We start from the raw sequence: 54,223 nt of genomic DNA on the forward strand, positions 1-54,223 counted from the left end.
GCATCGATCTGATCCCCTACTGGCTCGCGGCCAGCCTGTCGGTCCAGGTGTTCGAATTTCTCGCCGTCCGCCCGTTCGCCCAGGACCGCGTACCGCAACGCCATCCTCAGGCGCGCGTCATCCTGATGCTGGCGGCGATGATCGCCATGGCGGTGGTCCACGCGGGCGGGGTGCTGATCCTGTGGGCGAGCGGTCAGCCGACGCTGATGGCCTTGAGCCTGATGGTTCTGGTGGGCGGGGCCCTGAACAATGTCGCCTCCGGGGTGGACAGCCGTCCGCTGTTCTATCTCGGGGTCACGCCCTATGCGTTGAGCATGGCGGCGACGCCGTTCCTGATCTGGCGCGCGCCGCACCAGCAGGTGGCCTTGCTGACGGTGGCCGTCGTGTTCTTCCTGCTGGCCCTCCATACGATCTGGTCGCGGATGTACCGTAACCGCCGAGCGCTGGTCCACGCGCGGGAAGAGGCCGATCGCCGGCGCGTGGAGACCGAGGAAGCGCTGTCCGAGCGGACGGCCATGGCCGCGATCGTCAGCCACGAACTGCGAACGCCGCTGTCGGCGATCCTGGCGGGCGCGCACCTGATCCGCGGCGGGACCGCGCCGGACCAGACCCGCGCCACCGCCGACCTGATCGTCGACGCCGGCCAGCTGATGACCGGCCTCCTGACGGACATGCTGGACCAGGCCAAGATCGAGGCGCGCGCCATGGGCCTGGAGGAGCGCGATTTCGACCTGCTGGGCGCGGTCCGCGACGCCGCCCGCTTCTGGAGCGCCCACGCGCGCGCCAAGGGCCTGACCCTGATCGCGCCGCCGCAGGACCAGGCGTCCGTCTGGGTGCGGGGCGATCCCTTCCGGCTGCGGCAGATCCTCAACAACCTGCTCTCCAACGCGGTGAAGTTCACCGAGGCGGGCGCGATCGCGCTTCGCGTGGCCGTCGAACCGACGGGAGACGACCGCGCCCGCGCGATCATCGAGGTCCAGGACAACGGTCCCGGCATCGCCGCAGACGCGATGCAGCGCCTGTTCACGCCCTATGCCCAGGCGTCCCAGGAGACGGCGCGGACCTATGGCGGCACCGGCCTCGGCCTGGCGGTCAGCCGTCAGTTGGCGCGTCTGATGAACGGAGAGCTGGACGCGCGGGCCGCGCCCGAACGCGGCGCGATCTTCCAGCTGACGCTCGATCTGCCGCTGGGTCGCGAGCAGGACATCGTCCGCGCGCCGCCGGCGCAGGCCAGCGCCGCCCCGAACCTGAAAGCGCTCAAGGTTCTGGCCGTGGACGATCACGAGGTGAATCGGCGGACCCTGGCCTTGGCCCTGGAGCCGCTGGGCGTGTCCTTGACCACGGCTCCCGACGGTCTGGAAGCGCTGAAGGCCCTGGCCCGCGATCCGTTCGACGTCGTCTTGATGGACGTCAACATGCCGGGCCTAGACGGGCGCGAGGCGACCCGGCGTCTGCGCGCCGGCCAGGGTCTCAACCACGACACCCCCGTGATCGGCTTCAGCGCCGGCGTGGCGGACCATGAGGTCGAGGCCTGTCACGCGGCGGGCATGACCGACTGGATCGCCAAGCCCCTGGACATCCGCGCCCTCTACGCCGCCCTGGACCGGGCCCAAACTCGCGCCGCCGAGGCCTGATCAGCCGTTGAAGCCGCGGATGGCGTCGATGATCGTCGCCTGGTCCGTTTCGGACAGATAGGGGTGCATCGGCAGGGCCAGCACGGTCCTGGCCTTGGCCTCGGTGACGGGCAGGCCCTCCGGCCCGCGCGGGAAATGGGCGTAGGGGGCCTGAACGTGCATCGGGACCGGATAATAGACCGCGGTCGGGATCCCCAGCGTCTTCAGATGGGCGGCCAGGCCGTCGCGGTTCTGGTGCTCGATCACGTACTGGGCCCAGACCGAGACGCCGCCGGCGATCACGGTCGGGGTCGAGATCACCGCGCCCTTAAGACCCTCGGCGTAGCGATTGGCCACGACCTGACGCAGGTCGATCTCCTCGGCGAAGATCGCCAGCTTCTCCAGCAGGATCGCCGCCTGGATCGTGTCGAGGCGCGAGTTCATGCCGATGCGGGTGTTCAGGTATTTGGGATCGTGGTCGAAGGTCTTGCCGTCGAGGTCCGGCCCGACCGCCTTGCCGTGCACGCGGTAGCTGTCCATCAGGTCCCAGAGGGTCTGGTCATTGGTCAGCACCGCCCCGCCGTCGCCATAGGCCCCCAGCGGCTTGGCCGGGAAGAAGCTGGTGGTGGCCACGTCGGCCCAATGCAGAGGATGGCGGCCGTTCAGGGTGCAGCCGAAGCCCTGGGCGCTGTCGGCGATCAGCTTCAGGCCCTCGCGGTCGCAGATGGCGCGGATGGCCGGATAGTCGGCGGGCTGGCCGAACAGGTCGACGGCGATGACGACCTTGGGCGTCAGCTTGCCCTCGGCCTTCACGGCGGCGATGGCGGCTTCCAGCTTGGCCGGGTCGAGATTGTAGGTGTCGGGCAGCACGTCGACGAACACCGGCGTGGCCTCTACCCACGGCACGACCTCCGGCGTCGCGGCGAAGGTGAACGAGGGACAGAACACCGCGTCGCCTGGCCCGACGCCCCAGGCCATCAGCGGCAGGGCGATGGCGTCGGTGCCGTTGGCGCAGGACAGCGCCAGCTTGGCCTGGCCGAAGTCCGCCAGTCTCGCCTCGAACTCGCGGACCTGCGGCCCCATCACATAGGCGCCGCTGTCCAGCACCTTGGCGATCGCCGCGTCGATCTTGTCGCGGATTCGGCGCTGCTGCGCGGCGAGGTCGATGAAGGGCATGCTCATGGCGGCGGCTCTTAGAGGCCGATCACGACCATTTCGAGCCAATTGATGTAACCGACTGTTTCCCGCCGCGCGCGACAAAGCGGAACCCCGGCCGACTCGCATCGTTGACCGACCGGCGCGGGGGCGCCTATCGAGAACGCCATGCAGACCAAGCCCAGCGTCATTCCGAACAACGCCTCGCTCCCGTCCCTGGCCAATGTCCGGGCCGACGAGAGCATGTTCGGCCACTTCCTCGATTGGCTGGGGCGGCTGGCGGTGAATCTGGTGGTCGCCACCCTCATCCTGCTGGTGACCTTCTGGGCCGCGGGCCTGGCCGCGCGGTTCATGCGGCGAACGCTCAGCCGGGTGCACCGGAACAATCCCGACGCGACGCTGGAGAGCTTCAGCGCCTCCCTGGCGCGCTACGCCGTCATCGCCGTCGGTCTCGTCGCCGTGCTGCAGCAGCTGGGCGTGCAGGCGACCTCGATCATCGCGGTGCTGGGCGCCGCGTCGCTGGCCATCGGCCTGGCCCTGCAAGGCGCCCTGTCGAACGTGGCGGCCGGCGTGATGATCCTGCTGTTCCGGCCCTATCGCGTCGGCGACGTGATCGAGACCTCGACCCGCCAGGGCACGGTGAAGTCGCTGGACCTGCTGTTCACCGAGATCGCCACCTTCGACAACGTCAAGGTGATGATCCCCAACAGCAAGGTGTTCGGCGACGTGATCCTGAACTATTCGGCCCACCGCAACCGGCGGGTCGACGTGCTGTTCAAGGTCCCGCTGAAGACCGACCTGGTCGCGGTGCTCAAGCGCCTGCGCGAGCGGGCCGAGAACGACCCCCGCATCCGCCAGGAGCCGGCGCCGATGATCGAGGTCACCGATCTGTCGGAGGTGTTCGCCCAGGCCGCCATCCGCGTCTGGACGGCCGCCCCCGACTTCGGTCCGGTGAAGACCGACCTGATGCTGTCGGCGCACCTGCTGGCCGAGGACCCCGCGCGGACGGACCTGCCGCCGCCTCGCGCGTCGAACGCGCCCGATCCCTCGCCGACCATGCCGGGCGAGGGCGAGCATCATCACCTGCTCAGTCTGATAAAGCCGCGTCGAGGTCGGAAATCAGGTCCCGCGTCGACTCGATCCCCACCGAAAGCCTGACCAGGCCATCGGAAATGCCGAGCGCGGCGCGCTGATCGGCGGGGATCGAGGCGTGGGTCATGATCGCCGGATGCTCGATCAGGCTCTCGACCCCGCCGAGGCTTTCGGCCAGCGTGAACAACCGCGTGCGCTCCAGCATGCGGCGCGCGGGGGCCAGGCCGCCCTTCACCTCGACCGAAATGATCCCGCCGAAGCCGCCTGTCATCTGCCGCGCGGCCAGCGCGTGCTGCGGATGGCTGGGAAGACCCGGATAGATCACGCGTTGGATGGCCGGATGCGCCTCCAGCCAGCGGGCGATCTCCAGGGCGCTGTCGCAGGCCCGCTGCATGCGCAGGGCCAGGGTCTTGACCCCGCGCAGGGCCAGGAAGCTGTCGAACGGGCCCAGCACGCCGCCAACGGCGTTCTGCAGGAACCGCATCTGGTCGACGAGGCCGGCGTTGTCGCCGACCACCGCCACCCCGGCCACCACGTCGGAGTGGCCGTTCAGATACTTGGTCGCCGAGTGCATGACGACGTCGAAGCCCAGCTCCAGCGGGCGCTGGATGTAGGGGCTGGCGAAGGTGTTGTCGGCCACGGTGACCAGGCCGCGCGCCTTGGCCAGCGCCGCGATGCCGGCCAGATCCGCCAGGCGCAGCATCGGGTTGGTCGGGGTCTCCACCCAGATCATCCGCGTCGCCGGGGTGATCGCCGCCGCGACGGCCGCCAGATCGCCCATGTCGACAAAGCTGAAGCTCAGGCCCGCCGAGCGCTTGCGCACCTTGTCGAACAGCCGGAACGAGCCCCCATAGAGGTCGTCGCTGGCGATCACGTGCGCGCCGCTGTCCAGGGTCTCCAGGATCGTCGAGGCCGCCGCCAGCCCGGAGGCGAAGGCGAAGCCCGCCGTTCCGCTCTCCAGGTCGGCGACGCAGCGCTCGAACGCGAAGCGCGTCGGGTTGTGACTACGGCTGTACTCGAAGCCCTTGTGCTCGCCCGGACTTTCCTGGGCGTAGGTCGAGGTGGCGTAGATCGGCACCATCACCGCCCCGGTCGTCGGATCGGGATACTGGCCGCCGTGGATGGTCCGCGTGGCGAAGTCCAGGCGGTTCTTGCCGGGGATGTCGGTCATGGGGGTCCTAGGCGCTCAGGCGCAGGTGGTTGATCAGGTCCACCCGGGTGATGACGCCCAGGAACTCCTCGCCGTCGACCACCAGGGCCACCTCGTCCCGGTCGAAGACCTCGGGCAGGGCGTCGACCGACTGGTGGGCCTGCAAGGTGTTCACCGCGCGGGTCATGGCCTCGCCGACGGGGGTCTTGAAGCGCCCCGCGCGGTGATCATCTTGGCCTTCGACCGCGGCCAGGATGTCGCTTTCGTCGAGAATGCCGATCAGGCGGCCGTGGTCGACCACCGGCAGCTGGCTGATGTCCGACGAGCGCATGCGGTTATAGGCGGTCAGCAGCGTGTCCTCGGGTCCGATGGCGATCACCCCGCCCTCGGCGTAGCGCTTGGCGATCAGGTCGCGCAGGTCGCCGTGCATCTCGCGCCCGTCGAAGCCGTGGGCGGCCAGCCACAGGTCGTTGAACATCTTGGTCAGGTACTTCGAGCCGGTGTCGCAGACGAAGGTGACCACCCGTTTGGGCTCGGTCTGCTCCCGGCAGTATTTCAGGGCCGCCGCCAGCAGGCAGCCGGACGAGGAGCCGGCCAGGATCCCTTCGGTCCGCAGCAGTTCGCGGGCGGTCCCGACGCTCTCGCGATCGCTGATCGAATAGGCCTTGGAGACGAGATCCATCTGGGCGTTGGCCGGGATGAAGTCCTCGCCGATGCCCTCGACGATCCACGAGCCGGCCTCGCCGAAGGTCCCGGTCTCGACATAGTCGCGCAGGATCGAGCCGACCGGATCGGCCAGCACCATCTCCGTCTTCGGCGAGCGCGCCTTCATGTACCGGCCGATGCCGGTCAGGGTGCCGCCGGAGCCGACGCCGACCACGATGGCGTCGATATCGCCGCCCATCTGGGCGAAGATCTCCGGAGCGGTCGTCGTCTCGTGGGCCAGCGGATTGGCCGGGTTCTCGAACTGATTGACGTAGAGCGCGCCCGGGATCGACTGGGCCAGGGTCTGGGCCATGTCCTGGTAGTATTCCGGATGACCCTTGCCGACGTCGCTGCGGGTCAGCCGCACATCAACGCCCATCGCCCGCAGGTGCAGGATCTTCTCCCGCGCCATCTTGTCGGGGACGATCAGGATCAGCTTGTAGCCCTTCAGCGTCGCGACCTGGGCGAGGCCCAGGCCCGTATTGCCGGCGGTCGCCTCGATGATCGTTCCGCCGGGCTTCAGCCGCCCGTCGGCCTCGGCCGCCTCGATCATCGAGCGGGCGACGCGGTCCTTGATGGACCCGCCGGGGTTCTGGTTCTCCAGCTTCAGGAAGAGGCGGCAAGGACCGGTGTCGAGATGCTTGACCTCGACCATCGGCGTGCGGCCGATCAGGTCGAGGGCGGACCCGGACACGCTCGGCAAAGTGATTTCGGGAAACGCGGAATTGGGGTCGTTCATGGCGCAGCTCCGCTGCCGGGTGAAACGATTTCCCCTAGCTAGGCCTGTTTCGCGAACGAAGGGAAGGGGGCGAACCACCCTTAGATGGGGGCGCGGGCGCGAATGCGAAGGCCCGCGCGCCCCTGGCGCCCTACAGGATCGACTGGCCCGTCGAGGCCCAGTCCTTCAGGAACTGCTCGAGGCCCTTGTCGGTCAGCGGGTGCTTGTACAGGTCGACGAACACCGCCGGCGGGATGGTGACCACGTCGGCGCCGACGATCGCGGCCTCCTTGACGTGGCTGGCGTTGCGCACCGAGGCTGCCAGGATCTCGGTCTCGTAGCCGTAGTTGTCGTAGATCGTCCGGATATCGCGGATCAGATCCATGCCGTCGAAGCCGTAGTCGTCCAGGCGGCCGATGAACGGCGAGACGAAGGTCGCCCCGGCCTTGGCGGCCAGCAGGGCCTGGGTCGGCGAGAAGCACAGGGTGACGTTGGTCTTGATCTCCTCGTCGGCGAAGGCGGCGCAGGCGATCAGGCCGTCGCGGGTCAGCGGAATCTTGACCACGACGTTCGGGGCGATGGCGGCCAGCTTCTTGCCCTCGGCGATCATCGCGTCGGCGGTGGTGGCCGCCACCTCGGCGCTGATCGGGCCCGGCACGAGGTCGCAGATCTCGGCGATCACCTCCAGCATCGGCCGGCCCGCCTTGGCGATCAGGGTCGGGTTGGTGGTCACGCCGTCGATCAGGCCGGTCGAGGCCAGGTCGGCGATCACCTTGGTGTCGGTGCTGTCGAGGAAGATCTGCATGGGACTCTTGCGCGATGTCTTATGGGAATGTTGCGGCCCGGTTTATCCCGAGCGCTCCCCCGGCGCCAGCGCTTAGCCGGCCGCCGCGCGGATCCTAGGCCAGCCCCGGCACGCGCGCGCCCAGCACCTGGGCCACGAAGGCGCGCAAGTCGCCGCCCTCGAACAGATAGCCCGCCACCCCCGCCCGGGCCCCGGCCTCGACGTCGATGTCGCGGTCGCCGATGATCACCGCCTCCCCGGGCTGGAGATTCCAGTCGGCCAGGCCGCGCAACACCATGCCGGGATTGGGCTTGCGATCGGGATGGTCGGCGACGCGATAGGCCTCCACCGTCGCGGCTTCGTGGAACGGGCAGTGATAGAAGGCGTCGATACGCCCGCCCAGTTCGGCCAGCTGGTCCTGCATGGCGGCGTGGAACCGCGCCAGCGCCGTCTCGTCGAAATAGCCCCGCCCGACGCCCGACTGGTTGGTGACGACCAGCACCCTCAGGCCGGCCGCGGTCATCGCCGCCACCGCCTCGCGGGCGCCGTCGATCCAGTCGAGCTTGGCCGGATCGTGGACATAGCCGTGGTCGATGTTCAGCACGCCGTCCCGGTCGAGGAACACGGCCTTCAGGGGCGGAAGCTCGGCGGGGGCGGTCATGGCCCGAGCACTAACCCGACCGGCGCCGAAAGGCCATGCCGCCGTCTTGGCCTGGTCACGCAAGCTCCTCTAGAAGAGCGAAGTTCCGGGAGCTCTCGATGACCGCCTTCGCCGACGCCGCTCGCCTGCGCGACCGCCTGAAGACCTGGGCGACCGACGCGGCCTACCCGCTGTGGTGGACGATCGGCGCCGATCGCGCCAAGGGCGGCTTCTTCGAGAAGATCGATCAGGAGGGCCAAGCGGTCGACGGCCCCCGGCGCGGGCGGGTGCTGCCCCGGCAGATCTTCGCCTATGCGATCGCCGGCGACCTCGGCTGGACCGGACCCTGGCGAGAGGCGGTCGAGCACGGGCTTGCGTTTCTCCTCGCGCGATACCGCCGCCCCGACGGCCTGTTCCGCACCCTGGTCGGCCCGAACGGCGAGGGCCTGGACGAGACCGCCGACCTCTATGACCAGGCGTTCGCGATCTTCGCCCTGGCGGCCGTCGCCAAGGCTTTGCCCGATCGCGCGGCCGAGGCGCGCGGGATCGCCCTGGGGGTGCTGGAAAAGCTGATCGCCGAACGCAAGCACCCGGTCGCCGGCTTCCACCTCTCCAATCCGCCCACGGCGCCGCTGCAGTCCAACCCGCACATGCATCTCTTCGAGGCCATGCTGGCCTGGGGCGAAGTCGACGACCATCCTCTCTGGCGAATGCTGGCCGACGAGATCGCGGCCCTGGCGCTGTCTAAGTTCATCCACGCCGGCAGCGGCCAGATCCGCGAGTTCTTCGAGCTCGATTGGACGCCGGCGGCCGGGATCGAAGGCCGGATCTGCGAGCCGGGCCACCAGTTCGAGTGGGGCTGGCTGCTGCTGCGCTGGGGCAAGCGGGTCGCGCGTCCGGACGCCGCGGCCGCCGCCTTGCGCATGATCGATGCCGCCGAGACCCACGGCGTCGACCTGTCGCGCGGCGTGGCGATCAACGCCTTGCTGGACGACTGCTCGACGCACGACGCCGGCGCGCGCCTGTGGCCGCAGACCGAGCGGATCAAGGCCGCGGTCCTGGCCGCCGAGGCGACGGGCGATCCGCGATACTGGGACATGGCCGCCGCCGCCGCCGAAGGCCTGCTGGCCTATCTGCGGACGCCCGTGTCCGGGCTGTGGCGCGACAAGTATCAGCCGGACGAGACCTTCGTGGACGAGCCAGCGCCGGCCAGCTCCTTCTACCACATCGCCCTGGCCATCCAGGAACTGGACCGAGCGGTCAGCGCGGCTTCGTGACCAGCAGCGTCGCCGCGCCGATCGCGCGCGCGGGCGTCTCGGCCGGGAGCGGAATGACCGCGCCGGCGGCATGGACGCCGCCGTCCATCTCGAGCCCGCCCTCCAGGATCTGCACCGTGGCGGCGGGCAGGGTGAGCGCCGCGCCGGGAGCCGCCCGGCGAAGCTCGACGGCGAAGCCGTCGGTCGACACCAGGGTTTCGGTGGCGTTGGCGGCGAGGCTCTTGCGCGAGGCGATCGAGCGGCCCTTGGCCTTCAGGCCGTCGACCAGGGTCTTGACGGCCTGGCTGTCCTTGCGATGGCAAACGAGCACGGCGTCCGGCTCGGCCACCACCACGATGTCGCTGACGCCGATCACCCCGACATAGGGGCCGGTCGAGCGGACCAGGACCCCCGAGGTCTTGTGCAGATCCACGTCGCCGGCCCAGGCGTTGCCCTCGCCGTCGCGGGTCGAGGCCTCCCAGATCGCGTCCCAGGCGCCCAGGTCCGACCAGGCGAAGGCGGCCGGCGCGACGGCGGCCTTGGTGGTGCGCTCCATGACCGCGTAGTCGAGCGAGATCTTCTTGGCCCCCGCGAAGGCGTCCGCGTCGAGACGGCCGATTCCGCCGTCCAGCGTCAGGGCGGCGGCGCAGGCCTTGGCCGCCTCGGCGACGCTCGGCTCGAACGCCTCGAACTCGCCGATCAGCGTCGCGGCCTTGAAGGCGAAGTTGCCGCTGTTCCAGAGATAGCCCTCGAGCAGATAGCGCTCGGCCGTCTCCTGGTCGGGCTTTTCGACGAAGGCGGCGACCTCGCGCACCGAGCCGTCCAGCAAAGCCGCGCCCGGGCGGATATAGCCGAAGCCGGTGGCCGGCACGGTTGGCTGCACCCCGAAGGTGACGATCAAGCCCGCCTCGGCGGCGGCGGCGGCGGTGACGGCGGCGTCCTGGAAGATCTCGGGCTGGGCGATGTGGTGGTCGGCGGCCAGCATCAGCACCACGCCGTCCGGGTCATGGCGCTGGACATAGGCGGCGGCGGCGGCGACGGCGGGCGCGGAGTCGCGGGCCTCGGGCTCGACCAGGATCGTGACCGGCGTATCGATCTCGGCCGTCTGGTCGACGACGAAGCCGACCATGGCCTCGCCGGTGACGATGACGATCTCGGCGACGCCGGCGATGCCCTTCACCCGCAGGACGGTTTCCTGAAACGACGAGCGATGGCCGACCAGTTTCAGGAACTGCTTGGGCTGGTCGCTGCGCGAGGCCGGCCAGAGCCGCGTCCCCGAGCCGCCGCACAGGATCACCGGATAGATCGAAGCCAAGACTTGTCCCCACACGCTCAGTCTTCGCCCCTCGTAGGGCCTTATTGCGAAGGCTGCTTAAAGGCAAAGCGGCGAGGAACGAAGAGTTTTCCTCAGTCCGGAACGTTGGCGCGCAGTTCCGCCAACCAGGCGTCCGCCGTCGCGTCGGACGGCATCCGCCAGTCGCCGCGTGGGGACAGGGCGCCGCCCGACGAAATCTTGGGTCCGTTCGGCAGGGCCGAGCGCTTGAACTGGTTGGCGAAGAACCGCTTCAGGAAGAGCTCCAGCCAGCGCTTGATCTCCGGCAGGTCATAGGCGCGGCGCGACTCATCGGGCAGGCCGACCGGCCAGGCCCCGGCCTCGGCGTCATGCCAGGCGCTCCAGGCCAGGAAGGCGATCTTGGACGGCGCCATGCCATAGCGGGTCAGATAGAAGAGATTGAAGTCCTGCAGGGCGTAGGGCCCAACGAAGCTTTCCGTGGCCTGCACCTCCTCGCCGGGAATGAGCTCCGGCGAGATTTCGGTGGCCAGGATATCCTCCAGCAGCGCCGTGGTGTTCGCGTCGACGTCGCCCGAATGAGCCACGAAGCGGATCAGGTGCTGGATCAGGGTCTTGGGCACGCCGCTGTTGGGATTGTAGTGGCTCATCTGGTCGCCGACGCCATAGGTGCACCAGCCCAGCGCCAGCTCCGACAGGTCGCCGGTGCCCACCACCATGCCCTTGTGGTGGTTGGCCAGGCGGAACAGGTAGTCGGTGCGCAGGCCGGCCTGGACGTTCTCGAAGGTCACGTCATAGACCGGCTCGCCGTTGGCGAACGGGTGGCGCAGGCCCGCCAGCATCTGCTGGGCGGCGGGACGAATGTCGATCTCCTCGGCCGTGACGCCCATCGCGGTCATCAGCTTCCAGGCGTTGGACTTGGTGCGGTCCGAGGTCGCGAAGCCCGGCAGGGTGTAGCCGCGAATGTCCGAGCGGGGCCGGCCCAGCTGGTCCATGGCCTTGGCGGCCACGATCAGGGCGTGGGTCGAGTCCAGGCCGCCGGAGATGCCGATCACCAGGCTCCTGGAGCCGGTCGCCTCGACGCGGCGGGCCAGGCCCTGGACCTGGATGTTGAAGGCCTCGTAGCAGTTCTCGCGCAGCTTGGCGGGATCCGACGGCGTGAACGGGAACCGCTCGACGCCGCGCGCCAGGGCCAGGTCGCCGGCGGGGGGGGCATAGGCGAAAGACGCGATCCGGAAGGGAACCTTGGGCGGGGCCAGGGCCATCGAATCGCCGAAGCTGCCGACCCGCATCCGCTCCTGGCGCAGGCGGTCGACGTCGACGTCGGCGAAGGTCCAGGCCGGACCCGTCGAAAAGCGCGGGCTTTCGGCCAGCAGGGCGCCCATCTCGTGGATGTCGACATGGCCGTCCCAGGCCAGGTCGGTCGAGCTCTCGCCCGCGCCGGCCGCCGCATAGACATAGGCGGCGATCATCCGCGCCGACTGGCTGGCGCACAGCAGGCGACGGGTCTCGGACTTGCCGATGGTGATGTTGCTGGCCGAGAGGTTCAGCAGGATCTCGGCCCCGGCCAGGGCCTGGGCGGTGCTGGGCGGGTTGGGCGTCCAGACGTCCTCGCAGATCTCGACGCCCACGGTGAAGGGCGTCGGCCCCTCGCCGCGCAGCAGGACGTCGGTTCCGAACGGGACGGTCTGGGCGGCCAGGGTCAGGGTCTTGCCGGCCACCCCGGCGCCGGGCGTGAACCAGCGCCGCTCGTAGAATTCGCGATAGTTGGGCAGGAAGCTCTTGGGGACGACGCCCAGGACCCGGCCGCCGTGGATGGCCACGGCGGTGTTGTAGAGCCGGCCGGCGTCGCGCAATGGCGCGCCGACCACGATCAGCGGCGACAGGTCCCGGCTTTCCTCGGCCAAGGTCGCGATCGCCGCCTCGACGGCGTCCAGCAGGGCGTTCTGCTGCAGCAGGTCGTCGATCGTATAGCCGGTCAGGCCCAGTTCCGGGAACACGATCACGGCCACGCCCGCCGCGTGCGCCTCGTGCGCCAGGGCCAGAACGCTTCGCGCATTGGTCGCCGGATCGGCCAGCTTCACCTTCGGAACGGCCGTGGCCACGCGGACGAAGCCATGACGATAGGGCGAGAAGAAGGACGGGCTAGCCAACCGATCGGCCTTTCAGGGTTATGCTGAAAATGAGCATAAGTATCGCCCCAGCTATAACGCCTCCGGACGATGTTGCATAGCGCCCACGAGGCCCGCTCGGCTCCCGTCTTTAGCCCTTGTCGGGTTGACCCTCGGGGGCTCCCATGTCACCTGCGCCGTCGCGCAGCCCCGCAAAACAAAGACAAGACGGAACTTCCATGCCCGTTTCGCCCATCAAGATGGCCGACGCGATCCGCGTCCTTTCGATGGACGCGGTCCACAAGGCCAAGTCCGGTCACCAGGGCATGCCGATGGGCATGGCCGACGTGGCGACGGTGCTGTGGAGCAAGTTCCTGAAGTTCGACGCGTCGCAGCCTAACTGGCACGACCGCGACCGGTTCGTGCTGTCGGCCGGCCACGGCTCGATGCTGCTCTATTCGCTGCTTCACCTGACCGGCTTCAAGGCCGTGACGATGAAGGAGATCGAGAACTTCCGGCAGTGGGGCTCGCTGACCCCGGGCCACCCTGAGGTCCACCATACGCCGGGCGTTGAGACCACCACCGGCCCGCTGGGCCAGGGTTTGGCCACCGCGGTGGGCATGGCGATGGCCGAGGCCCATCTGTCGTCGCGCTTCGGCCATGAGCTGGTCGACCACCGCACCTGGGTGATCGCCGGCGACGGCTGCCTGATGGAGGGCGTCAGCCACGAGGCCATCAGCATCGCCGGACGCCTGCGCCTGAGGAAGCTGACGGTGCTGTTCGACGACAACAACACCACCATCGACGGCGAGGCCACGATCGCCGAGACCGGCGACCAGGTCGCCCGCTTCAAGGCCGCCGGCTGGGCGGTCAAGGTCGTCGACGGCCACGACCACGGCAAGATCGCCGCCGCCCTGCGCTGGGCCACCAAGCAGGACCGCCCGACCATGATCGCGTGCAAGACGCTGATCTCGAAGGGCGCCGGTCCCAAGGAAGGCGACCCCCACAGCCACGGCTACACCCTGTTCGACGACCAGATCCGTGAAGCCCGGCTTGCGATGGGCTGGGACGCCGCGCCGTTCACCGTACCGGACGACATCGCCAAGGCCTGGAAGAGCGTCGGCCGTCGCGGCGCCAAGGTCCGCAAGGCCTGGGAGGGCAAGCTCGCCGCCTCGATCCAAGCCAGCGAGTTCAAGCGCGCCATGGCCGGCGAGCTGCCGGCGGGCGCCTTCGAGGCCCTCGACGCCCACATCGCCAAGGCCCTGGAGACCAAGCCGGTCAACGCCACCCGGGTCCATTCGGGCTCGGCCCTGGACCAGCTGGTCCCGGCGATCCCGGAGATGATCGGCGGCTCGGCCGACCTGACCGGTTCCAACAACACCCTGGTCAAGGGCATGGGCGCGTTCGACGCCCCGGGCTACGAGGGCCGCTACGTCCACTACGGCGTACGCGAGTTCGGCATGGCCGCGGCGATGAACGGCATGGCCCTGCACGGCGGGGTCATTCCCTATTCCGGCACCTTCCTGGCCTTCGCCGACTATAGCCGCGCGGCGATCCGCCTGGGCGCCCTGATGGAGGCTCGCGTCATCCACGTGATGACCCACGACTCCATCGGCCTGGGCGAGGACGGCCCGACCCACCAGCCGGTCGAGCAGGTCGCGTCCCTGCGCGCCATCCCGAACCTGCTGGTCTTCCGCCCGGCCGACGCGGTGGAAGCCGCCGAGTGCTGGAAGGTCGCCCTGCAACAGGCCCGCACGCCATCGGTCATGACCCTGTCGCGCCAGAAGACTCCGCACGTGCGCGAGCAGGGCGGCGACCTGTCGGCCAAGGGCGCCTACGAGCTTCTCCCCGCCGAGGGCGGCGAGGCCCAGGTGACGATCTTCGCCTCGGGCACCGAGGTCGGCGTCGCCGTCGCCGCGCGCGCCATCCTGCAGGCCGAGGGCAAGCCGACCCGTGTCGTCTCCACCCCGTGCTGGGAGCTCTTCGCCAAGCAGGACGCCGCCTACCAGGCCTCCGTCATCGGGACGGCGCCGGTGCGCGTGGCCGTCGAGGCCGGCGTCCGGATGGGCTGGGAGCGCTTCATCGGCGAGACCGGCCGGTTCGTCGGCATGACCGGGTTCGGGGCTTCGGCGCCCTTCGAAGTGCTGTACCAGAAGTTCGGCATCACCCCCGAGGCCGTCGCCGCGGCGGCGCGCTAGGCTCGAGATTGGGCGCGGCGACGCTGTGACGCGTCGTCGCAGCCTGGGGAAAACGCTGCGTCGGCCAAGGGCATGATCGTGCGCGAATCCGCTCCGGCGATTCGCGTCCGGTCGGCGCGTCGGCTCTCGATAACAGGCTAGGGAGGGTCCTTGGTGGAGCCGAGGGGAATCGAACCCCTGACCTCCTCATTGCGAACGAGGCGCTCTACCATCTGAGCTACGGCCCCAAGGAGCGGCGGAGATACGGCCCCGGAGCGCCCGCGTCAAGCGCCGTATGCGCAAGGCTTGGACTTCCTTTCCCTGGCGCGCTACATCCCGTCCGACAACATTTCGCGAGGAACGCATGGGTTCGGCTATCGTCTGGCTCGTCGACACCGTCATCGGGCTGCTGATTTTCCTGATCTTCGTGCGCGCGATCGTCAGCTGGCTGGTTCAGTTCGACATCATCAACACGCGAAATCGCGTCGTCTGGCAGATCCTGACCATGCTGGAGCGGTTGACCGATCCGATCCTGCGGCCGATTTCGCGGGTGATTCCCAGCCTCGGCGGCATCGACATCAGCCCCATCGTCGCTTGGCTGGCGCTGACCGTGATCCGCATCATCTTCGACCGCAACATCGCCGGGCTGCTGATCGGCGCCCTGGGCTAGCGGTCCGCCTTGGCCGAGATCCTGGCGGTCCGCCTCACGCCGCGCGGCGGTCGGGACGCGATCGAAGGTTGGGCGCTGGACGTGGACGGGCGGCCCTATCTGAAGGTGCGAGTCGCCAGCCCGCCCGTGGACGGCGCGGCCAACGCCGCGCTGATCGCCTTCCTGGCCAAGCGCCTCGGAATCGCCCGCTCCGATATTCGGATGATCGCCGGGGACACCGCCCGGCTCAAGCGCCTGGAGCTCGATGGGGTCGACGGCGATGACCTGACCCGCGTGTTCGGGCCCCGGCCCTGAAGCGCCGCTTGGGGTAAATAATACCCGCCTTTCGCCGAACGGCGATGCGTACTCTCCTTTCCAAGCGATGCTGAAACCCGCCCTGGCGAGTCATTGACGGAGCCGCCCCAATTTATTTCCCTCTAACCCTCCGCGCCTAGCCTGGGCATGGACGAGGCAGGCCTGACCGGAGGGGTTGCGGGCGCTGATGACGTGGACCGACGTGCAGGAGGGCGGGGCTCGCGACGCGGTTTTGCGGCGCGCGAACGTCTATGTGCGCCTGGGCGCCACGACGGCCATCGCCATCCTGCTGCACGTCTATCTGCGGGCGTGGTGGTGCTGGCTCTGGGCCATCGCCTACACGACGACCTTCGCCCTGGACTCCTGGATCGGCCGTCCGCTCGTCGTTCGGCCCGCCGTGGCGCTTCCCCCCTGGCGTCGCGTCTGCGCCCTCGTCGGCCCGTTCGTGACCTCGACGACGTTCGGCGCCGCGGCCATGCCGCTGTTCGCCTCGCCCGTCCGCTTCGCCCCGACGTTGGGCGGCATGTTGCTGGCCGGGGCCCTGCTTCACGTCGTGGTCGCCAACGCCGGCCGTCGCTCGGCGACGCTGATGGCGGCCACGCCCCACGCGCTTTACCTGCTCGTCGCGCCGTTCGTGGCGCGGTCGGCGAATCCGCACGCCGGCCTGGCCGATCTGCTGTGGTTCGGCGCGCTGCTGATGATCGTCTCGGCGGTGGTGGCCGCGCGCACCCTGGACGCCGCCCTGACGGCCGAAGCCCGCGCCAAGGCCGAGGCCGAACGCCGCCGGCACGAGGCCGAGGAGGCCGTGGCCGCCAAGTCCGCTTTCGTGGCGATGATCAGCCACGAACTGCGCACCCCGATCAGCGCCATCCTGGCCGGCGCCGCGCGCCTGCACAGCGAGGTTCCCGAGGCCAGCGCCAAGGTCCACGCTCAGCTGATCGCCGACGCCGGCGGGCTGATGCGCACGCTGCTGAACGACCTTCTGGACTTCTCGCGTCTGGAAGCCGGACGCATGACGGTGGAGAAATCGACCTTCAACCTGCGCCAGGCGCTGTCGGACACGCTGCGCCTGTGGAGGGCCGAGGCGGCGCGCAAGGGCCTGCGGCTGCGCGTGCTCGGCGCGTCCACCCTGCCCCGCTGGGTCAGCGGCGACGTCGTGCGCCTGAAGCAGATCCTGAACAACCTGCTGTCCAACGCCATCAAGTTCACCGAGCGGGGCGAGGTCACCGTAAGCCTGAGCGCGGAGACCGTCGATGGAGCCCCGCGCCTCTCGATCGCCGTGCGCGACACGGGACCAGGCCTGCCCGAGGCCGCGCTGCCCCGCCTGTTCACGCCCTTCGATCAATTGAGCGCCTCGATCGCGCGCCAGCACGGCGGCTCGGGCCTTGGCCTGACCATCAGCCGGCAGCTGGCCCGTCTGATGGGCGGCGACCTCGTCGCGAGCAGCCGGCCCGGCGAGGGGGCCTGCTTCACCCTGACGCTCGCCCTCGATCCGACCGAGGCCCCGGAGGCCGAGGTCGACGGCCGCTCGATCCAGGGTCTCCGCGTGCTGGTCGTCGACGATCACGTGGTCAATCGGCGCGCCATCGAACTGGTGCTGCAGCCGTTCGGCGTCGAGGCCACCCTGGCGGAGTCCGGCCAGGAAGCCCTGGAACGCCTGAACGCCGAGGTCTTCGACGCGGTGCTGATGGACGTCTACATGCCCGGCATGGACGGTCGCGAGACCACGCGGGCCTTGCGCGCCGATAAGAGTCCCAACCGCGCGACGCCGGTGATCGCGGTCACCGCCTCGGCCTCGCCCAAGGACTGGGAGACCTGCGTCGCGGCCGGCATGAACGCCCACGTCAGCAAGCCGATCGATCCGGGCGAGCTGTTCGGCGCCTTGGCTCAGGTGCTGGCGGGCGGGGTGTCCGCCGCCGTCGAGCCGCGCGCCAGCAGGGTCTGAAGACGCGCGACGAGGGCCGCCTCGTCCCTGAGCTCGCATTCCCAGACCACCTCGACGCGCCATCCGTCGGCGATCAAGGCCGCGATGGACCGGGCGTCCCGGGCGACGTTGCGACCGACCTTGGCCAGCCAGTAGTCGCGATTGGCCCGTGGAACGCGCGATCCGCGCGCGCAATCGTGGCCGTGCCAGAAACAGCCGTGGACGAAGATCGCCAGCTTGCGCCCCGGCAAGACGAGATCGGGGTTTCCGGGCAAGTCCTTGCGATGCAGGCGATAGCGCGCGCCCAGGCCGGTCAGGATCCGCCGCAAGGCCCTTTCCGGCGCCGTGTCCTTACTCTTGACCCGCGCCATGACGGCCGAGCGCTTGGCCTTGTCATAGACGTCGGTCAAGGCGCGCCGGCTACAGCCCCTCGAACAGGGCCGTCGACAGGTAACGCTCGGCGAAGCTGGGGATGATCGCCACGATCAGCTTGCCGGCGTAGTCGTCGCGCAGCGCGAGGTCGAAGGCCGCGGTCAGGGCCGCGCCCGAGCTGATGCCGACCGGCAGCCCCTCGGTGGCGGCGGCCCGGCGGGCCATGGCGAAGGCGTCGTCATTGCTGACCTGGACGATGTCGTCGATCACGCCGCGATCCAGCACGCCCGGCACGAAGCCGGCGCCGATGCCCTGGATCTTGTGCGGGCCCGGCGCGCCGCCCGACAGCACCGGCGAGGCCTCCGGCTCGACCGCGACCATCTTCAGCGACGGCTTGCGCGCCTTGAGCACCTGGCCGACCCCGGTGATCGTGCCGCCGGTGCCGACGCCCGAGACGATCGCGTCCACCGCGCCGGCGGTGTCGTTCCAGATCTCCTCGGCGGTCGAGACGCGGTGGACCAGCGGGTTGGCGCCGTTCTCGAACTGCTGGGGCATGACCGAGCCGGGCGTGGCCTCGATCAGCTCCTGAGCCCGCGCCACGGCGCCGCGCATGCCCTTCTCGGCCGGCGTCAGCTCCAGCTTGGCGCCCAGCAGCAGCAGCATCTTGCGGCGCTCGATCGACATGCTCTCGGGCATGACCAGGATCAGCTTGTAGCCCTTGGCCGCCGCGACGAAGGCCAGGGCGATGCCGGTATTGCCCGAGGTCGGCTCGATGATGGTCGCGCCGGGCTTCAGGATTCCTTGCGCCTCCAGCGCCTCGATCATCGAGGCGCCGATGCGGTCCTTGACCGAGGCGATCGGGTTGAAGAACTCCAGCTTGGCGACGACCTCGCCCTTGGGCTTCAGCTCGGCCGACAGGCGCGGCAGCCGCACCAGTGGGGTGTCGCCGATGGTGTCGACGATCGAGTCGTAGATCTTGCCGCGACCGGCCCGCTTGAAGCGCGCGGCGTCGTAGAGGGAGGAAGCGTCGTCCATCGGAAACCTCGGAAGCCCTGGGTGTGCGGAAAGCGGCGCACCCTAGACCCCGAAGCGGGGACTGTCAGCGGGTCATTCCGCGGCCAGGCTTGCAGTTTTCCTATCGAGGAGGGGTTCCAGCAGGGTCTCGGCCAGCCAGCGCACCACCGGCGCGGCGACCCCGTCGCCGATGACCTGGAGACCGGCCGTCTGGGCGCGCGGCAGTCGATAGTCGTCGGGCAGGCCCATCAGGCGCGCCCCCTCGCGGGGCGTCAGCAGGCGCGACCGCACGACCCCGTCCTCGATGACGAGCAGGGTCTGGCGCGAGGAGCCGCCGCGCGGGGTGCGCAGGCAGCCCGCCAGGCCGTCGAACCGCGCCTCGGCCCGCTGCGCGCCGTCGCGCATGCGCCGAAAGACCGCGCCGACCGACCGGCCGCCGGCCTCGATCCGGTCCTCGACGGCCCGCCGATGCGCGGGAGCCATCAGGGCCAGCAGGGCCTGGGTTCGCGCGGGCGGGCTCCAGGCGACCTCCGCGTCGGGTTCGAGGACCGACGCCAGGTCTGTGTTGCGCGGGGGCGGCGGCGGCGCGCCCCACCAGATCCAGCCGGCCCGAAGATCCTCGGGCAGCCGCGCCGCCGCCTCGCGCACCGCGCGGGTCTGAAAGGCGCTGGGTCCCTCAAGCGCGTCGGTCGGCAGTCGGGTGGCGATGACGAAGACGCGCGGCCGCGACTGCGGGAGAAAGGCGCCGGCGTCGATCTCCAGCGCGCCGAAACGGTAACCCTCGTCGGCGAGCGCCCGGCAGAGCGCGGTGAAGTCGGCCCCGCCGTGCGAGGTCAAGAGACCGACCACGTTCTCGATGACGATCACCGGCGGCGCGCGGTCCTGTGCCGACAGCGCCTTCATCAGGGTCCAGAAGCCGAAGAAGGCCGACGACTTTCCGCCCGCCAGGCCCGCCCGCGTCCCGGCCAGGCTGAAATCCTGGCAGGGGCTGGACGCCCAGGCCAGCTCCGCCGTCGGCAGCGCCTCGGCGGACACGCCAAAGACGTCGCCTTCGTGGAAATGCGCCGCCGCGTCGGGGAAGTTGGCGCGATAGGTGGCCGCCTTGACCGGATCGAAGTCGTTGGCGAACGCGCAGGTCCAGCCCTCGCCCAAGCCCAGGCGCGCCATGCCGCCGCCGGCGAAGAATTCCAGGAAGGTGGGACGGGCGTTCCGATTCATCGCCGTCGAGTCTAGCGTCACTAGGCCTCGCCGGGATAGCCAGAGACATGCGCGCCAGGATCCTCATCGCCATCGGCCCCGCGCTGCTCGCCCTCGCCGCCTGCGACGCGCCGATGGGCGCGAGCGAGACCGCGCCGCCGCCCGCCGACGCGCCGGTGATCCTCGGGCCGGACTATGGAGGCGATTTCGACGCAGGTGGGACCGAGCCGTTCTGGAGCGTGAAGGTCCGGGCGGGCGGCATGACGCTGACGCGTCCCGACCAGCAAGACCTCGTCACCGCCAATCCGGGTCCGCGCGCCGATGGCGACCAGGGCGTCTGGGACGCCTCGGCGGGCGAGCGGCGTCTTGTCCTGCGGCTGACGCCCGGCGACTGCTCGGACGGCATGTCCGACCGCCGCCATGGCTGGCGGGCCGAGGTCTGGGTCGACGGCGAAACCCTGAAAGGCTGCGCCGACCGCTCCGCCGCCCCGGCGGCCAGACCCTAGTCGCCCTTCGGCCCCAGATAGTCCGGCCCGTACACCGCCGCGCGGAAGTCGCGATGCAGGCTGGCGTCGAACGGATAGGTCTGGACGAAGAACACCGCCGTCAGCCGGTTGGCCGGATCCACCCAGAACAGCGTCGTCTCGCGCCCGTCCCAGAAGAATTCGCCCACCGCGCCGCGGTTCTCGTCGGGCGTCCGCGGCTGCTTCATGCGCACGGCGAAATCCAGGCCGAACCCGACCGAGCCCTTGGTCGGCAGGAAGGATCGCTCGGTGACGCGGGCGTCGAGATTGTTGGTCGCCATCATCCTCACCGTCGAGGGCTTCAGGATCTGGACGCCGTCCAGCGCGCCTTCGCCCAGCAGCATCCGCGCGAAGCGGGCATAGTCGTCGATCGAGGCCACGAGCCCGGCCCCGCCCTGGGTCAGCCGCCGCGCCGGGTCGAAGTTCAGCTTGCGGGTCTCGGTGTCGTCCTGGCGGACGAGCTTGCCGTCGGGACCCTTGTTGTACGTCGCCGCCAGCCGCGCGAAGGCGGCTTCGGGCTGGGTCCAGCCGGTCTCCTTCATGCCCAGCGGATCGAGGATGTGGGCGCGGACATAGGCCTCGAACGGCTGGCCCGAGAGTTTCTCGACCAGCAGGGCCTGGACGTCGACGGCGGCGCTATAGCTCCAGCGCGCGCCTGGATCATCGACGAGGGGCGCGCCGGCCAGGCGATGGCCGAATTCGGTGAGGTCGTTCTTCAGGTTCAGCGGATCGGCCGCCCGGAACGCCGCGTCGGCCGGGCCCTCGCCGCCGCCGTAGGAGAAGCCGGCCGTGTGGCGCAGGATGTCGCGGATCAGGATCGGGCGGCTGGCCGGCCGTGTCCGGCCCTGGCCGTCGATCACTTTCATCTGGGCGAACTCGGGCAGATAGAGCGAGAGCGGATCGTCGAGGCCGAACCGCCCTTGTTCCCAAAGCTGCATCAAGGCCACGCCGGTGACCGGCTTGGTCATCGAGTAGATCTGGACCAGCGTATCGCGGCGCATCGGCTTGCCCGCCTCGCGGTCGGCCATGCCGGCGGCTCCGAAATAGCGCGCCTGGCCGTCCTGCCAGACGAGGGCCGAGACGCCGACGGCGCGACCGCTGTCGACCATGGCCTTCAGGGCGGCGTCGATCCGGGTCTTGTCGATCCTGACGGGCGAGGGCGTGTCGGCCGCGGCGACGGGGCGGGCCAGGGCCGGCGCCGCGGGCGCGGCCGCCAGCGCCGCCGCCATGACGGCGAGCATGATCGTCTTGGACACCGGAATCCTCCCCAGCTTTCTTATGACAGCGTTGGTCATCGCCAGGGACTGTCGCCGACGCCGCGCGCCTTTTCCAGGGGTTCGGAGCCGAGGCCGGCCTTTTCGGGCCGCCGCCGCGGCGCCGAGGTTGGCCTCAGGCGCTCTTCAGGCCCAGGCGTTGGCCGGCGTAGCGCTGGCGCAACGGCGCCCACCAGGCTTCGTTGTCGAGATACCACTGAATGGTCTTGCGCAGGCCCGTGTCGAAGGTCTCCTGGGCCTTCCAACCCAGTTCCGTCTCAAGCTTGGTGGCGTCGATGGCGTAGCGGGCGTCGTGGCCCGGCCGGTCCGTCACGAAGGTGATCAGGTCCCGCCGCCTCAGGCCCTCGACCGGGCGAAGCGCGTCGAGGATGTCGCAGATCGCCTCGACGACCTGGAGATTCGTGCGCTCGTTGCGCCCCCCGACATTGTAGCTCTCGCCGGGGACGCCCTGGGTGGCGATCAGGTGCAGGGCGCGGGCGTGGTCCTCGACGTGCAGCCAGTCGCGGACATTGTCGCCCTTGCCGTAGACCGGCAGCGGCTTGCCCTCCAGGGCGTTCAGCGTGACCAGCGGGATCAGCTTTTCGGGGAAGTGATAGGGGCCGTAATTGTTCGAGCAGTTCGAGACCACCACCGGCAGGCCGTAGGTGTGATGCCAGGCCCGCGCCAGATGGTCGGACGACGCCTTCGACGCCGAATAGGGCGAGCGCGGATCGTAGGGCGTCGTCTCGGAGAACAGGCCCTCGGCGCCGAGGCTGCCGAACACCTCGTCGGTCGAGATGTGGTGGAAGCGGAAGCGATCCTTCGCCTCGCCCGCCAGGCCGCGCCAGTGCTCCAGCGCCGCCTGCAGCATGACGTACGTGCCGACGATATTGGTCTGGATGAACTCGCCCGGGCCGGTGATCGAGCGATCGACGTGGCTCTCGGCCGCCAGATGCATGATCACGTCGGGCTGGAAGGCCTTGATCGTCTCGCCGACCAGCGCCGCGTCGGCCACGTCGCCCCGCACGAACCTGTAGTCGGCCCGGCCTTCCAGCATGGCGAGGCTCGCCGGCGACGCCGCGTAGGTCAGCTTGTCGTAGTTGAGGATCGCCACGGCGTTCTGGCTCGCCAGATGACGGCAGACGGCCGAGCCGATGAAACCGGACCCGCCGGTCACCATCACGCGAAGAGTTTGCTGCGACATGTCGTGAAACGCTCAAGTGATGGAGAGGTACGCCCCCGTACTCCAGTCTCTAGCGTGGACGCAACACCCCGTCCTCAGTCGGTGAACACCACCGTCTTGCGGCCATTCAGCAGCACGCGATCTTCCAAACGATAGCGCAGGGCGCGGGCGAGGACGCGGCGTTCGATGTCGCGGCCCTTGCGGATCAGGTCGTCTGGCGTGTCGCGGTGGCTAATCCGCTCGACGTCCTGCTCGATGATCGGCCCCTCGTCGAGATCGCCGGTGACGTAGTGGGCCGAGGCCCCGATCAGCTTCACGCCGCGCGCGTGGGCCTGGTGGTAGGGCTTGGCGCCCTTGAAACCCGGCAGGAACGAGTGGTGGATGTTGATGCAGCGCCCTTGCAGCTTGGCCGCCAGCCCGTCCGACAGCACCTGCATGTAGCGCGCCAGCACCACGATGTCGGTCCGCGTCTCCTGGATCAGCTTCCAGAGCTCGGCCTCCTGCTCGAACTTGGTCTCCTTGGTCACCGGCAGATGGTGGAAGGCCAGATCGGTCAGGTCGATGTGGGCATAGGTCTCGGCCGGATGGTTGGAGACGACGCCGACGATGTCCATCGGCAGCTCGCCGATCCGCCAGCGATAGACGAGGTCGGCCAGGCAGTGGTCGAACTTGCTGGCCAGCAGCAGCACGCGGTAGCGCTCGGCGCGATCGCGCAGCGTCCATTTCATCGCGAGACTGTCGGCCAGGGCGCCGAACTCACCCCGCAGAGCGACGCGGCGCTCGGTATTTTTGGCCGCGCCGTCGGCGTCGAACACCACGCGCATGAAGAATTGGCCGGTCTCCTGGTCGTCGAACTGCTGGGCGTCGAGGATGTTGCAGCCGCGCTCGAACAGGAAGGCGGACACCTTGGCGACGATGCCGCGCTGGTCGGGGCAGGAGAGGGTCAGGATCATGGTGCGCCCCCTCTAGAGAACCCCGCCGCCGAAGAAAAGCGTCTCGTCGGGCGCGGCGCGCACGAAATCGCTCGTCGCGCGGCGAAAAGCGGCAAACGCCGGCACATTCATGCCCCGCCTCCCGCGTCGCCCGTCCGGGGGTGGCCGGGTCGCGCCGAAAGGGTCTAGGCTCGGCGAATGGTTTCCTCCGAAGTCCTTTCCGATCGCGCGATCGACCTCCTGGCCAAGCTGGTGGCGTTCGACACCACGTCGCGCCGCTCGAACCTGGCGCTGATCCAGTGGGTCGAGGCCTATCTTTCCGATCTGGGCGTGCCCTCGCGCCGCGTGCCGAACGCGGATGGGACCAAGTCGAACCTGCTGGCCACGATCGGGCCAACGGTCGAGGGCGGCGTCGTGCTGTCGGGCCATACCGACGTCGTGCCCGTGGACGGCCAGCCGTGGTCCAGCGATCCCTGGATCCTGACTGAACGAGACGGTCGGCTTTACGGCCGGGGGACTTGCGACATGAAGGGCTTTCTGGCCCTGGCCCTGGCCGCCGCGCCGGATCTGGCCGAGGCGACCCTGTCGCGGCCGGTGCATCTGGCCTTCTCCTATGACGAGGAGGTCGGCTGCCTGGGCGCGCCGGACATGATCGAGGTCATCGCGCGCGATCTGCCGCGACCGGCCCTGGTGGTGGTCGGCGAACCCACCGACATGGTCGCCGTGCGCGGCCACAAGGGCATCGCCAGCTTCGTCGTGACCGTGACCGGGCGCGAGGCCCATTCCAGCCTGACCCATCTGGGCGTCTCGGCCAATATGGCCGCCATCAGGCTTATGGCCATGCTGGTCGACCTGTCCGAGCGCCTGGAGCGGGAAGCCGATCCGGCCTCGCCGTTCACCCCGAAGGGCGCGAGCCTGACCATCGGCCAGGTCAATGGCGGCACGGCGGTCAATATCCTGGCCCGCGAGTGCGTGTTCGTCTTCGACCTGCGCACCCCGGCGGGTCTGGACCCCATGGCCTTGCTGGCCGAGTTCTTCGCGGCCGCCGAGGCGATGGACGCCGAGATCAAGGCCAAGGCGCCCGAGGGCGGGGTGCGGGTCGAGCGCCGCTCGCTGACCCCCGCCTTCGCGCCCGAGGAGAACGGCGCGGCCGAGGCCTTCGCGCGCCGGCTGGCCGGCGACAACGGCCCGCCCCGCGTCGTGCCCTACGCCGCCGAGGCGGGCCAGTTCCAGGGCGCGGGCTTCTCGACCGTGATCTGCGGCCCCGGCTCGATCGACCAGGCGCACCAGCCGGACGAATATGTCGAGATCAGCCAGATGCAGCGCGGGGCGGCGTTCATGCGGCGGCTGATCGAGGACCTTTCCATCGCCTGATCACGAGGCGGCGGCCCAGGAAGGCGATCGGGTCGAGCGCCATCACGCGCAGGATCGCGCCTGGCGAAGCCTCGCGGCGCGCCTGGATCGCGCGGCGATCGGCGAGCACCTGGGCGAGGTCCTCGCGTTTGAGAGCCGCCTTGATCCCTCGGATCGCCGGCGCGACGTCGCCGCGCCGCCAGTGCAGCAGCAGCAGCCCGGCCGTCACGGCCACGTGCAGCGGCAGGGTGACGGGAAACAGCCAGCCCGGCGTGTTCTTGACGAAGGTCCAGATCCGGTTGCGCGAGCCGTGGAAGATCGCGAAGTCCGACCGCACGCCGGTGCTGGCCGAGCCGACATGCGCCACCACCGCCTTGGGCAGCAACAAGGTCGGCTCCCCCCGCAGGCGCAGGCGGTAGCCGAGATCGACGTCCTCGCAGTAGCAGAAGAAGCGCTCGTCGAAGCCGCCGACCTCCAAGAAGAGCGCGCGGTCGATCAACAGGGCCGCGCCGCAGGCCGAAAACACCTCGCCCTCGGGGAGGGCCGCCGGCGCGCGCCGGCCATAACCGCCTCGGAACGGTATGCCCGCGCTGGTGACGTTGTCGCCCGCGCCGTCCAGCAGGCCGGGCCGGTCGGCCGACCGCTGCAGCGAGGCGAAGCTCTTGACCTCGGGGTGGCGCGCGACGCCGGCCATCAGCTCGGCCAGCCAGTCGGGCTCGGGATAGGCGTCGGGATTGAGCAGGACCAGCCAGCGGCCCCTGGCCCGCCGAGCCGCCAGGTTGTTGCCCGCCGCGAAGCCCAGGTTCGCCCCGGCCTCGACCAGCGTGACCCAAGGGTGAGCCTCCGCCACGGCGCGCGGCGCGCCGTCGGTCGAGGCGTTGTCGATCAGGAGCGTTTCGAAGTCGCGGAAGGTCTGCTCCCCCAGCCGATCCAGGCATGAACGCAAGGTCGGACCGCTCTGGTAGGAGACGATGACCACGGTGACCGCCGGGGGCTTGTTTTCGATCGCTTCAGGCGGCATCGGTGGCCGGTTCGTTTCTCAAGGCAGGTCGCGCGTCATGAAGATCACCCCTCTGGCGATCCCCGAAGTGCTGCTTATCACGCCGGCGCGCCATGGCGATGAGCGCGGGTGGTTTTCCGAGACCTTCCGGCGATCGGCGCTGGAAGACGCGGGTTTCAGCGCGGCCTTCGTGCAGGACAATCATGTCCGCTCGACGGCCCGGGGCATCCAGCGCGGCCTGCACTATCAGAAGCCGCCGCACGCGCAGGACAAGCTGCTGCGCTGCGTCGTGGGCGCGATCTTCGACGTGGCGGTCGATATTCGCGCGGGTTCGCCGACCTTTGGCCAATGGGTCGGCGCGGAGCTTTCAGCCGAAAATCGCCAGCAGCTTCTCGTGCCCAAGGGGTTCGCGCACGGCTATCTCACCCTGACCGACGCCTGCGAGGTGCTCTACAAGGTCACCGACTACTATGCGCCCGAGGCCGAGGGCGGCCTGCGCTGGAGCGATCCGGCGATCGGCATCGACTGGCCGATCCCAGCCTCCGAGATCACCGCCAACGCCCGCGACAACACGGCCCCGCTGCTGGCGGAGATCGAGTCGCCGTTCACGTACTGAACCCGCGACCGTTCGCCGGGGAAATCGGAGCACCGCAATGAGCTTCACCGACTTCTTCTGGACCGCGCGCGACGGCCTGCCGCTGCACGCGCGGGACTACGCCCCCGCCGTGGGGAACGGGAAGTCGCCGGTGATCTGCATCCACGGCCTGACCCGCAACGCCCGCGACTTCGAGGACCTGGCGCCGAGGATCGCCGCCACGGGCCGGCGGGTGCTGGCGGTCGACGTGCGCGGCCGGGGCCTGTCGGCGCGCGACCCGAACCCGATGAACTACCATCCGGGGACCTATGCCGCCGACATGGTCTCGCTGCTGGCGGCGGCCGGCGTCGAGCGAGCGGTCTTCGTCGGGACCAGCATGGGCGGGCTGATCACCATGGTGATGACCTCGCTGAAGCCCGAGGCGATCGCCGCCGCCGTGCTCAACGACGTGGGGCCCGAGCTCTCGCCCGTCGGCCTGGCGCGCATCGCCGGCTATACCGGCCTCGCCAGCCGCTTCGACACCTGGGACGCGGCCGTCGCCTATGCCCGCGCGATCAACGAAGCGGCCTTTCCCGGTTACGGCCCGGCGGACTGGGACGTCTTCGCCCGCCGCCTGTTCGACCAGCGGGACGGCGCCTTCATCCTCGCCTACGACCCCGACATCGCCGCCCCGATCAAGGCCGCGGCCGAGGCGGCGGCCAAGACCCAGGCCGAGGGCGGTCAGGCCCTGGCGCCGCCGGACATGTATCCGCTGTTCCGGGCCCTGGCCAAGGACCGCCCGCTGCTGCTGGTGCGCGGCGGGATCTCGGACCTGATCGACCCCGCGATCGCCGACCGCATGCGCGCCGCCGCCCCCGCCATGGCCTATGTCGAGGTCCCCGGCGTCGGCCATGCCCCCATGCTGACCGAGCCCGAGGCCTGGGGCGCGATCGAAAAGCTGCTGGAAGCCGCGCCGTAAAGGGTGTGCCCGGACGGTCACGGCGTGCTAGAGGCCCGGTCGAGTTCCGTCCCCCGGAGTGCGAAGCCCTCATGTCCCTCGATCTCGCCGCCATCCAGGCCGCCGCCGGCCGTCTCCAGGGTCAGATCGAGCGCACGCCGTGCCGCCACTCCAAGACCCTGTCGAAGATCACCGGCGCCGAGGTGTGGGTGAAGTTCGAGAACCTGCAGTTCACCGCCGCCTACAAAGAGCGCGGCGCGCTGAACAAGCTGATGCTGCTGTCGGAGGTGGAAAAAGCGCGCGGCGTCATCGCCGCCAGCGCCGGCAACCACGCCCAAGGCCTGGCCTATCACGGCGCGCGCCTGGGCGTGCCGGTCACCATCGTCATGCCCAAGACCACGCCGTTCGTGAAGGTGCAGCACACCCGCGACTTCGGCGCGACGGTCATCATCGAGGGCGAGACCTATGACGACGCCAACGCCCACGCGCGCAAGCTGCGCGACGAGCAGGGCCTGACCTTCGTCCACCCGTTCGACGACTACGACATCATGGCCGGCCAGGGCACCATCGCGCTCGAGATGCTGGAGGACGCGCCCGATCTGGAGGTTCTGCCGGTGCCGATCGGCGGCGGCGGCCTGATCAGCGGCGTGGCCACGGCGGCCAAGGCCCTGAAGCCCGACATCCGCGTGGTCGGTTGCGAGCCGGCCATGTATCCCTCGTTCACCGCCCGCATGCGCGGCGTCGCCGCCCATTGCGGCGGCCAGACCATCGCCGAGGGCGTGGCGGTCAAGCAGGTCGGCGACCTGACCTACGGCGTCGTGCGCCCGCTGATCGACGACGTGCTGCTGCTGGAAGAGCCGCACCTGGAACAGGCCGTCTCGCTGTACTGCAATGTCGAGAAGACCATCGCCGAGGGCGCGGGCGCCGCGTCGCTGGCCGCCTTGCTGGCCTATCCGGAGCGGTTCCGGGGCAAGAAGTGCGGCCTGATCCTGTGCGGCGGCAATATCGACACCCGCCTGCTGGCCTCGGTCCTGACGCGCGAGCTGGTCCGCGCCCAGCGGCTGGCGTCCCTGCGGATCATCGGCGACGACCGTCCGGGCCTGCTGTCGACGGTGGCCCACGTCATCGGCGCGATGGGCGCCAACATCATCGAGGTCAACCACAACCGCCTGGCGCTGGACGTGCCGGCCAAGGGCGCGGAGTTCGACATCACCATCGAGACCCGCGACGCCCAGCACACCCAGGAGGTCATGGACGCCCTGCGCGAGAGCGGTTACCCGCCGCGCGTCGTCTAGCTATTCCTTCGGCTTGCCCGGCCCGAGGCGGTTCACGTCCAGCAACTCGATCCGGAAGATCATCACGCTGTTGGGCGGGATCGGGCCCTTGTCCTGGTCGCCATAGCCCAGGGCCGGCGGGACATAGAGGATCCACTCGTCGCCGGCCTTCATCCGCTGCAGGGCGATGATCCAGGCCGGCACCAGGCCGTCCAGCGGAAACACCGCCGGCACGCCGCGCTCGTAGCTGGAATCGAACACCGTGCCGTCCAGCAGCTTGCCCTCGTAATGGACCTTGACCTCGTCGGCCTGGGTCGGGTGGATCCCGCCGGGCGGACCTTCGCGGACGACCTTGTACTGCAGGCCCTGCGGCAGGGTGATCACGCCCGGTTCCTTGGCGTTCTTGGCCATGAAGGCGTCGGCGATCGACAGGTTCTCCTTGGCCTTCTGGCTGGGCCCACAGGCGGCGAGGGTCAGGGCCGACAGGGAAAGGGCGATCAGGGCGCGGCGGTGCATGCGGGAACCTTAAAGAGCGTTGGCCGTCCAGCTAGCACGGCGCGCGCGGGAGTTCATCTCCCGACCGCCTCGCCGGGACCGCCAACGATTTTTCGCGGAACGGCGATGGTCTTTGCGGTCGACGCCCCCTAGAAAAGCCCCGCAACAGCAGACGAGCCGCTCATGAAACCCGTTCGCAAAGCCGTCCTTCCCGTCGCCGGCCTGGGCACCCGCGTGCTGCCCGGCACCAAGACGACGCCGAAGGAGCTGCTGAACGTCGTCGACCGGCCGATCCTGTCCTACATCGTCGAGGAAGGCCGCAAGGCCGGCATCGAGCACTTCGTCTTCGTGACGGGCCGCTCGAAGGGCGCGATCGAGGACTATTTCGATCATCAGATCGAGCTGGAGGCCCAGCTGGAGGCCAAGGGCAAGACCGACATCTTGGCCCAGCTGCGCGCCGAACTGCCCAAGCCCGGCGAGATGAGCTTCGTGCGCCAGATGGCCCCGCTGGGCCTTGGCCACGCCGTCTGGTGCGCCCGCGACATCATCGGCGACGAGCCGTTCGCGGTGATGCTGCCGGACGTCATCGTCGACGCGGAGCGCGCGTGCCTCGGCCAGTTGGTCGACGTCTACAACCAGGTCGGCGGCGGCAATGTGATCGGCGTCGAGGAAGTGCCCGAGAGCGAGACCCACAAGTACGGCGTCGTCGCTCCGGGCCAGGTCGACGGGCGTCTGGCCACCATGACCGGCATGGTCGAGAAGCCGCCGCAAGGCACGGCCCCGTCCAACTGGGCGATCGCCGGACGCTACATCCTGCAGCCCGAGATCTTCGCCCTGCTGGCCAGCCAGGAGAAGGGCGCCGGCAACGAGATCCAGCTGACCGACTCGATGGCCAAGCTGATGAGCCAGCAGCCGTTCCACGCCTACGTCTATGAAGGCGTCACCCACGACTGCGGCGACAAGATCGGCCTGCTGCGCGCCAATGTCGCCCTGGCCCTGAAGCGTCCGGACCTCGGCGTGGCGGCCCGCGCGGCGGTGGAAGCGGCGCTGAAGCTTTAGGAATAGATCCTCCCCCCGAGGGGGAGGCGGCCGAAGACCGGAGGGGGAAGTTCGGGCTATCCGGTCCTTCCCCCTCCGTCGCCTACGGCGATACCTCCCCCGCTGGGAGGAGGAATTGCCATTCGGCCATCACCTCGGGATCGTCCTCCGGCCCCTTCAGCGCCATCGCCGCGTCGCCCAGCAGCCGTCGCGCCGCCCAGACCGCCGCGCCGCGCACGACCGGCGCGGGATCGCTCAGCAGCGGCTCGACCGCCGCCATCAGGCTCGCCTCGCCGCTGTTGCCGATCGCGTAGAGCACGTTGCGCACGAAGCGGTCGCGGCCGATCCGCTTGATCGGGTTCTTGGAGAACAGCGCCCGGAACGCCGCGTCGTCGAGCGCCGCCAGCTCCGCCAGGGTCGGCTGCCTCAGTTCCGCCCGCGCCCGCAGCTTGGCCTCGCTGGAGAGCGACGCGAACTTGTTCCAGGGACACACCGCCAGGCAGTCGTCGCATCCGTAGATGCGGTTGCCCAGCGCCGGGCGAAACTCGGCCGGGATCGGGCCGGTCAGCTCGATGGTCAGGTACGAGATGCAGCGCCGCGCATCCAACTGGCGCGGGGCCGGGAAGGCGTTGGTCGGGCAGACGTCGAGGCAGGCGCGACACGAGCCGCAACGATCGACCTCCGCCGCGTCCGGCGGCAGGTCCAGCGTCGTCAGCACGCTGCCCAGGAACAGCCACGAGCCGAAGTCCCGTGAGACCAGGTTGGTGTGCTTGCCCTGCCAGCCCAGGCCCGCCCGCTGCGCCAGCGGCTTTTCCATCAGCGGCGCGGTGTCGACGAAGACCTTCACGTCCTGGCCGAACCGCCGATGCATCCAGCCGGCCAGCACCTTCAGGCGCTTCTTGATCACGTCGTGATAGTCATCGCCCTGGGCGTAGACCGAGATCGCCGCGCGATCGGGGCGCGCCAACTGCTCCAGCGGGTCGATGTCGGGGCCGTAATTGACGCCCAGCACCACCGCCGACCTCGCCTCGGTCCACATGGCGGTCGGGTGCGCGCGCCGATCCAGCGTCTCTTCCATCCAGCCCATGGCGCCGTGCCGCTCGGCGGCCACGAAGTCGCGCAGCCATTCGCCGTTGGGCCAGGCGGCCGAGGCGTCGGCGAAGCCGCAGGCCGAGAAGCCGAGCGCCAGGGCCTCGGCGCGGATCTCGGCCTTGATCGCTTCGGGAGTCAGCTCAGAAGTCGAGATCGTCATAATGCGCCGCCGGCGCGAGGCCGGGCCAGCGGTCGGCCAGGATCGGCCGGAAGCACGGCCTCGACTTCAGCTTCATGTACCAGGTCTTGGCCGCGGAGAAGTCCTTCCACGGCACGTCGCCGAAATAGTCGATGACCGACAGGTGGGCGGCGGCGGCGAAGTCGGCCAGGCTCATGCGCCGGCCGGCCAGCCAGTCGCGGGTCTGCAGCAGGCTCTCGACATAGCCCAGATGCATGCGCAGCGCCTCGCGGCCGTGACGCAGGGCGGCCAGATCCGGCGCGCCCATGCGCAGCAGCCGCTTTTCCATCTTCTCGTGCAGCAGGAAGCCGTTGACCTCGTTGTCGAACTTGCGGTCGAACCACTGCAGCAGGCGGCGCGCCTCGGCCCGCTCGCTGGGATCGCGGCCCAGAAGCGGCGGCTCTGGTTCGGTCTCCTCGATATGTTCCAGGATCGCGCGGGCCTCGCAGACGACGAGATTGCGCTGGTTGCGGGTCTCGACCAGCACGGGCGGCAGGCCCGACGGGTTCAGCGAGGTGAACTCGGCCGGGGTCTCCCAATAGCGCACCTGGATCTCGAGGAACGGCAGCCGCTTCTCGCCCAGGGCCAGACGCACCTGCCGCGAGGCGGGATCCAGGGGAAAATGGTGAAGGGTGCGTTCGACGCTCATGCCCAGTTGCGCTCAGGCTGCATCATAGGAGCGATGCGCCGTTTTGCTTAACAACACATTGCCGAAGCGCGTTTAGCCTTCGAATCCAGGCTTTTGCGCGGCGGACGCGCGGCTCAGCCGTTCATCCGCGCGATCAGGTTGGTGGTGCTCTGCCCTGGCTTCAGCTCCGCCAGGAGCACCCGGCCGCCATAGCCCAGCACCACGTCGGAGCCGACCACGGTCTCGATCGTGTAGTCGGCGCCCTTGACCAGCACGTCGGGGCGGAAGGCCTTGATCAGGTCGAGCGGCGTCTCCTCGTCGAACAGCACCACCAGATCCACCGACGACAGCGAGGCCAGCACCGTGGCGCGGCCCTGCTCCTTCTGGACGGGCCGGCTTGGGCCCTTCAAGCGCGAGACCGAGGCGTCGGTGTTGAGGCCGACGATCAGCCGGTCGCAGGCGGCCTTGGCCTGGCTGAGCAGCGAGACGTGGCCGGGGTGCAGCAGATCGAAGCAGCCGTTGGTGAAGCCGACCTTCAGCCCCCGCGCGCGCCAGCCCGCGACGATCCCCGCCGCCTGATCGCGGTCGGCGATCTTGATCTCGCCGGGCTCGCCCTGGGCCGACTCCGCGCGGGCGGTTAGTTCGGCGGCGGTGACCACGTCGGTGCCCAGCTTGGCGACCACCAGGCCGCCGGCCAGGTTGGCCAGACGCGCGGCGTCGGCGAGGCCGGCGCCGGCCGCCACCGACAAGGCCAGGGTCGCGGCCACCGTGTCGCCCGCGCCGGAGACGTCGAACACCTCGACCGCCGTCGCGGGCAGGTGGACCGGCGCCGCGCCGCGCACGGCCAGGGTCATGCCCGCCCCGCCACGGGTGATCAGGGCGGCTTCGAGCCGAGGGGCCTGGTCGAGGATCGCCGCCGCCGCGGCTTCCGAGGCCTCGTCGGAATGGTCGACGACCCCCGTGGCCTCGGCCGCTTCCTTGCGGTTGGGCTTGATCAGGGTGGCGCCGTCGTAGCGGGCGAGGTCGCGGCTCTTGGGGTCGACGATCACCGGCTTGCCGGCGGCGCGGGCGGCCGCGATGGCGCCGCGCGTGACCTCGACCGTCAGCACGCCCTTGGCGTAGTCGGACAGCACCACGACGTCGGCGGCGGGCAGGCGCGCCGCGAAGGCGGCCAGCAGGGCGTCGGCGTCGCCGGGGCGGCGATCCTCGCGATCGACGCGCAGCATCTGGTGGGCGCCGGAGATGTAGCGGACCTTCTCGGTGGTGCGGCGCGCGGCGTCGACCACGAGGTCGGCCTGAAGGTCGGGCTCGGCCTCGATCAGGCCACGCAGCACGGCGGCGGCGTCGTCCTGGCCGACGAGACCGATCAGCACGGCGCGCGCGCCGAGGGCGGCCACGTTGCGGGCGACATTGCCGGCCCCGCCCAGCATCGCCGTCTCCTTCTCGACCGCGATCACCGGCACCGGCGCCTCGGGCGAGATCCGATCGACCGCGCCATAGATGAAGCGGTCCAGCATCACGTCGCCCAGCACCAGAACGGTCTTGCCGGCGAAGGCGCGAGGCAGGTGTGCGAGGGCGTCGTCCATGGGCGGTCTTTGACCCCGGACGCGGCGAAAACTCAAGCCTCGGCGCTCTCGGCGAACAGGCCGCCGTGCTTTTCAGCCAGGCCGCGCGGGTCGGGATGGATCAGGATGTCGGCGGCCGGAAACGCCTCCAGCAGCCGGTTCTCGGCTTGCACCATGATCGTGTGCGCCTCGGCCAGCGAGATGTCGGCGGCCAGGTCCGCGTGCATCTGCATGTGGACGTAAGGGCCCGAGGCGCGGGTCCGCAGCTGGTGAACGCCGAGAACGCGGGGATCGGCGGTGGCCAGTTCGACGATCCGGGTGCGGTCGGCCTCGGGCAGTTCGCGGTCCAGCAGCTGGTTGGCGGCGTCGCTGAACACGCTGATGGCTCCCCAGATCAGCCACAGCGCCACCACCAGGCCCGCCGCCGCGTCCACGAAGGACCAGCCCAGCCACGTCGCCGCCGCGACCCCGGCCAGGGCCACGATGTTGGAGGCGAGGTCGGCGGCGTAGTGGGCGCGGTCGCTGGCGATGGCGATCGAACCGCTGGCCTTCAGCACGCGGCTCTGGGCCGTGATCAGAAAGAGCGTCAGGACGATCGAGATGATCATCACCACCACCCCGGCCAGGCCGTGCTCGATCGGATGCGGATTCAGCAGCGCGACGATCGCCTCCCGCCCGATCAGCGCCCCCGAGGCGAAGACCAGACCGCCCTGCATCAGGCTCGAAAAGGCTTCCGCCTTGCCGTGGCCGAAGCGGTGCTCGGCGTCGGGCGGCGAGGCGGCGTAGCGCACCGCGAACAGCGTGATCAGCGACGCCACCAGGTCCAGCGCCGAGTCAGACAACGAGGCCAGGATCGCGATGCTGTCGCTGGCGCGCCAGGCGATCGCCTTGACGACGATCAGGATCGTCGCGGTGGCCACGGACAGCATGGCCACCCGTTGGGTGGCGGCGCGGACTTGAGGCGAAGCGGAAGCGGCGCTGGACATGGCCGCCTTGTAGCAAGGCGACCCGCCCGACCCCAGCGCGAACGACTCGCGGCTCGTCCCTATGCCGCCGCCCGCGCCTCCGGCCCCACATAGACCGATTGCGGCCGGATCAGCCGCCCGCCGGCCAGTTGCTCGCGGGCATGGGCCAGCCAGCCGGCGACGCGGCCCATGGCGAAGACGCAGGTGAAGCTGGACGGCGGCAGGCCCAGGGCCTCCAGCAACAGGGCGGTGTAGAACTCGACATTGGTGTCCAGCGGCCGGTCGGGCTTGTGCTCGCGCAGGATTTGCAGCGCGGCGGTCTCGACCGCCTCGGCGAAGGCGAGGCGTCCAGGCAGGGCGCTGGACGCCGAGGCCAGCTTGCGCACGGCCGTCTTCAGGGCGTCGGCGCGCGGATCGCGGACGCGATAGATGCGGTGGCCAAAGCCCATCAGCCGATCGCCGCGCGCCAGGGCGCGTTCCAGCCAGGGCCGCGCGTTGGCCGGCGTTCCGATGGCGTCGAGCATCTCGATCACCGGTCCCGGCGCGCCGCCGTGCAGCGGCCCCTTCAGCGCCGACAGTCCGGCCAGCACCGCCGAGGTCAGGCCCGCGCGGGTCGAGGCCACCACCCGCGCCGCGAAGGTCGAGGCGTTGAGGCCGTGATCGCAGACGGTCACCAGATAGGCGTCGAGCGCGGCCGCCTCGGCGTCGGTGGCCGGCGTTCCGCGCGTCATCCGCAGGACGTCGGCGGCGTGCGACAACGCCGGGTCCGGCGCGACCGGGCTTTCGCCTTTCGCGACCCGAAGCACCGCCGGCGTGAACACGGCCGGGGCGGCGACCAGCAACAGAGCGGTCGGCAGATCGTCGCCGTCCGGCAGGCGGGCCAGCAGGGCGCGCATCGCCTCCACCGCATCGCGGCGTGCGAGACCCTCGTCCAGGGCCGCGACCTCGCCGAACGCCCGGACGCGCGCCGCGCCCAAGGCCGGAGCCAGATCGGACGGCGCGTCCTCGAAGAAGCCGTCGAAAAGCAGGTGGGCGGCGTCCTCGTAGCGCGCGCGGCCGGCGAGATCCTCGACGGCGTAGCCCCGGATCACCAGGCGCCCTTTCGCGCCATCGACATCGGACAGAACGGTGCGGGCGGCGATGACGCCCTCAAGACCATCGGAAATGAGCGGTCTCCTTTCGCGGCGCAGAAAGCGCCGCGCGACCTTGACCGTCAATCTTGATCAATATAATCAATCTATATGGGCGATTGGATGGAAGCCGATCAGGTGTTGGAGCGGTTGGGGATCCGGCCGCAGACGCTCTATGCCTATGTCAGCCGGGGGCGCATCGAGGCCGCCGCTCATCCCAGCGATCCGCGCCGCAGCCTCTATCGCGCCTCGGACGTCGCGGCCCTGGCCCAGAAGAAGGCGCGCGGTCGGCGCGCCGCCGATGTCGCGGCCGAGGCCATCGCCTGGGGCGAACCCGTCTTGCCCTCGGCGATCACCACGGTCGCGGGCGGGCGGCTCTGGTATCGCGGCCAGGACGCCGCCCTGCTGGCGGACCAGGGCCTGTCGCTGGAAAACGTCGCGCGCCTGCTGCGCGGCGGCCATGGCGCGGCGCTGAAGGCCTCTCGGCGCGCCGAGCCGCCCGGCGGCGACAGCGCTCGAGCCCGCCTGTTCATGACCCTGGCCGCCCGGGCCGGGCGCGAGCCCCCCGCCCGCGGGCGCGCGCCCCTGGCTCTCGCCATGGAGGCCGCGGACCTGCTGGACGCGATCGTCGACGCCGCGACGGGCCTTGCCGGCGCCGGTCCCGCCCACGGCCGCTTCGCCGCCGCCTGGGCTCTGGACAAGGACGGCGCCGAGCTCGTCCGGCGAACCCTGGTGCTGCTGGCCGATCACGAGCTGAACGCCTCGACCTTCGCCGCGCGGGTGGCGGCCTCGACCGGCGCCTCGCTGTCGGCGGCCTGCCTGGCCGGACTCTCGGCCCTGTCGGGACCGTTGCACGGCGGCATGGCCGCGCGCGTCGAGGCCTTCGTCGAGGAGGCCGAGCGCCGCGACCCCGGGGCGGCGGTCACGGCGCGGCTGGCGCGGGGCGCGACCATGCCGGGCTTCGGCCATCCGCTCTATCCGGACGGGGATCCGCGCGCCGCGGCGCTGCTGGCGGCCTTCGCGCCCTCGCCGCTGCTTTGCGAGCTCAGGGCCGTCACCGAGACGGCCACGGGCCTGCGGCCCAATATCGACTTCGCGCTGGTCGCCCTGGCCCAGACCCTGAAGCTGCCGGCCGACGCGCCGTTCATCCTGTTCGCGACGGCCCGAAGCGCCGGCTGGACCGCCCACGCGATCGAACAACTGCAGACCGGCCGGCTGATCCGGCCTCGGGCCCGCTATGTGGGCGAGACGCCGCCGAGCTGACGGCGCGCTACTCGCCTTCCTCCTCGTCATAGCCGACCAGCCGCAGGGCGCGGGCCGGCAGGCCTTCCAGCTGGCACCAGCGCTCCAGCGCCTCTTCCCGGCCGTGGGTGATCCACACCTCGCCGGGCCGTAGCTCCGAGAGGGTGGCGGTCAGCTCGTCCCAGTCAGCGTGGTCCGACAGGATCAGCGGCAGCTCGACGCCGCGCTGGCGCGCCCGGGCCCGCACCCGCATCCAGCCGGAGGCGAAACAGTCGACCGGATCGGGGAAGCGCCGCGACCAGCGATCGGCGACGGCGCTGGGCGGGGCGATGACGATCTGGCCGGCGAAGGCGTCCTTGGGTCCCGAGGCGGTGGCCGGCGCCAGCGGCCCGAGCGCGACCCCGTGCGCTTCATAGAGCGCGTTCAGCCGTTCCAGCGCGCCGTGCACGAAGATCGGCCGCTCCCAGCCCGCCTCGCGCAGCAGCCGGATGACCCGCTGCGCCTTGCCCAGAGCGTACGCCCCAACAAGGTGGCAGCGCTCGGGGAACTGTTCCACCGAGGCCAGCAGGCTTCGGATTTCGCCGGCGTCGTCCGGATGGCGGAACACCGGCAGGCCGAAGGTGGCCTCGGTGATGAAGACGTCGCAGGGGACGGGCTCGAATCGCGCGCAGGTCGGGTCGCGCCGGCGCTTGTAGTCGCCGGACACCACCATGGTCAGGCCCTTCCACCGCACCACCGCCTGGGCCGAGCCCAGGACGTGGCCGGCGGGGACCAGGGTCACCTCGACGCCGTCGCGGGCGAAGGTCTCCCCATAGGCCACGGCCTCGCGACGGCCGGCGAAATCCTCGCCATAGCGGGCGGCCATGATGGCCAGGGTCTCGGGCGTGGCGATCGCGACGCCGTGGCCGGCGCGCGCGTGATCGGCATGGCCATGCGTGATCACCGCCCGATCGGCGGGGGCCACCGGGTCGATATAGAAGTCCCCCGGCGGGCAGTAGAGCCCGCCCGGACGGGGACAGAGAAGATCTTCGGGTCTGATCACGGCTGGATAAGACAACGCCAGAAGCGCTAAGCCTATCCCCGTAGGAGCCGGAATGAGCGACAACGAACAGACGAAATTCATCGCCGCGGCGATGAACGAGGGCAGCCCCCAGGCCAAGGCGCTAGGCTTCGCCACCCTGGAGATCGGCGACGCGGTCGCCGTTCTGAAGGTTCCCTATCGGCCAGAGATCGTGGGCGATCCCGAGACCGGCGTCATCGCCGGCGGCGTGGTCACCACCCTGCTGGACCACGCCAGCGGCCAGGCGGTGCACGCCGCGCTCGCGGCCTGGACCTCGATCGCCACGCTCGACCTGCGGATCGACTATATGCGCGCCGCCGAGCCGGGCCTCGACATCCTGGCCCGCGCCCATTGCTACAAGGTGACCCGCTCGGTGGCCTTCGTCCGCGCCGTCGCCTATGACCGCGACCCCGAGGACCCCGTGGCCACGGCCCAGGCGACGTTCATGCTCGACTCCAGCGCCGGCAAGAAGGCCGGGGCGAATCTGAAACCCTCGCGCGCGCCGCGCGCCAAGACTGGGAGCGTGGACGGATGAGCGACGTCGATACGCGCCTGGTCTCGATGCTGGAGGCGATTCCCTACGCCCGGTTCCTCGGCGTGCGGGCCGAGTTGGCCGGCGACGAGATGACCGCCATCCTGCCGTTCGCCCAGCACATCGTCGGCAACCCGATGCTGCCGGCCATCCACGGCGGCGTGCTCGGAGCGTTCATGGAGATGACGGCCCTGGCCCAGCTCTCCGTCGCCGCGCCCATGACGCGCCAGCCCCGGACGATCGACGTCTCGATCGAGTACCTCCGCTCGGGGCGGCCGCTGACCACCTATGCCCGCGCCAGCATCAAGAAGCTGGGCCGCCGCATCGCTAACGTCCATGTCGAGGCCTGGCAGGAGACGCGCTCGGCGCCGATCGCCACCTTGCGGGGCCTCTTCCTGGTGGCGCCCAGCGAGGATGGCGCGTGAAGCCTTCGCGCAAGGGCGGCAAGGCCGTCGCCAAAGGCGACTTGCCCTCGAAGCCCTGCGCCGCCTGCGGGCGCCCCTTCGCCTGGCGAAAGAAGTGGGCGAAGGACTGGGATGCGGTGAAATATTGTTCCGACGCTTGCCGGAGTGGTAAAATTACACCACGTTAATGCCATCCGTGGCTACGTTGTCCTTTAAATCGCCGTAATGAAGCAAAGGTAACGTGCGTTAAGCAACGCTCGCGCCTACATCCCTGCTCGCCGGACGCCAATGGGGCGCCGGCTAGAGAAAAGGGATCAAGACCATGACCACCAAGACCAACGCCGTCGCCGGCTTCGCCTCGCTCGTTCTGGCGGTTCTGCCGCTCGTCGTCATCGCCGGTTCGCTCGCCACGAGCCTGTGAGTGATCGCCGCGTAACCTCCGTCGGGCCGCCCTTCCGGGCCGCCTCGACGGAGATGGCGAGACTTTAGTTATCTGAAGAACAAAGAGATTTCGCCGTCCGATGCAGGATGGCGTGGCGGCCCGCCAGACGATCGATATCCGCGTCGTAGCCGCCGCCGATCACCCCGACCACGGGGATCTCGGAAGAGAGACAAGCGCCCAGGACGAGGGCCTCGCGTCGCCGCAGGCCCTCATCGCTGAGCGACAGCCGCCCCAGCTTGTCGTCCGCGTGTGGATCGACTCCCGCGTTGAGGAAGACGAGGTCGGGCCGAACGGCGGCCAGCAGATCGGGCAGCACCGTTCCCAGCTTTTCCAGATAGGGTTCGTCACCCGTCCCGTCGGCCAGCTCGATGTCTAGGTCGCTGGTCGCCTTGCGGTGGGGGAAGTTCTTCTCGGCGTGCATCGAGAAGGTGAAGACGCTGGGATCGTCCTCGAAAATCCGCGCCGTGCCGTCGCCCTGGTGGACGTCGAGATCGACGACCAGCACCTGACCGACCAGGCCCTCGGCCTGCAGCCGCCGCGCGGCCACGGCCACGTCGTTGAACACGCAGAAGCCCGCGCCGCTGTCGGCGGCGGCGTGATGGCTGCCGCCCGCCGTGTTGCAGGCGATCCCGTGATCCAAGGCCAGGCGCGCGGCCAGGATCGTGCCGCCCGTCGCCGCTCGGGCGCGGGTCGCCACGCTGTCGGTATTCGGCATGCCGATCCGCCGCACGACCTCGGCGGGCAAGGACAGCTCGATCACGCCGCGCACATACGCTTCGGTATGGACCAGCCTCAGGGTCTCGACGTCGACCGGCTCGGGACGGACGAAGCCTCCGGGCCCCGGAACGCCCTCGGCCTCCAGCACCGAGGCCAGGCGCGAGAACTTGTCCATCGGGAAGCGATGGCCGGCCGGCATCTCGGCGCGAAAGGCGGGGTGATGGATGACGGGCGGAGCGGCGCGCATGGCGATCACGATGGGGAGCGCGACCCCGCGACGCAAGGAGACGTCTTGCGGCGCCGCCGAAGGCGGCCTATCGCACTGCGCCATGCAGACGACCGAGAACCTCGCCGACATCCTGGACCTCGAACCGATCGAGGTGAACCTGTTCCGGGGCGTCAGCCCCAATGACGGCTTCCCGCGCATCTTCGGCGGCCTGGTCATCGCCCAGGCGCTGCTGGCGGCCTACAAGACCGTACCCGAGCGCGTGTGCCACTCGCTGCACGCCTATTTCATCCGCCCGGGCGACGTGACCGCGCCGGTGCTGTACGAGGTGGAGCGCGCGCGCGACGGCGGCACCTTCACCACCCGCCGGGTCGCGGCCATCCAGCATGGCGAGCAGATCTTCAACCTAGCCGCCTCGTTCCAGACGCCGGAGGAGGGCTTCGAGCACCAGTCGGCGATGCCGGACGCCCCCGCCCCGGACAGCCTGCCGACCGAGACCGAGTTCCTGAAGAGCCTGGGCGACCAGATCCATCCGAAGATGATCGCCCTGTCCGAGCGTCCGCGTCCGGTCGATGTGCGCTGGGTCGACATGCAGAACCCCGTCGCGCCGGTTAAGAAGTCCGGCACCAAGGAAGTCTGGCTGCGCGCCAAGGCTCCGCTGGGCGACGACATCAAGATGCAGCAGGCCGCCCTGGCCTACGCCTCGGACATGGCCTTCATGGAAAGCGCCCTGCGCCCGCACGGCCTGATCTGGACGACGCCGGGGCTGCAGGCCGCCAGCCTCGACCACGCCATGTGGTTCCACCAGCCGTTCGACTTCAACCAGTGGACCCTGTTCGCCCAGGACAGCCCGGCCGCCTCGCACGGCCGAGGCCTGGTGCGCGGCCAGATGTTCAGCCAGGACGGCAAGCTGCTGGCCTCGGTAGCCCAGGAATGCCTGATGCGGGTGCGGAAGTAGGCGTCGAGACCGCCTCGATTCTCGCCAGGCCGGCGGCCACCAGCCCTCGCAACAAGGCCGCGGCCTGCATGCCGTTGGTCAGTTCGCCGCTCAGGGCCAGGGCGATGGCCTCCGCGACCGGGACCCACAGGCTCTCGATGCGCTCGCCAGGATCGTCGAGAGGCTCGGCGACGCGCGCGACATCCCGCGCCAGGACGATGTGGGTGCGGTTGGCGGTGTTGGCGGCGTTGGCGCGGCTCTGGCCGATCAGGGTCAAGGTCCCCGCGCAGCCGGCCTCCTCCAGGAGTTCGCGCCGGGCCGCCTCGACGGGATCGGTCTCGCCCGGGTCCATGTTGCCCGCCGGCAGTTCCAGCGAGATGTCGCCGAGGCCATGGCGGTACTGCTTGACCAGCAGCACGTTATTGGCGGCGTCCAGGGCCACGATCTCGACCCAGTCGCGATATTCCAGCACGTAGTACGGCGCGACGACGGCGCCCTCGTCGGTCACGCAGTCGTCGGCGCGCAGGCTGATCCAGCGATCCCGGTGAACGACGCGCGAGGCGGTGACCCGCCATTTTCCGTCCGACACGCGACGCTCCTTGTGTTGGGATCAGTCCTCGGCGGGACCTTCCGGCTCACCCACCAGCGCCGGCGGATCGGCCAGGATCAGGCCCTCGCCGATCTTGACCTCGGGCACGGCCGCCCGGGTGAACGGCAGATACCAGGTCGGTCCGCCCAGGTCCGGGGTGATTTCGAGAATGTCGCCCGCCCCGAAGTTCTGGACGCTCTTGACGCGGCCCAGCAGGACGTCGGTCGCGACGTGGCGGACGGAGAGACCCACCAGGTCGGTCAGGTAGAACTCGTCCTCGTCGGGCTCGGGCAGGGCCGAACGGGGGACATACAGACGAAGCCCGCGCAGGGCGTCCGCGGCTTCCTTGGTTTCGATCCCCGGACAGCGGCAGACGACGCCGTCCTTGGTCTTGCGGGCCGAGGCGATGGTCAGGGCCGGCGAGCCGTCCTGGCGCTTCAGCGCCTTGAAGGCCGCGATGCTCAGCGGGTCTTCGGTATAGGTCGAGATCCGCACCTCGCCGCGCACGCCGAAGCCGCCGGCCACGCGGCCGACCAGGATCAGCGGGTCGTCTGGGGATGCGGCCATGGCCCGGACAGAGTCGCGCCGCCGTCTCGGAACGAAACGACGGCGCTGGAACCCTGATTAGCCTTCGGCGGCTTCTTCGGCCGGGGCTTCGGCGGCCGGAGCCTCTTCAGCCGGAGCCTCTTCCACGGCCGGAGCGGCGGCGGCGGCCGCGGCGGCTTCGGCGGCGGCGGCCTTCTCAGCTTCGGCGGCGGCCTTGGCCTCTTCCTCGGCCTGACGACGCTCTTCCTCGCGCTGGGCGCGCTCGGCCAGACGCTCCTGGGCCTTCTTGCCCGGCTCGCCCTTCTTCGGGTTGTTGCCGTGGGTCCAGGCGGTCAGGCCCTGGGCGGCCAGGAAGCGGGCGACGCGGTCGGTCGGCTGGGCGCCCTTCTTGAGCCACTCCTGGATCGACTCGACCTTCAGGGTGACGCGGTTGGCGTCGTCCTTCTTGAGCAGCGGGTTGTAGGTGCCGACCTTCTCGATGAAACGGCCATCGCGCGGCGAGTGGCTGTCGGCGACGACGATCGAGTAGTACGGACGCTTCTTGGCGCCGCCACGGGCCAGACGGATCTTCAGCATTTGAGGTAGTCCTTGGTCTAAGGTTCTATTTCTTGAACGGGTTGAAGCCGGGCAGGCCCAGGCCGGAGAGAGGATTGGGCTTGGCGTCGCCGCCAGTCCCGAGACCCGGCAGGCCGGGCAGCCCCGGGAGGCCTTGGCCCCCCGCTGCGTTGGGATCGGGCGTCGGGATCTTGCCGCCGCCCATGTTTTTCAGGCGCGCCATGTCGCCGCCGCCCATCATCTGGGCCATGCGCGCCAGGCCCTTGCCGCCGTCCTTGGACATGGCCTTGAACATGTCGGCCATCTGGCGGTGCTGCTTGAGCAGGCGGTTGACCTCGGCCACGTCGACCCCGGCGCCGGCCGCGATGCGGCGCTTGCGCGAGGCCGCTAGGATGTCGGGCTTCTTGCGCTCTTCCTTGGTCATCGAGCTGATGATCGCCTGCTGGCGGCGGAAGATCTTGTCGTCGATGCCGCTCTCGGCGATCTGCTTCTTGACCTTCTGGACGCCGGGCAGCAGGCCCATGATGCCTTCCATGCCGCCCATCTTCTGCATCTGGTTCAGCTGGGCCGCGAGGTCGTCGAGGTCGAACTTGCCCTTGGCCAGCTTCTTGGCCATGCGCTCGGCCTCGGCCGCGTCGAGGTCGGCGGCGGCCTTCTCGACCAGGGCCACGACGTCGCCCTGGCCCAGGATGCGGCCGGCGACGCGGCGGGCGTCGAACACGTCCAGCTGGTCGATCTTCTCGCCGGCGCCGAGGAACTTGATCGGCAGGCCGGTGACGTGGCGCATCGACAGCGCCGCCCCGCCGCGACCGTCGCCGTCGGCGCGGGTCAGGATCAGGCCGGTCAGCGGCAGGCGCTCGTGGAACGCCTTGGCCGTGCGCACGGCGTCCTGACCGGTCAGGCTGTCGGCGACCAGAATGGTCTCGGACGGGCTGGCGATGCGAGCGATCTCGGCCGCCTCGCTCATCATCGACTCGTCCAGCGTGGTGCGGCCGGCGGTGTCGAGGATCAGGACATCGTAGCCGCCCAGCTTGGCGGCCGACAGGGCGCGCTTGGCGATATCCGGCGCGCTCTGGCCGGCGACGATCGGCAGGCTCTCGACGCCGACCTGCTTGGCCAGGGTCGCCAGCTGCTCCATGGCCGCCGGGCGGCGGGTGTCGAGCGAGGCGACCAGCACCTTCTTGCGGTCGGTCTTGGACAGGCGCAGGGCCAGCTTGCCGGTGGTGGTGGTCTTGCCCGAGCCTTGAAGACCGGCCATCAGGATCACCGACGGCGGGTTCAAAGCGAGGTTCAAGCCGGTCGGAACGTCGCCGCCCAGCATGTCGACCAGACCGTCATAGACGATCTTGACCACTTGGTCGGCCGGCTTGACCGAGCGGATCACCGCCTCGCCCGACGCCAGCTCCTTGGCCTTGCTGATGAAGTCCTTGACGACCGGCAGCGCGACGTCGGCCTCGAGCAGGGCGACGCGGACCTCGCGCAGCGCCTCGTCGATGTCCTTTTCGGACAGCACGCCGCGACCGCCAAGGCGTTCGAAGACGCCGGAAAGTCGCTCTGTAAGGCCGTCGAACATGTCGAACCCTGTTGAAATACAAGACCAAACGCCATCAGCCCCCGTGGACGATCACGTCGACGGGGGTCCTCGCCGTCCTCGTCCGGATGGATCCTGCGCTAACAGGCCGGGGTCGTGACGGTGGAGGCGCTGCTGATAAAGCGCCGGAAGCCGGGGCTTATGACTGAAAAGGGCCTGGGAGTCAAAGAGACGCTCAAGCGTCCCACGCTCGCGGAGCTCGCCAGCCTCGTGGCGGGGAACGGTGACAGGGCCGGCGGGTTTCCTAGGCCGACGCCTCAGGCAACGGAGAACCTCGATGAAAGTCAGCGACGCCATGACCCGCCAGGTCTCGATCGCCCGCCCGTCCGACACGGTCCGCCAGGTCGCCGAGACCATGGCCAAGGTCGACAGCGGCGTGGTGCCGGTGGTCGACGACGGCAAGGTCGTGGGCCTGGTCACCGACCGCGACATCGTCCTGCGCGTGGTGGCCGAGGGCCGGAGCTTCGACAGCGCGGTGTCCGACGTGATGTCCGGCGGTGAGGTGCTGAGCGTGACCGAGGACGACGTCCTGGCCGACGCGACGGCCAAGATGGCCAACCATCAGGTCCGCCGCCTCGTCGTCCTGAACGACGCCGGCGCGCTGAGCGGCATTCTTTCGCTGGGCGACGTGGCCAAGGACTACGGCGCCAAGCAGGTCGGCAAGACGCTGGAGGAGATCTCGCAAGAGCCGGGCGACGGCGCGGCGCATTGAGTGCGTGGTCCTCGCCCTTCGACAAGCTCAGGGTGAGGACGCTTGCTGCCGCCGGATCAGTAGGAAACCTCATCCTGAGCTTGTCGAAGGACGAGGTGTCCGGACCAAGAAAAAGGGCGGCTCCCTTCGGAGCCGCCCTTTGTCGTTCCTGGACCAAAAGTCGCTTAGACCAGCGAGCTGTCGATGGCCTTGCAGGCCTCCATCAGGCCCTTCACCGACTCGACGGACTTGGCGAACATCGCCTTTTCCTCGTCGTTGGTTTCGAACTCGACGATCTTCTCGGCGCCGCCGGCGCCGATGACCACCGGCACGCCGACATAGAGGTCGTTCAGGCCGTATTGGCCGGTCAGGTAGGTGGCGCAGGGCAGGACGCGCTTCTTGTCCTTCAGGTACGAGGTCGCCATGGCGATGGCGCTCTCGGCCGGGGCGTAGAAGGCCGAGCCGGTCTTCAAGAGGGCGACGATCTCGCCGCCGCCCTTGCGGGTGCGCTCGACGATGGCGTCCAGCTTTTCCTGGGTCAGCCAGCCTTGCTTGACCAGTTCCGGCAGCGGCAGGCCGCCGACGGTCGAGTGACGGACCATCGGGACCATGTCGTCGCCGTGGCCGCCCAGGGTCCAGGCGTGGATGTCCTCGACCGAGACGCCGGTGGCTTCGGCCAGGAAATAGGCGAAGCGGGCCGAGTCGAGGACGCCGGCCATGCCGATGACCTTTTCCTTCGGCAGGCCCGAGAACTGCTGCAGGGCCCAGACCATCGCGTCGAGCGGGTTGGTGATGCAGATGACGAAAGCGTTCGGGGCGTGGGCCTTGATGCCTTCGCCGACGGCCTTCATGACCTTCAGGTTGATGCCCAGCAGGTCGTCGCGGCTCATGCCCGGCTTGCGCGGCACGCCGGCGGTGACGATGCAGACATCGGCGCCGGCGATGTCGGCATAGTCGTTGGCGCCCTTCAGGGCCACGTCCTTGCCGAACACGGCCGAGGCTTCGGCGATGTCCAGCGCCTTGCCCTGCGGCGTGCCTTCGGCGATGTCGAACAGGATCACGTCGCCCAGCTCCTCGCGAGCGGCGATGTGGGCCAGGGTGCCGCCGATCATGCCGGCGCCGATAAGGGCGATCTTCGCGCGAGCCATGGGGTCTCCATCAAGGCTGTGGACAGGGGAATGTCGCGGCGCGGTCTAGACCCGTCGCGCCCCGGCCTCAAGCCCTCTTTCCCGTTTCGCTGCACTGCGGCAAAGATGCCTGAACAACGATAAGGCGCGCGAGGAACGAGGGGTGCGATGAGCAAGACCGATCCAGGGAACTTCTTCGAGGACTTCAAGCTTGGCCAAAGGCTTGTCCACGCCACGCCGCGCACGGTCACGACCGGCGACGTGGCGCTCTATACGGCGCTCTACGGGCCGCGCTTCTCGCTGTTCTCGTCCGACGAATTCGCCCGGGGGTGCGGCCTTATGTCCGCCCCCGTCGATCCGCTGATCGCCTTCCACGTGGTGTTCGGCAAGACCGTGCCCGACATCAGCCTGAACGCGGTGGCCAATCTCGGCTATGCCGAGGGTCGCTTCCTGGCCCCGGTGTTCCCGGGCGACACGCTGAGCTCCGTCTCGGACGTGATCGGCCTGAAGGAGAACTCCAACCGCAAGACCGGCGTCGTCTATGTCCGCACCACGGGCGTCAACCAGCGCGGCGAGGCGGTGCTGAGCTATGTGCGCTGGGTGATGGTGCGCAAGCGCGATCCGGACGCCGAGATCGCCGAGCAGTCCGTCCCGACCCTGTCGGCCGCCGTCGCGCCGGCCGATCTGGTCACGCCGCCGGGCCTGGACTTTTCCGCCTACGACTACGCCCTGGCCGGCGCGCCGCATGCGTTCGAGGACTATGCGGTCGGCGAGACGATCGACCATGTCGACGGCATGGCGGTCGAGGAGGCCGAGCACCAGATGGCCACGCGCCTGTGGCAGAACACCGCCAAGGTCCACTTCAACCAGTTCGAGCGCGCCAAGGACCCGTCGGGCCGGCGCCTCGTCTATGGCGGGGTGGTGATCTCGACGGCCAAGGCCCTGTCGTTCAACGGCCTGCAGAACGCTGGCCTGATCCTGGCGATCAACGGCGGCCGGCACGTGGCCCCGTTCTTCGCCGGCGGCACGGTGTTCGCCTGGAGCCAGGTGCTGGACAAGGCGGATCTCGGCTCGGTCGGGGCTCTGCGCCTGCGTCTCGTGGCGACCAAGGACCAGCCCTGCGCGGACTTCCCGGACAAGGATGGCGAAGGAACCTACGATCCCGCCGTCATTCTGGACTTCGACTACTGGGCGGCGATTCCCAAGCGTGGCTGACTTCACCCTCGACCCCGCCTTCGTCGCCACCTCGCACAAGGTCGCCGACCTGCCGCTCAGCGAAGTGCGCCTGCAGGACGACGCCCGCTATCCGTGGCTCGTCCTGATCCCGCGCCGACCTGGTCTTCGGGAGATCGAGGACCTGGGCGCCGCCGATCGGATCCAACTGATGGAGGAGATCATCCTGGCGGGCGCCGCCGTGCGCGCGCTCGGCGCGACGCTGGATCTGGCGGTCGAGAAGCTGAACGTCGGGGCTCTGGGCAATGTCACCGCCCAGTTGCACGTCCATGTGGTGGGGCGCCGGGCGGACGATCCGGCCTGGCCGGGGCCGGTCTGGGGCCACGGCCCGGCGGTCGCCTATTCACCGGAAGCGCGGGCGAAGGCGATCGCGGCGGCGGGGGTCGCCTTGAGGGTTTAAGGATCTGAACCTCGCCCTTCGACAGGCTGAGGGTGAGGTTCAACGGAAACGCCCCAAGCAGTCATCCTCACCCTGAGCCTGTCGAAGGGCGAGGATGGCCGCTCCGCCTATCGCCGCTTCTTTCTCGAAGAGCCCTTGATCGCCGCCTTGCCCCTGTGGCCCGAGACGGCCTTGGCCTTGCCGCCCTTGCGCTTCTTCAGGGCCGAGGCCTTGCCGCGCTTGGCGGCCGCGCACTTGGCCTTGGCGGCCTTCAGGGCCTTGCCCTTCTTGCCCTTGGTCGAGCAGGCCGGCGCGGCGTCGGACCGGCTGGCCACGACCCGCGGCGGCCAGACATAGGGGCCGCGCCCCTGGCCCTCGTAGCCGGGCGGCGCCTCGGGCACGAGGTGCTCGGCGACCACCGGCTGGGTCCGACCGTTCTCGACCAGTTCGCCGGCCCAGCGCTCGGCGCCGGCCGGACGCAGGGTCAGGACCGCGGACTCGCCGCCCTTGGGACTGAAGCGGGCGATAAGGTCGCCGCCATCGCGGCGCAGGTCGTCGATCAGGCCGGTCGATCCGACCGTTCCGGGACGTCGGACGTCGCGCCAGGCGCCTTCGAGCGGGGTGTAACCGCCGGCCTTGTCGACGATCTGCAGGGCGTAGATCTGCGCCCCGTCGACCGCCGCGACCCGCCAGCCGCCGTCCAGAGGGCCTTGCAGGGTCTGGGCGGCGGCGATCGAGCCCTTGACCCGCAGTTCATAGACCAGGGCCTTGGTCGGGGCGCCGTCCGGCCCCACCAGAGATTCCGGCGGCGGGATCGGCAGGATCGTTCCGCGATGCTTCGGGGCCGGCTTGCCGGCGGTCTCGGCTTCTTCCTCGTCGACCATCTGGCCGCTCTGCGAGATCAGGTCGCCGAGCGGGTCGATCGCCTGCGGGACCTGGGCGGAGTCGGGCACGGCCGGCGCGGCCGGCGGCGTCGCGGGCTGCGTCTGGACCGGCGCTTCGGCCGAAGGGGAAGCGGCCGGCGGCGGCGCGGCGACCTGGGTCCCGAACGTCGGGACATAGGGCGAGGGCGACGGAACCGCGGGCGCGGGCGGCGTCGGAGCCTGCTGCGCCAGCGCCGGGCTGGCGACCAGGACGACGGAGAGAACGAGAACCCGCATCAGAAACCTTCGACTGCCCAAAGACCCCGTCGTCCGAGGGGCCTCCGCTTCAACCCGCGCGTCCCGCGATGGCTTCCGCCACCGCGACAAGACGCTCGGCCTGCGCCAGATGCAAGCGCTCGGCCATCTTGCCGTCCACCCGCAAAGCGCCTTTGCCAGAATTTTCCGGCGCGTTGAAGGCGGCGATCACCGCGCGGCTCCAGGCGATGTCCTCGGGCGAGGGCGAGAAGACCCGGTTGCAGATCTCCAGGTGCTTGGGGTGGATCAGGGTCTTGCCGTCGAAGCCGAAATCGACGCCCTGGACGCAGACGGCTTCCAGGGCGGCCAGGTCCTCGATGTCGTTGTGGACGCCGTCCAGGATGGTCAGACCGTGGGCGCGGGCGGCCGCGACCGACAGGGTCAAGAGCGGCAGGAACGGCCCGCGATCGGGGGTCTGGCGGGCCCGCATCTCCTTGGCGAAGTCGTTGACCCCCATCACCCAGGCCGACAGCCGCGTGCCGTGGGCGGCCTCGGCGATCTCCCACAGGTGGAAGGCGGCCTTGGCGGTCTCGATCATGGTCCACAGCCGCGTCGCCGCCGGGGCGCCGTTCAGGCGCCGGTCGTAGAGCCGCACGTCGGCGGCGTCGTTGACCTTGGGGACCAGCACCGCGTCCGGACCCGCCTCGGCGGCGGCGGCCAGGTCCTCGGCCCCCCACGGCGTGTCGAGCCCGTTGACCCGGATCACCACCTCGCGGGCGCCGAAGCCGCCGGCCTTGACCGCCGCCACCGCCGCCTCGCGCGCCGCCGGCTTGGTCTCGGGCGCGACGGCGTCCTCGAGGTCCAGGATGATCACGTCGGCGTCCAGGGTCCTGGCCTTCTCGACGGCCTTGGCGTTGGAGGCGGGCATGTAGAGGGCGCTGCGGCGCGGACGGCTGGCGGCGGTCATGAGAGGCTCCCTGGCGTTCTTGTCTGTTGCCGCGACCTTAGCATTGCTGCGCCGCAGCAAAAGCCTCTTCGGCGCCATGGAGCGGCTTGGCGCCGGCCCTGGCGCGCGTAGGATCGCGCCATGAGCACCACGCGGTACGACAAGAGCGCCAAGAACGTCCTGGGCGGCGAGCTCGCCCCCTGCTCGCTGGATCCGGTGACGGGCTTCTATCGCAACGGCTGCTGCGAGACCGGGCCGCACGATCTGGGACTGCACACCGTCTGCGCGGTGATGACCGACGATTTCCTGGCCTTCTCCAAGGCGCGCGGCAACGACCTTTCCACCCCGCGCCCGGACCTGGCCTTCCCGGGGCTGAAGGCCGGCGACCGCTGGTGCTTGTGCGCCGGGCGCTGGAAGGAGGCGCTGGACGCCGGCATGGCGCCGCAGGTCGTGCTGGAGGCGACTCACGAGGAGATGCTGGCCATCGTTCCCCTCGGCGTCCTGAAGGACCACGCCGTGGCCTGACCGCTTGACGCGGATCAAAGGCCGCCGCCGCCATCGGCGGCAGGATGCGCCCCGAGAAACGCGGGAGCACGCCGATGACGCGGCGCACGATCGTTGGCGGACTGGTCGCCGCCGCCCTTCTGGTCGCCGGCTCGGCGACCGCCGCGCCCGATCCCGTGGCGCGGGGCCGCGAAATCGTCACCCGGAAATGCGGCGTCTGCCACGCGGTCGGCCCGACCGGCGACAGCCCCAACCCCGCCGCGCCTCGATTTCGGCGGCTGAATGAGCGCTATGACGTCGAGGATCTCGCCGAGGGGCTCGCCGAAGGCCTGACGGTCGGCCACGGCCCGATGCCGGAGTGGGTGTTCCCGCCCGAGGACGTCGCCGCCATCGTGGCCTATCTGAAATCCATCCAGGAGCGCGACGGGCCTAGCGAGAAGACCGCCGCGCCGCCGAAGCGCTAAGCGTCCAGAAGGTATTCCCGCTCCAGCCGATAGGCCGAGCCTTCGCTGGTTTGCCAGCTGGAATAGAGCCCGAACCGATCGACGCGGAACGGCGGCGAGCGCAGCAGGTTGTTGGCCTGGATCCAGGCGCCGACCTCGGGAACCGCCGCGCGCTTCAGATAGGCCAGGGTGACGTGCGGCGTGTAGACCCGCGTCTCCGGCTTGAGCCCCGCCGCGCGGGCGGCGCTTTCGTTGGCCTTCTGAAGCCGGCGCAGCGGCGCGCTGTCCTCGACCCCGGCCCAGACCGCGTGGATGTCGGCGCCTTCGCCGAAATGGCCGGCGCGGGTCAGCGCCAGGTCGAAGGCGGGGGCGTCGATCTCCATCAACGCCTCGTCCAGATCGTCGGCGACCGGCTCCTGGACGTCGCCGACGAAGCGCAGGGTGATATGGAACGCCTCGATGGGCCGCCATCGCGCGCCCTCGATCCCGTGCTGGCGCGAGACGAGCCCCTGACCGATCTCCGGCGGGATGGCGATGGCGGTGAAGAGGCGGATCATCTGCCCTTAACGCCTACGGACAGGGATTGGGGTGGCGGACGTGAATGGCGTCGACGGCCTTGTCCAAATCCTCGCTCCAGGCCAGGTCGAAGGCGTCGATATTGGTCTTCAGCTGCTCCATCGACGTCGCGCCGATGATCGTGGCGGTCACGAACGGCCGGGTGTCGCAGAACTTCAGGGCCAGCTGGGCGGGATCCAGGCCGTGTTCCCGCGCCAGGTCGACATAGGCGCGGAAGGCGTCAAGCGCGCCAGGGCCCTCGTAGCGCTGCATGCGGTTGTAGAGCGCCTTGCGCGAGCCCGCCGGCAGGGCGCCGTCGAGATACTTGCCGGTCAGCTGGCCCTGGGCGAGCGGCGAATAGGCCAGGAGGCCGACCTGCTCGCGCATGGCGATCTCGGCGAGGCCCACCTCGAAGGTGCGGTTGGCCAGGTGATAGGCGTTCTGGATCGAGGCGATGCGGGGCAGGCCCCGCGTCTCGCTCTCGGCCAGGAACCGCATGACGCCCCACGGGAACTCGTTGGAGACGCCGACATGCCGGATCGAGCCCTTCTTCACGTGGGCGTCCAGCGCCTCGAGAATGTCGCCGAACGCCTCGAAGTCCTGGTCGTAGTCCTTGAAGCTGGCGCCGCCGAACACCCGCACCTTCCGATCGGGCCAGTGCAGCTGATAGAGGTCGATATAGTCGGTCTTCAGCCGGCGCAGCGAGCCTTCGACCGCCTCGTCGATCTGGGCCCGGGTGTGGCGGGTCACCGCGCCGTCCCGGCGCAGCCAGGAGAGGCCGCCGAACGCCGCGCCCTGGCCGGCGACCTTGGAGGCCAGTACGACCTCGTGGCGCTTGCCGGTCTTCTCGAACCAGGAGCCGATGTAGCTTTCGGTCCGCCCTTGCGTCTCGGGATTGGGCGGACTGGCGTACATCTCCGCCGTGTCCCAGAAGGTGACGCCGCGCGACAGCGCGTAGTCCATCTGGGCGTGGGCCTCGGCCTCGGTGTTCTGCGAGCCCCAGGTCATGGTGCCCAGACAACAGCGCGACACCGTCACGTCCGTGCGGCCGAGTTTAACGTATTGCATCCTGGCGCCCCGTATTGCTTTTCGAACGTTCTAGGGTGTCGTCCGACGAGGCCGCAAGGGATGGAGACCCCATCAAGGCGGCTCACGGTTTCGCGAACGCATACCATGAACGCGCTTCGGCTATTGCGCGACGGGTCTGGACAACCGATATCTTAGAGGCGTCCGCGACGGACGCTAGCTCAAGGGCTTCTTCTATGAACGACTTTAACCGCGGTTACACGCGCTCGATCCCGGCGGATCGCGCTGACATGTCGGCTGACGCCGGCCTGCGCGGTTTCATGATCGGCGTCTACAACAAGGTGGCGCTGGGTCTTCTGCTGTCGGCTGGCCTGGCCTTCCTGACCAGCTATTATCAGCCGGTCGCCAGCCTGCTCTACGTCCTGACGCCCGACGGTCGTCTGGCGGGCTTCACCCTGCTCGGCACCATCGTTCGGTTCGCGCCGCTGGTCATGATGCTGGTGGCCATGTTCGCGATGCGTAATCCCACGGCCCGCTCGTCGGGCGCGCTCTACTGGGCGCTCGTCGCCTCGATCGGCGCCGGCCTGGGCGTCTGGCTTCTGGCCTTCACCGGCACCTCGGTCGCCGCGACGTTCCTCGTCACCGCGATCGCCTTCGGCGGCCTCAGCCTGTTCGGCTATACGACCAAGAAGGACCTCACCGGCTTCGGCAGCTTCCTGATCATGGGCCTCATTGGCATCTTGATCGCGTCGCTGGCTCAGATGTTCCTGCACCTGCCGGGCCTGAGCTTCATCATCAACATTCTGGGCGTGTTCATCTTCGCGGGCCTGATCGCCTACGACACCCAGAACCTGAAGATGACCTATTACCAGCTGGGGGGCGAAAGCCAGTCGATGGCCGTGGCGACGAACTACGGCGCGCTGAACCTCTATCTGAACTTCATCAACCTGTTCCAATTCCTGCTCAGCATCATGGGCAATCGTCGCTAAGCACGGCGACGCTAGACTTCAGAAGCCCCGGCGCGCGATCGCCGGGGCTTTTTCTTTGGCGGCTTC

The 54,223-nt window shown here is 69.7% G+C and carries 56 protein-coding genes, 1 tRNA gene and 1 pseudogene (1 of these 58 only partly in view); 26 read left to right on the forward strand and 32 right to left on the reverse strand.

Annotated elements, in window-relative coordinates; genetic code table 11:
- Positions 1-1,634 carry the 3' portion of an ATP-binding protein gene (locus Q0V34_RS03100; RefSeq protein WP_297507546.1) on the forward strand. Its footprint begins 124 nt before the window's first position, so 1,634 of the gene's 1,758 nt are visible here — the last part of the coding sequence; the start codon falls outside the window, past its left edge; the stop codon is at positions 1,632-1,634.
- Here the strand turns inward: Q0V34_RS03100 and Q0V34_RS03105 are convergent, their stop codons facing one another.
- On the reverse strand, positions 1,635-2,795 hold the full coding sequence (locus tag Q0V34_RS03105; protein ID WP_297507549.1) for a DegT/DnrJ/EryC1/StrS aminotransferase family protein: 1,161 nt from the start codon (positions 2,793-2,795) through the stop codon (positions 1,635-1,637).
- Between the two features lie 141 nt (positions 2,796-2,936).
- Here Q0V34_RS03105 and Q0V34_RS03110 point away from each other — a divergent pair, with 141 nt between their 5' ends.
- Positions 2,937-3,926: a mechanosensitive ion channel family protein gene (locus Q0V34_RS03110; RefSeq protein ID WP_297507552.1), complete on the forward strand. Its 990-nt coding sequence runs from the start codon at positions 2,937-2,939 to the stop codon at positions 3,924-3,926.
- Here the strand turns inward: Q0V34_RS03110 and Q0V34_RS03115 are convergent.
- The 4 genes from Q0V34_RS03115 to Q0V34_RS03130 all read right to left on the reverse strand — a co-directional run bounded on the left by Q0V34_RS03115 (position 3,856) and on the right by Q0V34_RS03130 (position 7,878).
- The gene (locus tag Q0V34_RS03115; RefSeq protein ID WP_297507555.1) at positions 3,856-5,031 is read right to left on the reverse strand and encodes a PLP-dependent aspartate aminotransferase family protein; all 1,176 of its coding nucleotides are present in this window, start codon (positions 5,029-5,031) and stop codon (positions 3,856-3,858) included. The genes Q0V34_RS03110 and Q0V34_RS03115 overlap by 71 nt on opposite strands.
- Before the next feature lie 7 nt (positions 5,032-5,038).
- The gene (locus Q0V34_RS03120; RefSeq protein WP_297507558.1) at positions 5,039-6,454 is read right to left on the reverse strand and encodes a cystathionine beta-synthase; all 1,416 of its coding nucleotides are present in this window, start codon (positions 6,452-6,454) and stop codon (positions 5,039-5,041) included.
- Between the two features lie 130 nt (positions 6,455-6,584).
- On the reverse strand, positions 6,585-7,238 hold the full coding sequence (gene fsa, locus Q0V34_RS03125) for a fructose-6-phosphate aldolase (protein ID WP_297507561.1): 654 nt from the start codon (positions 7,236-7,238) through the stop codon (positions 6,585-6,587).
- A gap of 94 nt (positions 7,239-7,332) precedes the next feature.
- Positions 7,333-7,878 (reverse strand): HAD family hydrolase, encoded by a 546-nt coding sequence (locus tag Q0V34_RS03130; protein WP_297507564.1) that lies wholly within the window; start codon positions 7,876-7,878, stop codon positions 7,333-7,335.
- Positions 7,879-7,976: 98 nt separating this feature from the next.
- Here Q0V34_RS03130 and Q0V34_RS03135 point away from each other — a divergent pair, with 98 nt between their 5' ends.
- Positions 7,977-9,134, forward strand: a complete 1,158-nt coding sequence (locus Q0V34_RS03135; RefSeq protein WP_297507567.1) for an AGE family epimerase/isomerase — start codon at positions 7,977-7,979, stop codon at positions 9,132-9,134.
- On the opposite strand, the gene Q0V34_RS03140 is transcribed toward Q0V34_RS03135, so the two are convergent.
- The gene (locus Q0V34_RS03140) at positions 9,118-10,428 is read right to left on the reverse strand and encodes a mannose-1-phosphate guanylyltransferase (protein ID WP_297507570.1); all 1,311 of its coding nucleotides are present in this window, start codon (positions 10,426-10,428) and stop codon (positions 9,118-9,120) included. The genes Q0V34_RS03135 and Q0V34_RS03140 overlap by 17 nt on opposite strands.
- A gap of 92 nt (positions 10,429-10,520) precedes the next feature.
- Positions 10,521-12,557, reverse strand: coding sequence for an NAD(+) synthase (locus tag Q0V34_RS03145; protein WP_297507573.1), 2,037 nt, complete (start codon positions 12,555-12,557; stop codon positions 10,521-10,523).
- A 197-nt stretch (positions 12,558-12,754) separates the two neighbouring features.
- Here Q0V34_RS03145 and tkt point away from each other — a divergent pair, with 197 nt between their 5' ends.
- Entirely contained in the window at positions 12,755-14,713 is a 1,959-nt protein-coding gene (gene tkt, locus Q0V34_RS03150; RefSeq protein WP_297507575.1) for a transketolase, read from the forward strand.
- A gap of 151 nt (positions 14,714-14,864) precedes the next feature.
- Here the strand turns inward: tkt and Q0V34_RS03155 are convergent.
- A tRNA-Ala gene (locus Q0V34_RS03155) sits at positions 14,865-14,940 on the reverse strand.
- Positions 14,941-15,056: 116 nt separating this feature from the next.
- Between Q0V34_RS03155 and Q0V34_RS03160 the strand changes: the two genes are divergently transcribed.
- From Q0V34_RS03160 to Q0V34_RS03170, 3 genes are all read left to right on the forward strand, one after another.
- On the forward strand, positions 15,057-15,362 hold the full coding sequence (locus tag Q0V34_RS03160; RefSeq protein ID WP_297507578.1) for a YggT family protein: 306 nt from the start codon (positions 15,057-15,059) through the stop codon (positions 15,360-15,362).
- A 9-nt stretch (positions 15,363-15,371) separates the two neighbouring features.
- Positions 15,372-15,656: a DUF167 domain-containing protein gene (locus Q0V34_RS03165; RefSeq protein WP_297507580.1), complete on the forward strand. Its 285-nt coding sequence runs from the start codon at positions 15,372-15,374 to the stop codon at positions 15,654-15,656.
- A gap of 187 nt (positions 15,657-15,843) precedes the next feature.
- The gene (locus tag Q0V34_RS03170) at positions 15,844-17,601 is read left to right on the forward strand and encodes an ATP-binding protein (protein WP_297507583.1); all 1,758 of its coding nucleotides are present in this window, start codon (positions 15,844-15,846) and stop codon (positions 17,599-17,601) included.
- On the opposite strand, the gene Q0V34_RS03175 is transcribed toward Q0V34_RS03170, so the two are convergent.
- From Q0V34_RS03175 to Q0V34_RS03185, 3 genes are all read right to left on the reverse strand, one after another.
- On the reverse strand, positions 17,544-17,990 hold the full coding sequence (locus Q0V34_RS03175) for a very short patch repair endonuclease (RefSeq protein ID WP_297507586.1): 447 nt from the start codon (positions 17,988-17,990) through the stop codon (positions 17,544-17,546). The two genes, Q0V34_RS03170 and Q0V34_RS03175, sit on opposite strands and share 58 nt — an antisense overlap.
- 10 nt (positions 17,991-18,000) lie before the next feature.
- Positions 18,001-18,987 (reverse strand): cysteine synthase A, encoded by a 987-nt coding sequence (gene cysK, locus Q0V34_RS03180; protein WP_297507589.1) that lies wholly within the window; start codon positions 18,985-18,987, stop codon positions 18,001-18,003.
- A 72-nt stretch (positions 18,988-19,059) separates the two neighbouring features.
- The gene (locus Q0V34_RS03185) at positions 19,060-20,184 is read right to left on the reverse strand and encodes a DNA cytosine methyltransferase (RefSeq protein ID WP_297507592.1); all 1,125 of its coding nucleotides are present in this window, start codon (positions 20,182-20,184) and stop codon (positions 19,060-19,062) included.
- Positions 20,185-20,231: 47 nt separating this feature from the next.
- Between Q0V34_RS03185 and Q0V34_RS03190 the strand changes: the two genes are divergently transcribed.
- On the forward strand, positions 20,232-20,669 hold the full coding sequence (locus tag Q0V34_RS03190) for a hypothetical protein (RefSeq protein ID WP_297507595.1): 438 nt from the start codon (positions 20,232-20,234) through the stop codon (positions 20,667-20,669).
- Here Q0V34_RS03190 and Q0V34_RS03195 read toward each other — a convergent pair.
- The 3 genes from Q0V34_RS03195 to purU form a co-directional block, all read right to left on the reverse strand.
- Positions 20,666-21,943, reverse strand: a complete 1,278-nt coding sequence (locus Q0V34_RS03195; protein WP_297507598.1) for a serine hydrolase — start codon at positions 21,941-21,943, stop codon at positions 20,666-20,668. The two genes, Q0V34_RS03190 and Q0V34_RS03195, sit on opposite strands and share 4 nt — an antisense overlap.
- Positions 21,944-22,076: 133 nt before the next feature.
- A complete protein-coding gene (gene rfbB, locus Q0V34_RS03200) occupies positions 22,077-23,144 on the reverse strand; it encodes a dTDP-glucose 4,6-dehydratase (RefSeq protein WP_297507601.1) in 1,068 nt (355 codons plus the stop codon).
- 74 nt (positions 23,145-23,218) lie between these two features.
- Positions 23,219-24,076 carry a formyltetrahydrofolate deformylase gene (purU, locus tag Q0V34_RS03205; protein WP_297507604.1) on the reverse strand — a complete coding sequence of 286 codons (858 nt, stop codon included), beginning with the start codon at positions 24,074-24,076 and terminating at the stop codon, positions 23,219-23,221.
- A 177-nt stretch (positions 24,077-24,253) separates the two neighbouring features.
- Here purU and argE point away from each other — a divergent pair, with 177 nt between their 5' ends.
- Positions 24,254-25,429 carry an acetylornithine deacetylase gene (argE, locus tag Q0V34_RS03210; protein WP_297507607.1) on the forward strand — a complete coding sequence of 392 codons (1,176 nt, stop codon included), beginning with the start codon at positions 24,254-24,256 and terminating at the stop codon, positions 25,427-25,429.
- On the opposite strand, the gene Q0V34_RS03215 is transcribed toward argE, so the two are convergent.
- On the reverse strand, positions 25,392-26,429 hold the full coding sequence (locus Q0V34_RS03215) for a glycosyltransferase family 2 protein (protein WP_297507610.1): 1,038 nt from the start codon (positions 26,427-26,429) through the stop codon (positions 25,392-25,394). The genes argE and Q0V34_RS03215 overlap by 38 nt on opposite strands.
- A 37-nt stretch (positions 26,430-26,466) precedes the next feature.
- On the opposite strand from Q0V34_RS03215, the gene rfbC reads away from it, so the two are divergent.
- The 3 genes from rfbC to Q0V34_RS03230 all read left to right on the forward strand — a co-directional run bounded on the left by rfbC (position 26,467) and on the right by Q0V34_RS03230 (position 29,235).
- A complete protein-coding gene (gene rfbC, locus Q0V34_RS03220) occupies positions 26,467-27,024 on the forward strand; it encodes a dTDP-4-dehydrorhamnose 3,5-epimerase (RefSeq protein ID WP_297507613.1) in 558 nt (185 codons plus the stop codon).
- A 37-nt stretch (positions 27,025-27,061) separates the two neighbouring features.
- On the forward strand, positions 27,062-27,961 hold the full coding sequence (locus tag Q0V34_RS03225) for an alpha/beta hydrolase (protein WP_297507616.1): 900 nt from the start codon (positions 27,062-27,064) through the stop codon (positions 27,959-27,961).
- Between the two features lie 71 nt (positions 27,962-28,032).
- The gene (locus Q0V34_RS03230; protein ID WP_297507619.1) at positions 28,033-29,235 is read left to right on the forward strand and encodes a threonine ammonia-lyase; all 1,203 of its coding nucleotides are present in this window, start codon (positions 28,033-28,035) and stop codon (positions 29,233-29,235) included.
- Here the strand turns inward: Q0V34_RS03230 and Q0V34_RS03235 are convergent, their stop codons facing one another.
- Positions 29,236-29,730 (reverse strand): FKBP-type peptidyl-prolyl cis-trans isomerase, encoded by a 495-nt coding sequence (locus Q0V34_RS03235; protein WP_297507622.1) that lies wholly within the window; start codon positions 29,728-29,730, stop codon positions 29,236-29,238. It abuts the gene before it with no gap.
- A gap of 162 nt (positions 29,731-29,892) precedes the next feature.
- Here Q0V34_RS03235 and Q0V34_RS03240 point away from each other — a divergent pair, with 162 nt between their 5' ends.
- Positions 29,893-30,768 (forward strand): UTP--glucose-1-phosphate uridylyltransferase, encoded by an 876-nt coding sequence (locus Q0V34_RS03240; RefSeq protein WP_297507626.1) that lies wholly within the window; start codon positions 29,893-29,895, stop codon positions 30,766-30,768.
- An 82-nt stretch (positions 30,769-30,850) separates the two neighbouring features.
- Here the strand turns inward: Q0V34_RS03240 and queG are convergent, their stop codons facing one another.
- The 5 genes from queG to Q0V34_RS03265 form a co-directional block, all read right to left on the reverse strand.
- The gene (queG, locus tag Q0V34_RS03245; protein WP_297507629.1) at positions 30,851-31,999 is read right to left on the reverse strand and encodes a tRNA epoxyqueuosine(34) reductase QueG; all 1,149 of its coding nucleotides are present in this window, start codon (positions 31,997-31,999) and stop codon (positions 30,851-30,853) included.
- The gene (locus Q0V34_RS03250; RefSeq protein WP_297507632.1) at positions 31,980-32,666 is read right to left on the reverse strand and encodes a glutathione S-transferase family protein; all 687 of its coding nucleotides are present in this window, start codon (positions 32,664-32,666) and stop codon (positions 31,980-31,982) included. Before Q0V34_RS03250 ends, queG begins: the two co-directional genes overlap by 20 nt.
- A 113-nt stretch (positions 32,667-32,779) precedes the next feature.
- Positions 32,780-34,231, reverse strand: coding sequence for a D-glycero-beta-D-manno-heptose-7-phosphate kinase (gene rfaE1, locus Q0V34_RS03255; RefSeq protein WP_297507635.1), 1,452 nt, complete (start codon positions 34,229-34,231; stop codon positions 32,780-32,782).
- Between the two features lie 32 nt (positions 34,232-34,263).
- Positions 34,264-35,196: a cation diffusion facilitator family transporter gene (locus Q0V34_RS03260; protein WP_297507638.1), complete on the reverse strand. Its 933-nt coding sequence runs from the start codon at positions 35,194-35,196 to the stop codon at positions 34,264-34,266.
- 59 nt (positions 35,197-35,255) lie between these two features.
- Complete coding sequence (locus Q0V34_RS03265) at positions 35,256-36,341, reverse strand: citrate synthase/methylcitrate synthase (RefSeq protein WP_297507742.1); 1,086 nt, start codon at positions 36,339-36,341, stop codon at positions 35,256-35,258.
- A 75-nt stretch (positions 36,342-36,416) separates the two neighbouring features.
- Between Q0V34_RS03265 and Q0V34_RS03270 the strand changes: the two genes are divergently transcribed.
- Positions 36,417-37,568: a citrate/2-methylcitrate synthase gene (locus Q0V34_RS03270; protein WP_297507641.1), complete on the forward strand. Its 1,152-nt coding sequence runs from the start codon at positions 36,417-36,419 to the stop codon at positions 37,566-37,568.
- Positions 37,569-37,575: 7 nt separating this feature from the next.
- Here Q0V34_RS03270 and Q0V34_RS03275 read toward each other — a convergent pair whose 3' ends face one another.
- On the reverse strand, positions 37,576-38,604 hold the full coding sequence (locus tag Q0V34_RS03275; protein ID WP_297507644.1) for a ligase-associated DNA damage response exonuclease: 1,029 nt from the start codon (positions 38,602-38,604) through the stop codon (positions 37,576-37,578).
- A gap of 37 nt (positions 38,605-38,641) precedes the next feature.
- Here Q0V34_RS03275 and Q0V34_RS03280 point away from each other — a divergent pair, with 37 nt between their 5' ends.
- From Q0V34_RS03280 to Q0V34_RS03295, 4 genes are all read left to right on the forward strand, one after another.
- On the forward strand, positions 38,642-39,142 hold the full coding sequence (locus tag Q0V34_RS03280) for a PaaI family thioesterase (RefSeq protein WP_297507649.1): 501 nt from the start codon (positions 38,642-38,644) through the stop codon (positions 39,140-39,142).
- Positions 39,139-39,564 carry a PaaI family thioesterase gene (locus Q0V34_RS03285; RefSeq protein ID WP_297507651.1) on the forward strand — a complete coding sequence of 142 codons (426 nt, stop codon included), beginning with the start codon at positions 39,139-39,141 and terminating at the stop codon, positions 39,562-39,564. Before Q0V34_RS03280 ends, Q0V34_RS03285 begins: the two co-directional genes overlap by 4 nt.
- On the forward strand, positions 39,561-39,731 hold the full coding sequence (locus Q0V34_RS03290; protein ID WP_297507654.1) for a DUF2256 domain-containing protein: 171 nt from the start codon (positions 39,561-39,563) through the stop codon (positions 39,729-39,731). The genes Q0V34_RS03285 and Q0V34_RS03290 overlap by 4 nt, the downstream gene beginning before the upstream one ends.
- Positions 39,732-39,865: 134 nt before the next feature.
- Positions 39,866-39,964, forward strand: a complete 99-nt coding sequence (locus tag Q0V34_RS03295; protein WP_297507657.1) for a hypothetical protein — start codon at positions 39,866-39,868, stop codon at positions 39,962-39,964.
- Positions 39,965-40,028: 64 nt separating this feature from the next.
- Here the strand turns inward: Q0V34_RS03295 and Q0V34_RS03300 are convergent, their stop codons facing one another.
- The gene (locus tag Q0V34_RS03300; RefSeq protein ID WP_297507660.1) at positions 40,029-40,949 is read right to left on the reverse strand and encodes a histone deacetylase; all 921 of its coding nucleotides are present in this window, start codon (positions 40,947-40,949) and stop codon (positions 40,029-40,031) included.
- Between the two features lie 82 nt (positions 40,950-41,031).
- Between Q0V34_RS03300 and Q0V34_RS03305 the strand changes: the two genes are divergently transcribed.
- Positions 41,032-41,886, forward strand: a complete 855-nt coding sequence (locus tag Q0V34_RS03305; protein ID WP_297507745.1) for an acyl-CoA thioesterase II — start codon at positions 41,032-41,034, stop codon at positions 41,884-41,886.
- On the opposite strand, the gene Q0V34_RS03310 is transcribed toward Q0V34_RS03305, so the two are convergent.
- Genes Q0V34_RS03310 through ffh form a run of 4 tightly spaced genes read right to left on the reverse strand, consistent with a single transcriptional unit; the run spans position 41,822 to position 45,128 of the window.
- Positions 41,822-42,454 (reverse strand): NUDIX hydrolase, encoded by a 633-nt coding sequence (locus tag Q0V34_RS03310; RefSeq protein ID WP_297507662.1) that lies wholly within the window; start codon positions 42,452-42,454, stop codon positions 41,822-41,824. The two genes, Q0V34_RS03305 and Q0V34_RS03310, sit on opposite strands and share 65 nt — an antisense overlap.
- A gap of 21 nt (positions 42,455-42,475) precedes the next feature.
- Positions 42,476-43,021, reverse strand: a complete 546-nt coding sequence (gene rimM, locus Q0V34_RS03315; RefSeq protein ID WP_297507664.1) for a ribosome maturation factor RimM — start codon at positions 43,019-43,021, stop codon at positions 42,476-42,478.
- A gap of 57 nt (positions 43,022-43,078) precedes the next feature.
- Positions 43,079-43,576, reverse strand: a complete 498-nt coding sequence (gene rpsP, locus Q0V34_RS03320) for a 30S ribosomal protein S16 (protein ID WP_297507667.1) — start codon at positions 43,574-43,576, stop codon at positions 43,079-43,081.
- A 25-nt stretch (positions 43,577-43,601) separates the two neighbouring features.
- Complete coding sequence (ffh, locus tag Q0V34_RS03325; RefSeq protein WP_297507669.1) at positions 43,602-45,128, reverse strand: signal recognition particle protein; 1,527 nt, start codon at positions 45,126-45,128, stop codon at positions 43,602-43,604.
- A gap of 295 nt (positions 45,129-45,423) precedes the next feature.
- On the opposite strand from ffh, the gene Q0V34_RS03330 reads away from it, so the two are divergent.
- Together Q0V34_RS03330 and Q0V34_RS03335 are read left to right on the forward strand one after the other, a co-directional pair.
- Positions 45,424-45,858, forward strand: coding sequence for a CBS domain-containing protein (locus Q0V34_RS03330; RefSeq protein ID WP_297507672.1), 435 nt, complete (start codon positions 45,424-45,426; stop codon positions 45,856-45,858).
- Positions 45,854-45,955, forward strand: a pseudogene (locus tag Q0V34_RS03335) (hypothetical protein); the annotation flags it as partial. The gene Q0V34_RS03330 and the pseudogene Q0V34_RS03335, both read left to right, overlap by 5 nt.
- A 67-nt stretch (positions 45,956-46,022) precedes the next feature.
- Here Q0V34_RS03335 and mdh read toward each other — a convergent pair.
- Entirely contained in the window at positions 46,023-46,985 is a 963-nt protein-coding gene (gene mdh / locus Q0V34_RS03340) for a malate dehydrogenase (protein ID WP_297507675.1), read from the reverse strand.
- Between the two features lie 147 nt (positions 46,986-47,132).
- On the opposite strand from mdh, the gene Q0V34_RS03345 reads away from it, so the two are divergent.
- Together Q0V34_RS03345 and Q0V34_RS03350 are read left to right on the forward strand one after the other, a co-directional pair.
- Positions 47,133-48,179, forward strand: coding sequence for a MaoC family dehydratase (locus Q0V34_RS03345; protein WP_297507678.1), 1,047 nt, complete (start codon positions 47,133-47,135; stop codon positions 48,177-48,179).
- Positions 48,172-48,597 carry an HIT domain-containing protein gene (locus tag Q0V34_RS03350; RefSeq protein ID WP_297507680.1) on the forward strand — a complete coding sequence of 142 codons (426 nt, stop codon included), beginning with the start codon at positions 48,172-48,174 and terminating at the stop codon, positions 48,595-48,597. Before Q0V34_RS03345 ends, Q0V34_RS03350 begins: the two co-directional genes overlap by 8 nt.
- A 107-nt stretch (positions 48,598-48,704) precedes the next feature.
- Here Q0V34_RS03350 and Q0V34_RS03355 read toward each other — a convergent pair whose 3' ends face one another.
- Positions 48,705-49,736: a hypothetical protein gene (locus Q0V34_RS03355; protein ID WP_297507683.1), complete on the reverse strand. Its 1,032-nt coding sequence runs from the start codon at positions 49,734-49,736 to the stop codon at positions 48,705-48,707.
- Positions 49,737-49,785: 49 nt separating this feature from the next.
- The gene (locus Q0V34_RS03360) at positions 49,786-50,661 is read right to left on the reverse strand and encodes a CoA ester lyase (RefSeq protein WP_297507686.1); all 876 of its coding nucleotides are present in this window, start codon (positions 50,659-50,661) and stop codon (positions 49,786-49,788) included.
- Between the two features lie 120 nt (positions 50,662-50,781).
- Here Q0V34_RS03360 and Q0V34_RS03365 point away from each other — a divergent pair, with 120 nt between their 5' ends.
- Both Q0V34_RS03365 and Q0V34_RS03370 read left to right on the forward strand, forming a co-directional pair.
- Positions 50,782-51,165 (forward strand): DUF2237 family protein, encoded by a 384-nt coding sequence (locus Q0V34_RS03365; protein WP_297507691.1) that lies wholly within the window; start codon positions 50,782-50,784, stop codon positions 51,163-51,165.
- 74 nt (positions 51,166-51,239) lie between these two features.
- Entirely contained in the window at positions 51,240-51,608 is a 369-nt protein-coding gene (locus Q0V34_RS03370) for a cytochrome c (RefSeq protein WP_367272024.1), read from the forward strand.
- Here the strand turns inward: Q0V34_RS03370 and thpR are convergent.
- Complete coding sequence (gene thpR, locus Q0V34_RS03375; protein ID WP_297507694.1) at positions 51,605-52,144, reverse strand: RNA 2',3'-cyclic phosphodiesterase; 540 nt, start codon at positions 52,142-52,144, stop codon at positions 51,605-51,607. The two genes, Q0V34_RS03370 and thpR, sit on opposite strands and share 4 nt — an antisense overlap.
- A 13-nt stretch (positions 52,145-52,157) precedes the next feature.
- The gene (locus tag Q0V34_RS03380; RefSeq protein WP_297507697.1) at positions 52,158-53,210 is read right to left on the reverse strand and encodes an aldo/keto reductase; all 1,053 of its coding nucleotides are present in this window, start codon (positions 53,208-53,210) and stop codon (positions 52,158-52,160) included.
- 194 nt (positions 53,211-53,404) lie between these two features.
- Between Q0V34_RS03380 and Q0V34_RS03385 the strand changes: the two genes are divergently transcribed.
- The gene (locus tag Q0V34_RS03385) at positions 53,405-54,157 is read left to right on the forward strand and encodes a Bax inhibitor-1/YccA family protein (protein WP_297507700.1); all 753 of its coding nucleotides are present in this window, start codon (positions 53,405-53,407) and stop codon (positions 54,155-54,157) included.
- Positions 54,158-54,223 lie beyond the last annotated feature (66 nt).

It is taken from the genome of uncultured Caulobacter sp. (assembly GCF_947036865.1).
Classification (GTDB): domain Bacteria; phylum Pseudomonadota; class Alphaproteobacteria; order Caulobacterales; family Caulobacteraceae; genus Caulobacter.

Bases quoted from the DNA above. Each gene is read 5' to 3' on its own strand.
- rpsP (WP_297507667.1), bottom strand. From the start codon at position 43,576: ATGCTGAAGATCCGTCTGGCCCGTGGCGGCGCCAAGAAGCGTCCGTAC.
- Q0V34_RS03115 (WP_297507555.1), bottom strand. From the start codon at position 5,031: ATGACCGACATCCCCGGCAAGAACCGCCTGGACTTCGCCACGCGGACC.
- Q0V34_RS03280 (WP_297507649.1), top strand. From the start codon at position 38,642: ATGAGCGACAACGAACAGACGAAATTCATCGCCGCGGCGATGAACGAG.
- Q0V34_RS03300 (WP_297507660.1), bottom strand. From the start codon at position 40,949: ATGCGCGCCGCTCCGCCCGTCATCCATCACCCCGCCTTTCGCGCCGAG.
- rfaE1 (WP_297507635.1), bottom strand. From the start codon at position 34,231: ATGGACGACGCCCTCGCACACCTGCCTCGCGCCTTCGCCGGCAAGACC.
- Q0V34_RS03250 (WP_297507632.1), bottom strand. From the start codon at position 32,666: ATGAGCGTCGAACGCACCCTTCACCATTTTCCCCTGGATCCCGCCTCG.
- cysK (WP_297507589.1), bottom strand. From the start codon at position 18,987: ATGGACGACGCTTCCTCCCTCTACGACGCCGCGCGCTTCAAGCGGGCC.
- Q0V34_RS03235 (WP_297507622.1), bottom strand. From the start codon at position 29,730: ATGCACCGCCGCGCCCTGATCGCCCTTTCCCTGTCGGCCCTGACCCTC.
- Q0V34_RS03230 (WP_297507619.1), top strand. From the start codon at position 28,033: ATGTCCCTCGATCTCGCCGCCATCCAGGCCGCCGCCGGCCGTCTCCAG.
- Q0V34_RS03355 (WP_297507683.1), bottom strand. From the start codon at position 49,736: ATGCGGGTTCTCGTTCTCTCCGTCGTCCTGGTCGCCAGCCCGGCGCTG.
- Q0V34_RS03110 (WP_297507552.1), top strand. From the start codon at position 2,937: ATGCAGACCAAGCCCAGCGTCATTCCGAACAACGCCTCGCTCCCGTCC.
- thpR (WP_297507694.1), bottom strand. From the start codon at position 52,144: ATGATCCGCCTCTTCACCGCCATCGCCATCCCGCCGGAGATCGGTCAG.
- argE (WP_297507607.1), top strand. From the start codon at position 24,254: ATGGTTTCCTCCGAAGTCCTTTCCGATCGCGCGATCGACCTCCTGGCC.
- rimM (WP_297507664.1), bottom strand. From the start codon at position 43,021: ATGGCCGCATCCCCAGACGACCCGCTGATCCTGGTCGGCCGCGTGGCC.
- fsa (WP_297507561.1), bottom strand. From the start codon at position 7,238: ATGCAGATCTTCCTCGACAGCACCGACACCAAGGTGATCGCCGACCTG.
- Q0V34_RS03135 (WP_297507567.1), top strand. From the start codon at position 7,977: ATGACCGCCTTCGCCGACGCCGCTCGCCTGCGCGACCGCCTGAAGACC.
- Q0V34_RS03185 (WP_297507592.1), bottom strand. From the start codon at position 20,184: ATGAATCGGAACGCCCGTCCCACCTTCCTGGAATTCTTCGCCGGCGGC.
- tkt (WP_297507575.1), top strand. From the start codon at position 12,755: ATGCCCGTTTCGCCCATCAAGATGGCCGACGCGATCCGCGTCCTTTCG.
- ffh (WP_297507669.1), bottom strand. From the start codon at position 45,128: ATGTTCGACGGCCTTACAGAGCGACTTTCCGGCGTCTTCGAACGCCTT.
- Q0V34_RS03330 (WP_297507672.1), top strand. From the start codon at position 45,424: ATGAAAGTCAGCGACGCCATGACCCGCCAGGTCTCGATCGCCCGCCCG.
- Q0V34_RS03240 (WP_297507626.1), top strand. From the start codon at position 29,893: ATGAAACCCGTTCGCAAAGCCGTCCTTCCCGTCGCCGGCCTGGGCACC.
- rfbB (WP_297507601.1), bottom strand. From the start codon at position 23,144: ATGTCGCAGCAAACTCTTCGCGTGATGGTGACCGGCGGGTCCGGTTTC.
- Q0V34_RS03130 (WP_297507564.1), bottom strand. From the start codon at position 7,878: ATGACCGCCCCCGCCGAGCTTCCGCCCCTGAAGGCCGTGTTCCTCGAC.
- Q0V34_RS03190 (WP_297507595.1), top strand. From the start codon at position 20,232: ATGCGCGCCAGGATCCTCATCGCCATCGGCCCCGCGCTGCTCGCCCTC.
- Q0V34_RS03105 (WP_297507549.1), bottom strand. From the start codon at position 2,795: ATGAGCATGCCCTTCATCGACCTCGCCGCGCAGCAGCGCCGAATCCGC.
- Q0V34_RS03385 (WP_297507700.1), top strand. From the start codon at position 53,405: ATGAACGACTTTAACCGCGGTTACACGCGCTCGATCCCGGCGGATCGC.
- Q0V34_RS03380 (WP_297507697.1), bottom strand. From the start codon at position 53,210: ATGCAATACGTTAAACTCGGCCGCACGGACGTGACGGTGTCGCGCTGT.
- Q0V34_RS03170 (WP_297507583.1), top strand. From the start codon at position 15,844: ATGACGTGGACCGACGTGCAGGAGGGCGGGGCTCGCGACGCGGTTTTG.
- Q0V34_RS03120 (WP_297507558.1), bottom strand. From the start codon at position 6,454: ATGAACGACCCCAATTCCGCGTTTCCCGAAATCACTTTGCCGAGCGTG.
- Q0V34_RS03370 (WP_367272024.1), top strand. From the start codon at position 51,240: ATGACGCGGCGCACGATCGTTGGCGGACTGGTCGCCGCCGCCCTTCTG.
- mdh (WP_297507675.1), bottom strand. From the start codon at position 46,985: ATGGCTCGCGCGAAGATCGCCCTTATCGGCGCCGGCATGATCGGCGGC.
- Q0V34_RS03365 (WP_297507691.1), top strand. From the start codon at position 50,782: ATGAGCACCACGCGGTACGACAAGAGCGCCAAGAACGTCCTGGGCGGC.
- Q0V34_RS03295 (WP_297507657.1), top strand. From the start codon at position 39,866: ATGACCACCAAGACCAACGCCGTCGCCGGCTTCGCCTCGCTCGTTCTG.
- Q0V34_RS03285 (WP_297507651.1), top strand. From the start codon at position 39,139: ATGAGCGACGTCGATACGCGCCTGGTCTCGATGCTGGAGGCGATTCCC.
- Q0V34_RS03345 (WP_297507678.1), top strand. From the start codon at position 47,133: ATGAGCAAGACCGATCCAGGGAACTTCTTCGAGGACTTCAAGCTTGGC.
- Q0V34_RS03270 (WP_297507641.1), top strand. From the start codon at position 36,417: ATGGGCGATTGGATGGAAGCCGATCAGGTGTTGGAGCGGTTGGGGATC.
- Q0V34_RS03215 (WP_297507610.1), bottom strand. From the start codon at position 26,429: ATGCCGCCTGAAGCGATCGAAAACAAGCCCCCGGCGGTCACCGTGGTC.
- rfbC (WP_297507613.1), top strand. From the start codon at position 26,467: ATGAAGATCACCCCTCTGGCGATCCCCGAAGTGCTGCTTATCACGCCG.
- Q0V34_RS03305 (WP_297507745.1), top strand. From the start codon at position 41,032: ATGCAGACGACCGAGAACCTCGCCGACATCCTGGACCTCGAACCGATC.
- Q0V34_RS03225 (WP_297507616.1), top strand. From the start codon at position 27,062: ATGAGCTTCACCGACTTCTTCTGGACCGCGCGCGACGGCCTGCCGCTG.
- Q0V34_RS03160 (WP_297507578.1), top strand. From the start codon at position 15,057: ATGGGTTCGGCTATCGTCTGGCTCGTCGACACCGTCATCGGGCTGCTG.
- queG (WP_297507629.1), bottom strand. From the start codon at position 31,999: ATGACGATCTCGACTTCTGAGCTGACTCCCGAAGCGATCAAGGCCGAG.
- purU (WP_297507604.1), bottom strand. From the start codon at position 24,076: ATGATCCTGACCCTCTCCTGCCCCGACCAGCGCGGCATCGTCGCCAAG.
- Q0V34_RS03260 (WP_297507638.1), bottom strand. From the start codon at position 35,196: ATGTCCAGCGCCGCTTCCGCTTCGCCTCAAGTCCGCGCCGCCACCCAA.
- Q0V34_RS03360 (WP_297507686.1), bottom strand. From the start codon at position 50,661: ATGACCGCCGCCAGCCGTCCGCGCCGCAGCGCCCTCTACATGCCCGCC.